Genomic DNA, 57671 nt, shown 5'->3' on the forward strand with positions numbered 1-57671 from the left:
CACACCGCACTAGAACAGTTGTTTGCCGGTGAAGTGCCCGAATTCATGCGTCGGGACGGCCTGGATCAGGCAGCGTGACCTGAATAGTTACACGTCCGATATCCATGAAACGCCAGCCGAAGTGGTGCGGCATGGTCTCGTTGCATAGCCCGAAGAAGGCCGACAGCTGGGTGACGACCTCCTCGCAGGCGCGCCGTCCGGCGCTCGCCGAGGGCACCGGCGACAGCGCATTGATGTGGCGGCGCAGATGGTTGAGCACGCGCCAGGCGTCGTCTCCCAGATGGTCGCGCACCGCCCGGCAGTTGCGCAGCATCGGCTGGAAGCAGGCCGGCAGCCCCGCCGGCTGGTCGTCCTCGAGGAGCGTCAGCAGGGTCGCACGCAGGTCGCCGAAGCGTCGCTCGGCGGCGGCCGCCGCGGGCCACTTCAGCGTCAATGCCTCGAACAGGTCGGCGAGGCTGATGTCGGCATACTCCTGCTGGTCCTGCTCGAGCAGACGCAGCAGGGCCTCGCGCAACAGCCGCGCGCGCACGTCGAGACGCTCGCCGTAGCGTCCCAGCCAGAACAGGCTGTCGGCGACCCGGCTCGGCAGATCGACGCCATCGCGGGTGACCACGATCGGTCCGGCGGCCTGACGCAGCAGACTGACGTGCGGCTGCGGCTTCTCGGCCAGCACCCAGACATCCTTGACCACCTCGCTGGCCAGCGACGGTGTCCCGGGGCTGCCGACCCAGGCGAGCCCGCCCGGCATCGCCCGGTAGTCCCAGTCACCGTCGTGCTCGCCCGGCTCGCGGGTCACGAAGGCACGCAGGTTGAACGGCGCGGGATGCAGGCGGTGCTCGGCATCGTCGTAGACCGGTGCGGTGGCGGGCATGATCGGCCGCTGGGCCACGTAGCGGGTCGGCCGCGCGATCACCGCCTTGCGCAGTGCCTGCGCCTGGTCCCGGCTCAGGCTCGACACCTCGACGAGCCGGGCGCCCGGCTCGATGCCGCGGATCACCAGGGCGTCGAACTCGGCGAGCACCGTCTCCAGCGAGGCCGGGTCGCCACACCACCAGCTTTCCGGGGTGGCCAGCGCGAGCGGCTCGCCGAGCAGGCGCTGGCAGAGCGCCGGCAGGTACGGCGCGAGCCCGGGATGCTCGAGCACGCTCACCCCCAGTGGATTGGACAGCGCGATGCCGCCGCTGCGCGCCGCCTGCACCAGGCCGGGCACGCCGATCAGCGAGTCGCCGCGCAGCTCCAGCGGATCGCACCAGGCATCCTCGAGCCGGCGCAGGATCACGTCGACCGGCTTGAGCCCGCCCAGGGTGCGCATCCACACCCGTTCGTCGCGCACCACCAGGTCGAGGCTCTCGACCAGCGGGAGATTCATGTAGTTGGCCAGGTAGGCGTGCTCGAAGTAGCTGTCGCTGTCCGGCCCCGGCGTCAGCAGCACCACGTGGGGCTGATCGCGATGCCGGGTCGACAGCGACGCCAGGGTGCGATGCTCGGCCTCGAGGAAACCCGCCAGGCGACGCAGCGGCGCCTCGCGATAGAGGTTGGGCATGGCGCGGGCGAGGATGATGCGGTTTTCCAGGGCGTAGCCGGCGCCCGACGGGGCCTGGACCCGGTCGGCGATCACCCGCCAGCGTCCCTCGGCATCGAGCACCAGGTCGATGCCGTGGAAGATCAGCCCCGACGGCGTGGCGGCGGCCTCTCCGGCAGGCTCGCCCCCCCGGTCGCAGGCCAGCAGGAAGCCGGGATGCTCGAAGATCAGCTCGGGCGGCAGCACGCCCTCGTCGATCAGCCGACGCGGGCCGTAGAGGTCGGCGAGCAGCGCATCGAGCAGCCGGCTGCGCTGGGTCAGCCCGGCCTCGAGTTCGCGCCAGGTCGCGGGGTCGATCGCCAGCGGCAGCGGGTCGACCCGCCAGGTACGCAGGCGGCCGCGTGCGTCGTCGTGGACATTGAAGGTGACGCCGTTCTCGTAGAGCAGCCGCTGGACCTCGTCGGAGCGCTCGGCGAGACCGGCCTCGCCGAGCGCCGCCAGTGCCTCGAGCAGCCCGCGCCAGTGCGGGCGCAAGCGCCCTTCGCCATCGAGCAGGACGTCATGGCCTGCACCGGGGGCGTAATCGCCGAGGAACGCCTCGAGCGCCAGCGCCGTCTCGGGCGACAGCGGCGCATCGAGCGCGAGGGCATCGCGCAGTCGCGCGGCATCCGGCAGACCGGGAACATCGTGACCCAGCATCGAGAGAGGCCCGTGAGGTAATGAAAGCCGACAGTCATGATACCGCGTTTGCCGTCCGGCAAAGCGTCGATCTACGCGCCGGCACGACGACATATGTCGTTCCTCGAAGCCCCTGGCCCGATCACCCCGGTCGGTCGTTCACGGCATGCGTCGCAGGTCCAGGGTCATGGGCAGCTCCAGGCTCGGCGCCTCGGGCGGTGCGCTCATGGCCCCCTGAGTATGGCCTTCGGCCCGGAAACGCGCCAGACGCCGCGCCTCGGCCTCATTGGCGTTGACCGGAAAGGTCTCGTAGTTGCGTCCGGCCGGGTGCGAGACGTGGTAGGTGCAGCCCCCCACCGAGCGCGCGTTCCAGGTATCGACGACGTCGAAGACCAGCGGCGCCTGCACCGGAATCCGCGGATGCAGCGCCGACGGCGGCTGCCAGGCCCGAAAGCGCACCCCGGCGACCGCCTCGCCGACCCGACCGGTGGGCGTCAGCGGCACCCGACGGCCGTTGCAGGTCACCGCGTAGCGATCGCCGCTCATGCCCTCGACGCGGACCTGCACGCGTTCCACCGAAGAGTCGACGTAGCGCGCGGTGCCGCCGCCGGCGTTCTCCTCGCCGAGCACGTGCCAGGGCTCGATCGCCTGGCGCAGCTCGAGCCGAACGTCACGGTAGGCCACCCGGCCGTGCACCGGGAAGCGGAACTCCAGAAACGGCGCGAACCACTCTTGCCGGAAGTCGAAGCCGTGACGCCGCAGGTCGTCGAGCACGTCGCCGAGATCGTTCCACAGGCAGTGCGGGAGCAGCCAGCGGTCGTGCAGCGCCGTACCCCAGCGTACCAGCTTGCCGCGATACGGGCGCTCCCAGCAGCGCGCCACCAGGGCGCGGATCAGCAGCATCTGCATCAGGCTCATGCGGGCATGGGGCGGCATCTCGAAGGCGCGCAGCTCGACCAGCCCCAGCCGGCCGGTCTCGCTGTCCGGCGAATAGAGCTTGTCGATGCAGAACTCGGCGCGATGGGTGTTGCCGGTGATGTCGGTGAGCAGGTGGCGCAGCAGGCGATCGACCAGCCACGGCTGGGGCACCTCGCCCTCGGGCATCTGCGAGAGCGCGATCTCCAGCTCGTAGAGCGCCTCGTGGCGGGCCTCGTCCACCCGCGGCGCCTGGCTGGTGGGGCCGATGAACAGCCCCGAGAACAGGTACGACAGGCTGGGATGATGCTGCCAGTAGGTGAGCAGGCTGCCCAGCAGGTCGGGGCGGCGCAAAAACGGCGAATCGGCGGGCGTCGCACCGCCCAGGGTGACGTGATTGCCGCCGCCGGTGCCGGTGTGACGGCCGTCGAGCATGAACTTCTCGGTGCCCAGCCGCGACTGCCGGGCCTGTTCGTAGAGGGTCTCGGTATGGGCGACCAGCGAGGGCCAGTCCTCGGCCGGCATGATGTTGACCTCGATCACCCCGGGGTCGGGGGTGATCAGGAACTTCGCCAGACGCGGATCGGCCGGCGGCGGATACCCCTCGACGATCACCGGCATGGCGAGTTCGGCGGCAGTGTCCTCGATGCTCGCCACCAGATCGAGGTAGTGCTCGAGCCGGGTCAGCGGCGGCATGAAGACGTGCACCCGACCGTCACGCGGCTCGACGCAGAGGCTGGTGTGGATGACGCGGTCCTCGCGGTCGTCCTCGGGCGAGGCCTGGGCCTGCCACGTTTCGTCGTCGGATTCGTGATGCAGGCCGTGCCCGGCATCGCCGCCCTGACGCTCGCGCAGCTCGCTGTAGCGGCGCATCACCTCGCCGTGAATGTCGCCGAGCACCTGGCGAAACTCGAACAGCGACTGCGGGTGGGGCGAATCCGGACGCTCGACCCACGGCAGCGCGCTCAGCGGCAGGCGCAGGCCCATCGGCGAATCGCCGGGAATCAGGTAGAGATGGTCGCGCCTGAGCGGCCAGTCGCCGGTTTCCCAGGCATGCGCGCGTGTCCGCGAATGACGCAGCGGCAGCGCGAAGCCGGTGGCCTCGCCCAGCCCCCGCTCGAGCAGCTGGCCCAGCCGGCGGCGCTCCTCGTCATCGTCGAGATCGTAATCGCGCGGGTCGACGTTGACCGGCAGCGTGCGCTCGCGCCACAGGTAGTAGTAGGCGTCCTCGTAACCGGGGATCAGGTGGCGGGGATCGAGCCCCAGGCGCCGCGTCAGGGCCTCGGCGAAGCGCCGGGCGTCGCCGAGCGTGTGGCGCCCCGCCTGGCGGGCGTCGGCGAGCAGCGTCTCGTCGCGCCACAGCGGCACGCCGTCGCGGCGCCAGTAGCAGGCCAGCGCCCAGCGCGGCAGCGACTCGCCGGGATACCACTTGCCCTGGTGGGTGTGCAGCAGCCCGCCCGGGGCGAAGCGCCGCCGCAGGCGCTTGAGCAGATCGCCGGCCAGCCGGCGCTTGTGGGGTCCGAGGGCGGCGGTGTTCCACTCCTCGCCATCCATGTCGTCGATCGACACGAAGGTCGGCTCGCCGCCCAGGGTCAGGCGCACGTCGCCGGCCGCGAGGCGTTCGTCGACGGCCTCGCCGAGCGCCATGATCTCGGCCCACTGGGTTTCGCTGTAGGGCTTGGTGACCCGCGGCTCCTCGTGGATACGCTCGACGTGCATGGTGACGTCGAACTCGACCTCGCACTCGTCGGAGAAGCCGCTGATCGGCGCCGCGCTGGAAGGCTCGGGAGTGGCCGCTAGGGGAATGTGCCCTTCCCCGGCCAGCAGGCCCGAGGTCGGGTCCAGCCCTACCCAGCCGGCCCCGGGGATGAACACCTCGGTCCAGGCATGCAGGTCGGTGAAGTCGACCTCGGTGCCTGACGGGCCGTCGAGCGCCTTGACGTCGGCGGCGAGCTGGATCAGGTAGCCGGACACGAAGCGTGCCGCCAGCCCCAGGTGACGCAGGATCTGCACCAGCAGCCAGGCGCTGTCGCGGCACGAGCCGCTGGCGTTGGCAAGCGTCTCCTCGCAGCTCTGGACCCCGGGTTCCATGCGCACCAGATAGGCGATGTCACGCTGCAGACGCTGATTGAGATCGACCAGGAAATCGACCGAACCGCGGGCTTCGGGCGCTACGGCGCTCAGCCAGTCGCGCAGCCGGGGCCCCGCCTCGCGCACCTCGAGATACGGCGCCAGCTCCTTGGCCAGCGCCTCGGGATAAGCGAAGGGAAACGTCTCGGCGTAGGGCTCGACGAAAAAGTCAAAGGGATTGATCACGGTCATCGGCGCGATGAGCTCGATGTCGACCGTCAGCTGCGTGAGCGTTTCGGGAAACACCGCGCGGGCGATGAAGTTGCCGAAGGGATCCTGCTGCCAGTTGAGGAAGTGGGGGCCGCCACCGATGGTCAGCGAATAGGCCTCGACCGGGGTCCGGCAATGCGGGGCGGGTCTCAGGCGGATCAGGTGCGGCGAGAGATTGACCGGGCGATCGAAGTGGTAACTCGTGTGGTGCTGCAAGGCGACGCGAATCGTCATGGCGACCCCCGTTGGCGCGGCGGATACCGGGACTACCGGCGGATGCCTTCACTATCGGCCGAGGTCCCACCCAGCACAACCTGCAACATTTGGCATCAACTCGCATCAACGCTTGACGAGAGGCGGTCACCCACAAACTGGTATAGCTTTAAAAAAGCCCCCGCGGCGTGTAACGGACCGAAATCGCGACCCGCTTGCCGGTCGCCTGCCGAGGTAACGCCCATGAGTCTCATCGATTGGCAGAACTACCGCAGCAAGGGTTTCTACGACGAGCTCCTGGCGGCCCCCGGCCAGCCCCGCCCCGCGGCCCGGGAACTCTGCGACATCCTCGCCGGCTTCACGCCGCAGGACCTCTCGGAGCGCAAGGCCGCCGCCGAGATCGCCATCCAGACCATGGGCATCACCTTCACCGTGTACTCCGAAGGCAGCATGATCGATCGCGCCTGGCCGTTCGACATCGTCCCGCGGATCATCCCCGCCGACGAGTGGCGGCGCACCGAGGCCGGGCTCAAGCAGCGTGTCGAGGCGCTCAACCTGTTCATCGACGATCTCTACCACGACCAGCGCATCGTCAGGGACAAGGTACTGCCCGCCGAGGTGCTGGCCCAGTCGGTCAACTTCCGCCCGCAGTGTCGCGGCATCGACCCGCCCCACCATGTCTGGGCGCATATCTGCGGCTCGGACCTGGTGCGCGACGCCGACGGCACCCTCTACGTCCTCGAGGACAACCTGCGCGTGCCCTCCGGGGTCTCCTACATGCTCGAGAACCGCAACGTCACCAAGCGGGTGCTGCCCGAGGTCTTCGCCACCGGTCGCATCCTGCCGGTCGACGACTACTGCGCCCAGCTCTACGACATGCTGGCCAGCCTCTCGCCGCGTCCTCACGACGAGCCGCAGGTGGTGGTGCTGACCCCCGGGATCTACAACTCCGCCTACTACGAGCATGCCTATCTGGCCCAGCAGATGGGTGTCGAGCTGGTCCAGGGCTCGGACCTGGTGGTCGATGACGACGACATCGTCTACATGCGCACCATCGAGGGGCTGACCCGGGTCGACGTCATCTACCGCCGCATCGACGACCTGTTCCTCGACCCCGAGGTCTTCAATCCCGAGTCCACCCTGGGGGTCGCCGGGCTGATGCGCGCCTGGCGCGCCGGCAAGGTGGCGCTGGCCAATGCACCCGGCGCCGGGGTCGCCGACGACAAGGTGGTCTACGCCTTCGTGCCGAAGATCATCCGCTACTACCTCGATCAGGAGGCCATCCTGCCCAACGTGCCCAGCTACCTGTGCATGTTCGAGAAGGATCGCCGCTACGTGCTCGACCACCTCGATGAACTGGTGGTCAAGCCGGCCAACGAGTCGGGCGGCTACGGCATGCTGATCGGCCCCCGCGCCACGCCGACCCAGCGTGCCGAGTTCGCCGAGCGTATCCAGGCCGACCCGCGCAACTACATGGCCCAGCCGACGCTCAATCTGTCGACCGCACCGACCCTCTGCGACGGCCACGCCGAACCGCGCCACGTCGACCTGCGGCCGTTCATCCTGTCCGGCACCGACATTCAGGTCACCACCGGGGGGCTCACCCGGGTGGCGCTGGTCAAGGATTCGCTGGTCGTGAACTCCTCGCAGGGCGGGGGTAGCAAGGACACCTGGATCGTCGAGACCGACGGGGAGTGAATGCCATGCTGTCGCGAGTCGCCGAGAACCTCTACTGGATGGCGCGCTACCTCGAGCGTGCCGAGGACACCGCACGCCTGGTCAGCGTGAACAGCCACCTGCTGCTCGACCTGCCCCATCAGACGGCCCTGGGCTGGTCGACGCTGATCGACATCACCGGCAGCGACGAGACCTTCGCCGTGCTGCACGACCGGCGCAACGAGAAGAATGTCGTGCATTTTCTCTGCGTGGAGCGCGAGAACCCGGGCTCGATCCTCTCCTCGCTGGCCGGCGCCCGCGAGAACCTGCGCACCACCCGCGACGTGGTCTCCCGCGAGATCTGGGAGCAGATCAACGAGATGTATCTGGAGGTTCGCGACCAGGCCGAGCACGGCCTCGCGCCACGGCGTCGCGACGGCTTCCTCAAGCGCCTGATCCGCGGCTGCCAGACGCTCACCGGATTGATCGAGGGCACGCTGAGCCATTCGGCGGCACGCACCTTCATCGAGATCGGCCGCCATCTCGAGCGGGCCGACATGACCACCCGCATCCTCGACGTGCGCTCGGGCAACCTGCTGCCCAAGGATCCGGAAGAACTGCGCCCCTTCGAGAACCTGCAGTGGATGAGCGTGCTCAAGTCGCTGACCGCCTACCAGATGTACCGCCAGCAGGTCCGCCTGCGGGTCCGCGGGCCGGACGTGCTGCGCTTTTTGCTCCAGGACCAGCACTTCCCGCGGGCGGTGGCGAGAAGCCTCGAGGCGCTGGCCTGGGAGCTGCAGTCGCTGCCCCGTCACGACCGCGCCCTGGCGGCGGCGGCGCTGGTTCGTGCCGACGTCCTCGAGGCCGACATGCAGGCTCTGGCGCGCTCCCCGGACGAGCTGCACGCCTTCATCGACGAGCTGCAGATCGGCTTCAATACCCTCCACGAGGCCATCGCCACGGCCTATTTCGCGCGTCTCGAGGACACCCCGCGCGGCCTGGTGCCGGCGGAAGAGGATGACGAGGAAGCCGACTAGGCGTGATCTCTCGGCAGGTTGTTCATCCGGGACCCTACAATTACCCTCCGATTAGCCGGGTCGGGAACTCCCGTGAACGACCCGATGGGTTGACCCACCTAGCCCGAGGCCTGATGGACCAGCCGATGCACATGGGCCAGCTTGTCGCGAATCGTCGGGGTGACCACCTCGGGTACGAGGTCGGTCAGCCCCATCTCGCGATTGAGCTCGTTGGCGGCGAGCCCCACCTGCTGAAAGGCCGAGAGCATGCGTGGCAGGCTGGCGTCATGGTCGATCCCCGAGAAGCCCAAGTGATGGGCCGTGTCGAGCACCGCGACGATATCCAGGTAGAAGGCGAAGGTTTCGGCGAAGTCCTCCCACGGGTGCATGGCGGCGTAGGCGGACACGAAGTCCGCCGGCCAGCCGGCGGGGGGCCCGGCTTCGTAGTAACGCTCCAGCGCCTCGCCGTAGCTCGGCGCCGCCGGGTCGCCGAAGATCTCGCGAAAGGCGTCCTCGTCACGGCCCTTGACCAGCAGGTCCCAGTAATAGTGGCCGATCTCGTGGCGAAAATGCCCGATCAGGGTGCGATGAGACTCGTTCATGTCGACGCGCAGCCGTTCGCGCTCGACGTCGTCGGCCTCCTTGACGTTGATGGTGATATGCCCGCCGGCATGCCCGGTATACACCCGCTCGCTGCCTGCGGTGCTGCGCCAGAGCCCGGCATCCGGCAGCGCATCGGCCATGAACGAGAAGCTCAGCGGCGGATCGAAGCCCTCATCGGCGGTGCCGTGCGGCAGCGCCAGCAGGTCGAGGGTGTAGAACAGCCGCCGCTTGGCCGCCTCGAGTGCCGCCCAGCGCTCGCGGTGTCCCTCGATCGACAGGTCGGGCACCACGTCGTTGTAGCGACAGCAGTCGCACAGCGCCTCGGCCCGGCCGTCGACGATGGCGACCAGCCGGTTGCAGACGTCGTGGTCGGCATAGTTGCCGCACTTGAGCAGTGCCGCGCCGCAGTCCTCGTGCAGGCAACGGTAGCCGCCCTCCGCCAGGGACTCGAGCGCACTGATGCGTGCGCACCCCGGGCACCAGCCGACCTCGTGGCCGCAGGCCAGGCAGTGGGTATTGTCGAAGAACAGCCTGGCCCCGCAGACACACTCATAGGTTTTCATGCCGAACTCCCGTTGGCGCTATCCCGTGCTCTTTCTGGATAGTCGCTAACGGGGCGGCTGGCAATCGGCGCTTCGCGCGCCGCAAGGGCTCAGCCGTCGTCGCGCAGGGTGCGCATGTGGCCGTCGCGCTCCATCGCCTGGTGCCAGCCGAGCGCCTGTTCCAGGCAGTGCGGCGTATGGCCGCCCCGCCGGCAGGCCGCCTCGAAGTAGCGATGCAGGGCCGGCCGATAGGCCGGGTCGGCGCAGTTCTCGATGATCAGCGGCGCCCGCTCGCGAGGCGCCAGGCCACGCAGGTCCGCCAGGCCATGCTCGGTCACCAGGATGTCGACGTCGTGCTCGGTATGATCGACATGGCTGACGAAGGGCACCAGGCTCGACACATCGCCGCCCTTGGCCAGCGACTTGGTGATGAACACCGCCAGCTGGGCGTTGCGGGCGAAGTCCCCGGAGCCACCGATGCCGTTCATCATCCGCGTGCCGCAGACATGCGTGGAGTTGACGTTGCCGTAGATGTCCGCCTCCAGTGCCGTGTTGACGGCGATCACGCCCAGCCGCCGCACGATGCCGGGATGATTGGAGAGCTCCTGGGGGCGCAGGATCAGCCGGTCACGATACTTGTCGAGGTTGCGCCAGACCGCCTCGCCACGCGCCTCGGACAGGGTGATCGAGCAGCCGGAGGCATAGTCGAGCTTGCCGGCATCGAACAGGTCGAAGGTGGAATCCTGCAGCACCTCGGAGTACATGGTCAGATGCTCGAAGGGGCCGTTGGCCAGGCCGGTCATCACCGCGTTGGCCATGGTCCCGATCCCCGCCTGCAGCGGCAGCAGCGAGCGGGACAAGCGCCCGGCTTCCACCTCGGCGGCGAAGAACGCCATCAGGTGATCGGCAATGCGCTGGGTGTCGACGTCGGGCGGCAACACCGTGGACGGGCTGTCACGGCCGTCGGTCACCACGATGGCGGCGATCCGGCTCGGGTCGATGGGGATGTAGGGCGTGCCGATCCGCGAGTCGGGCGCCACCACCGGAATCGGCGTGCGGTTGGGACGCATCTGCGGAATGTAGATGTCGTGCAGCCCCTCGAGTTCGGCGGGTGCCGAGAGGTTGAGCTCGATGATCACCTGCTTGGCGAGGATCGCGTAACTGGCCGAGTTGCCCACCGAGGTGGTCGGCACGATCCCGCCCTCCTCGGTGATCGCTGCCGCCTCGACCACCGCCACGTCCATGTCCTTCAACTGGTGATTGCGCAGCAGCTCGACGGTCTCCGAGAGGTGCTGGTCGATGAACATCACCTCGCCGCTGTTGATCGCCCGACGCAGCGTGGCATCGACCTGGAACGGCATGCGCCGGGAGAGCACATGGGCCTCGGTCAGCTGCTTGTCGAGATCGTTGCCCAGCGAGGCGCCGGTCATCAGGGTGATCGACAGCGGGTCGTGCCGCGCTCGCTCGGCCAGCGCCAGCGGAACCGCCTTGGCCTCGCCGGCCCGGGTGAAACCGCTCATGCCGACCGTCATGCCATTCTCGATCAGGGCGGCGGCTTCCTCGGCGCTGCGCTTGAGTGACTCCCAACCCGGCAGGCGGCAACGTGCCCCGATACTGGCTACGGTCATGCTGGTCTCTCCGTCAATGGCAAGGAACGCGTGACACGAACGTGTCGACAATAAAATGATTGCATGCTAACGAGGCGTCCGCCAATCCCTTGGTAGTAAGACCTTGGTATAAGCTCTTCATCCTGGCCTGGCCAGTGTCCGGCATCGGCGACCCTGCGCCGCTTGCGAAAGCCGTGGTATTCTGCCGGTGAAATCGACGACCAGGAGCCGGCATGCCTCGGATGATCGACGTCGCCACGGCCCAGTACCCGATCGAGGCCTTCCACGACATGGGCGAGTTCCATGCCAAGGCCGAGCGCTGGGTCCAGAACGCCGTGAACCACGGCGCCGAATTGCTGGTGCTGCCCGAGTACGGCGGCATGGAGCTCGCCTCGCTGCTGCCCGCTCCCGTTCGCGATGACCTGCGCGCCCAGCGCGAGGCGCTGCAGGCGCTGCGCGAGGAGGCACTCGCCACCTGGTGGTCACTGGTGGAACGCCACGCCGTCACCCTGCTCGCCCCGTCGATGCCCTGGCGCATCGCACCGGATCGCTACGTCAATCGTGCCTGGCTGCTTGCCCCCGGGCGATCCGGCTTTCAGGACAAGCAGCTCATGACCCGCTTCGAGCGCGGCCAGTGGGGCATCGCGCCCGGCGATCCCGACCATGGCGGCGGGCTCAAGGTCTTCGATACGCCGGTCGGGCGCCTGGGGGTGCTGATCTGCTACGACAGCGAGTTCCCGCTGCTGGCCCGCCGCCTGGTCGAGGCCGGCGCGGAGCTGCTGCTGGTGCCCAGCTGTACCGACACCGAAGCCGGCTATCACCGGGTCCGCTGGTGCGCCCAGGCCCGCGCCATCGAACAGCAGGTCGCGGTGATCCACTCGCCGACCAGCGGCGAGGCCCTGTGGTCGCCGGCGGTGGACATCAACATCGGCCGGGCCGCGGTCTACACCCCCTGCGACCACGGCTTTCCACCCGACGGCGTGCTGACCCGCGCCCACGACGACACCCCCGGCTGGCAGTTCGCCCGCCTGGATCTCGATGCCATCGCCGCGCTGCGCGAGACCGGACAGGTCGACAATCATGCCGACTGGCAGCGCCAGCTGACACGCCTGGAAATACCGATCGAGACCGTGCGCCTGCGCTGAGATCACGGATTTTTGCCGCGCTCACGGCTTGCCCGTACAATGCCTCGAATCGCCGAACCAGGCCCGTTAACGAGTCACTGAAGGAAACGCCGGACCCATGCGCGCCAGCCAACTGTTGATCGCCACCCTCAAGGAAGTTCCCGCCGACGCCGAGGTCGTCAGTCATCAGCTGATGCTGCGCGCCGGGATGATTCGCCGCCTGACCTCGGGTCTCTACACCTGGCTGCCGGTCGGCCTGCGTACCCTGCGCAAGGTCGAGCGCATCGTCCGCGAGGAGATGGATCGCGCCGGTGCCCAGGAGGTGCTGATGCCGGCCGTCCAACCCGCCGAGCTGTGGCAGGAATCCGGCCGCTGGGAGCAGTACGGGCCGGAACTGCTGCGGCTCAAGGACCGCCACGACCGCGACTACTGCGTCGGCCCGACCCACGAGGAGGTGATCACCGACCTGGTGCGCCGCGAGATCGCCAGCTACAAGCAGCTGCCGGCCAACTTCTACCAGATCCAGACCAAGTTCCGCGACGAGATCCGGCCGCGCTTCGGCGTGATGCGCTCGCGCGAGTTCATCATGAAGGACGCCTACTCCTTCCATGTCGACGAAGCCTCGCTGATGGCCACCTACCAGGTGATGTACGACGCCTATGTGCGCATCTTCACCCGCCTGGGGCTCGACTTCCGCCCGGTGATCGCCGACAACGGTTCCATCGGCGGCACCGGCTCCCACGAGTTTCACGTGCTGGCCGACTCCGGCGAGGACGACATCGTCTTCTCCACCGAGTCCGACTACGCCGCCAACATGGAGAAGGCCGAGGCACTGGCGCCTCAGGGCGAGCGCGCCGCGCCGAGCGAGGAACTGCGCCTGGTCGACACCCCGAACGCCAGGACCATCGCCGCGCTGGTCGAGCAGCACGGCCTGCCCATCGAGAAGACCATCAAGACCCTGATGGTGCATGCCGCCGAGGGCGGCCTGATCGCCCTGCTGATCCGCGGCGACCATGAGCTCAACGAGGTCAAGGCCGAGAACCTGCCCGAGGTCGCCACGCCCCTGACCATGGCCAGCGAGGAGGAGATTCGCGCCGCGGTGGGTGCCGGCCCCGGCTCGCTGGGTCCGGTGAACCTGGACATGCCGATCATCATCGACCGCAGCGTGGCGCTGATGAGCGACTTCGGCGCCGGTGCCAACATCGACGGCAAGCACTACTTCGGCATCAACTGGGAGCGTGACGTGGCTCTGCCCCGGGTCGCCGACCTGCGCAATGTCATCGAGGGCGACGCCTCGCCGGACGGCCAGGGCCGGCTTTCGATCAAGCGCGGCATCGAGGTCGGCCACGTCTTCCAGCTGGGCACCAAGTACTCCACCGCCATGAATGCCACCGTGCTCGACGAGAGCGGCAAGCCGACGCCCCTGTGGATGGGCTGCTACGGGATCGGCATCACGCGCATCGTCGCCGCGGCGATCGAGCAGAACCATGACGAGGCCGGGATCATCTGGCCGAACGCCATCGCCCCGTTCGAGGTGGTGCTGGTGCCCATGAACGCCCACAAGTCGCAGCGCGTGCGCGACACCGCCGAGTCGCTCTATGAAACGCTGCGCGACCAGGGCTTCGACGTGCTGCTCGACGACCGCGATACCCGGCCCGGCGTCAAGTTCAACGATCAGGAATTGATCGGCATTCCCCACCGCATCGTCATCGGCGACCGCGGTCTCGACAACAACGAGCTGGAATACAAGGGCCGCCGCGACACGGACAACACCATGATCCCCGCCGACAGCGTGGCCGACTTCCTGCGTGAGCGGCTCGCCGAGTGAACGCCTGCGCTGGCTGCTGCTGGCACTGAGCCTGGCGCCCTGCCTCGCCGTGGCGGCGGTGCAGGGCACACCGCCGCTGCCCACCGGCCTGCAGAAGACGTTCGAGGCGACCCGTAGCGATGTCGCCTCAACCGTGGACGCGGCCTGGATCGACGCCATGCAGCGCCGACTGGCCTCGCACCTGCCCGACGCGGACCGGCGCCGTACCCTGCTGCGACGCGTCCGGGCGGAAGCGCGCCTGGCCGGCCTCGATCCCCAGATCGTGCTGGCGGTGATCCAGGTGGAAAGCGGCTTTCGCACCCAGGCCGAGTCACCGGCCGGCGCCCGGGGCCTCATGCAGGTGATGCCGTTCTGGAAGCGCGTGCTGGGACGGGCCGACGACGACCTGCACGACCCTGCCACCAACCTGCGCTACGGCTGCACCATCCTGGCCTATTATTTGCGTCAGGAGCACGGTGATCTCACCCGGGCGCTGGCCCGTTACCATGGCTCGCGAGGCCGAACGGACTACCCTGAGCGCGTCATGCGCGCCTGGCAGCGACACTGGTGGCTGGCGGACCACCGTCACTGAGCCGGACATCGGCCTCCGGCGAACCCTTGGCGTCTTGCGTTGCCCAAGGTTAAATGCCATACCCCTGACTCGCCTGGCCTTCACCCGACAGGATACCCGCTCGTGACCGCCTTGCTGAAACGCGCCATTGCCCGGCTGCTGCTGGGCACCTCGCAACTGACCCGCCGCAGCGCCGCACGCCTGCTGTCGTCGTCACCCGGACCGATCGCCCCGCTGCCGACCGTGGACATCGATGCCCTGACCGGGGTCGGCACCCATCGCGCGGCACTGGCCGAGATCGAGCGACTGATCGGCGATCGCCGGCCGTTCTCGCTGATCCGCCTGAGCGTCAACAACCTCAAGACCATCAACGAGTGCCTGGGCCATGCCATCGGCGATGAGCTGCTGGTCTCGCTGGCTCGCCGGCTGCAGCGGCTGACACTGCACGACGGCCGCCTCTATCGGCTCGGCGGTGACGAGTTCCTGATGATCACCGACGGCGCCCAGGGCAACGACCACTGGCGCGAGGCGGTCGATCGCCCCCTGGAGCTGGAAGGCACGTCGCTGATTCCCTCGCTGTCGATATCGGACCTGCACTATCCGGAGCACGGCGATGACGGACATCGCCTGATGCGGCGCTCGGGCATCGCCCTGTCGCTGGCCCGGCAGTCACACGACGGCTATCACGCCTACGAGAGCGGACTGGACCGCCATCATGAACGCGAGCGCCGACTGCTCCACGACATGGTGATGGCGGTCCGCAAACAGCAGTTGCGGGTCGTCTACCAGCCCAAGATCCGGGTCCAGGATGGCAGCGTGACCGGCTTCGAGGCGCTCATGCAGTGGCAGCACCCCCAGCTCGGCCTGCTGCAGCCGGACGAGTTCCTGCCGCTGGCCGCCGCCTCCGGACACATGGCGCTGCTGGGCGAATGGCTGCTGCAGCACGTCATCGCCCAGATGGCGGACTGGCAGGCCCGCCAGCGCCCCCAGACCATCGCCGTCAACCTGTCGGCAATCGACCTGGAGCGCGCCGGCTTCGACATGCTGGTCTCGGCCTGGCTGGCCGAACGGGGCGTCGACCCTCACCGCCTCATGGTCGAGATCACCGAGCAGTCGATGATGCACGATCCGCAACGCACGGCGCGGGGGCTGGCCGAATGGCGGCGCCAGGGCATCCAGGTCGCCATCGACGACTTCGGCACCGGCTATTCGTCGCTGGCGCAGCTGCGCCAGTTGCCACTCGATGTACTCAAGATCGACAAGTCCTTCGTGATGGACATGCTCGAGCAGCCCGAGGACGCGATGATCGTCGATGCCAGCATCGCGCTGGCTCACCGCTTCGGGCTGAGCGTCATCGCCGAGGGCGTGGAAACCCCGCAGCACCTGAATCGGCTGGCCGCCGTCGGCTGCGACCAGGTCCAGGGCTACCTGATCTCGCCCGGCCTCGAGGCCGACGCCGTGCTGGCCTGGCTGGACCGCTATCGGGAGAGCCCCCTGCAGGCCACCCCCGCCTGACACCGGGGCGGGTCCGGGCAGCACACGCAGGAAACGCAGGAAACGCACGAAAAAAAGCCGGTCCGAGGACCGGCGATAGCGGGGCAATTGCCCCTCCCTGACGACATCTGTCGATCCGCGCGGCCGGCCCGGTGATCCCGGCCAACCGCGTGACCCGACACCTCGCACTGTAGCGCAGCACCGCGCCCGGCTTTCTGACCTGGGTCAAGAGCCGGGCACGGCACGGCCAACGGGGCATGTCGCCGGGCTCATCCGAACTTCTTGTCCTCGACCTCGGACGCCGCGACGTCCGGCGCCAGCGGATGCCCCTTGGCCAGCTCGGCGCGGGTCGCCTCGCGCACCGCGAGGATCTCGACGCTGTAACTCAGGGTCTGCCCCGCCAGCGGATGGTTGGCGTCCACGGTCACCCGGCTGGCGTCGGCATCGACGATCGTCACCACCCGGGGGCCGTCCGGGCCCTGGGCCTGAAAGCGCATGCCCGGCGCCAGCGACTCGACGCCACCGAAGGCGCTGCGCGCCACCGTCTGGACCAGCGCCTCGTCGCGCGGGCCGTAGCCGTCCACGGACGCCAGGGTCACCGTCAGGCTGTCGCCGGCCGCATGGCCGTCGAGCGCCCGCTCGAGACCCGCCACGATGTTGTCGTGGCCATGCAGATACTCCAGCGGCGACTCGCGACGGCGCGAGTCGTCGAGCACCTCGCCGTCGGCATCGCGCAGGGTGTAGTGCAGGGTCACGACCTGCTGGGCGGTAATGGACATGAAAGCCTCCGGTCGGCAAGAAAAGAGAAGGGTCGGCTCCGGGGGTCAGGAACGGCGCAGCTGCGAGATCGGCACGTCCACGGCCTGGCTGCCGTGCAGCAGGTTGAGCAGCACGATGGCACGCTCCTCGCCCTTGCGCCGTTCGAAGACCGCCTGCAGCTGCCGAAACGGACCCTCGCAGATTTCCACGGTGTCGCCGGCCCGAAAGTAGACGTTGATCTCGCGATCGTCCGGGCTGGCGGCGGCATTGTGGCGCAGCGCGTCGATCAGGGCGTCATCGACCGGCAGGGGCTGATCGCCGAACGTCACCAGACGCAGCACGCCCCGGGTCGAGCGGATCGGCCGCCAGTTGCTGGCCAGCCGGTCGAGTCGGATGAACAGGTAATAGGGAAACAGCGGCTCGTCGATCCAGCACAGCCGGCCTCGACGCTTCTTCTGGACCTGCAGTACCGGATGAAAGATCTCGTAGCCCTGGTTGGCCAGATGCTCGGTGGCGCGGAACGATTCCCCGCCCTTGCACTGGATCAGGTACCAGTGGGGAATGGCCCGACTGTCGATCTCCGTGGAAACGCTGTGGGATTCGCTCATCTCGCTTTTGACACCATGGCTGGGATGACTCGCGGGGGCGGCATTGATTCGGCGACGGGGAACCGCGTAAGTTAGCCGCTTGCCGCCACCCCTTCATCCTAACATCGATGGCGTGGACGTTCGCCCTCGGCAGCGTCCCGTCCGGCAGGAGGCCGACATGCCCGACTCCCCCCGCCGCTCCTGGCGCCAGGCCCTGAGCGTCTATCGCCGTGCCCCCGTCGTCGCCATGCTGTTTCTCGGCTTTGCCGCCGGCCTGCCCTTCCTGCTGGTCTTCTCGACGCTGACCGCCTGGCTGCGCGATGCCGGCGTCGAGGTCGCGGCGATCGGCTTCTTTTCGTGGATCGGCATGCTGTATTCGATCAAGCTGTTCTGGGCGCCGGTCATCGACCGGCTTCCGCTGCCGATCCTGACCCGCCGCCTGGGCCAGCGCCGCGGCTGGATGCTGCTCGCCCAGCTGGTGATCGCCGGGGCGCTGGCGGCGCTGTCCGGTCTCGACCCGCGCCAGGACCTGCCGCTGGTCGCTGCCTTCGCCCTGCTGGTGGCCTTCGGCTCGGCCACCCAGGATATCGTCATCGACGCCTTTCGCATCGAGTCTGCCGAGGAGCGCATCCAGGCGGCGATGGCCTCGACCTACATCATCGGTTATCGCGGCGGCCTGCTGGCCGCCGGTGCCGGCGCCCTGTACATCGCCGACCTGGTGTCCTGGCAGGCCGCCTACCTGACCATGGCCGGGCTGGTCGGCGTGGGCATGCTGACGGTGCTGTCGCGACCCGAGCCGCCGCGCTCGACACTCGGCGTGCCCTGGCAGCACGAGCCCCGCGTGCGCCGCTTCCTGCACGCCCAGCGGCATCGTCCCCGGCGCTGGCGGCGCTTCGGCGCCTGGGTGGTGGGCGCGGTGATCTGCCCCTTCACCGACTTCTTCACCCGCTACGGGCGGCAGGCCATCGGATTGCTGGCACTGATCGGGCTGTTCCGCCTGAGCGACCTGTCGATGGCCGCCATGGCCAACCCGCTGTACATCGACCTGGGCTTCTCGCTGGCCGAGATCGCCAACGTGACCAAGGTGTTCGGCATCGCCATGAGCATCGCCGGCGGGGTAGTCGGCGGGCTGCTGGTGGTGCGTTACGGCATCGCCCGGATGCTGCTGGCCGGCGCCGTGCTCGCCGCGGCCACCAACCTGCTGTTCGCCGCGCTGGCCGGCCTGGGGGCCCAGCTGCCCATGCTGGTGGTGACCATCATGGGCGACAACCTGGCCAACGGGCTGGCCAGCACGGTGTTCATCGCCTTTCTCTCGAGTTTGACCTCGCGGGCCTACACCGCCACCCAGTATGCGCTGTTCTCGTCGCTGATGACCCTGCCGGGCAAGTTCATCGGCGGCTTTTCCGGAGTGGTGGTGGCCAGCCAGGGGTACGCGGTCTTCTTCCTGTGGTCCACCCTCATCGGCCTGCCGGCGATCGCCCTGGCCTGGTGGCTGGGGCGCGATCCGAGCCGGATTCCGGCGGCCGCCACCGAGGACGGCGCGCGTTGATCAGCGCCCGCCGGAGCGCTCGGCCAGCCGTTGGCGCTGTTCCGCCAGCCACTGGAGCGCGCCGCGGGTGGCCACCCACTGGTCGCGCATCAGCGCGCGATACTGCCAGGCCTCGGCCTTGGTGCCGGGCTCGGGCACTTCCACGGCCAGCGGTACCGGCCGGGGATTGTCGGCACACAGCATGGCGACGACATGGGCGTTGAGCGCATCGACCGCGTCCAGGGCCTCCTCGGCGGCATCGAAACGCTCCAGCCGGTACAGGGCCAGGACGCGCCCCATCAGCACGCCGAGCAGCGGTGCTTCCTCTTCTCCCGTCGGCTGGTCGCTGAGGGCCAGCGCCTCGCTATCGCGGCCCTCGCGCAGCAGCTGGTCCAGCACCAGTTCGCGCAGCCCCAGGCTGTCGTTCTCGTCGAGCACCAGCAGGCGCTCGGCCAGCCGACGGGAACGCTGCCGATCGCCGCGTTCCATGCCCACCACCAGTGCCAGTCCGGCCCGCAGCAGCACGGCATTGTCGGCCACGTCCCAGACGAAGGGCGCCGCGTGCGCCTCGATCTGCTCCAGCCAGCGCTCGAAGCGCGCCGCCAGGGGGGCGAAGAAGCTCTCCGCCATCCACGGCAGGCTGCCGAAGCGACTCGCCAGGGCCATGCTCAGGGTCTGCACCACGGCCGGGGAATCCAGCCATTCGGGGTGGGCGCACAGGGCATTGAGCCAGTCGCCGGCCTGCGGCCAGGGGTCCGCCTGGAAGCCCAGCGCCGCCTCCTCGTCCACGTCGACGCCGAACACCTCGCGCCAGGCGGCGAAGAAGGTGTCCTCGCGCGCCGTCGAGTGGTATTCGGTACCCTCGTCACCAATCTCGAACTGCAGGCGCGGGGCGGTGGTCAGCGCTTCGAGCAGCGCCTGGAGTCCCATCAGCGGCTCGGCCAGCGCTTCCTCGGAGTTGACCATCTGCTCGGCCAGGGTCGCGCCGGGATTGTCGGCCAGGTCGGCCAGGAACTGCAGCTGCTCGCCATCCAGGTCGCCCTGGCGGGCCAGGCGACGGAACCAGAAGTTCGCCCGTTCACGGGCCTCCTGCGGATGCCCCTCGTGGAGCAGCAGCATGGCCTCGATGTAGGCCAGGGTCGGCGAATCGGGGAGGGTCTGCTGGGCCCGCACGAAGGCCTCGCGAGCGCTGGCCAGATCGTCGCTGTCCAGGTGCATCAGGCACAGCCGCTCCAGCGCCACGCCGCGCAGGAACAGCGGCCCCCGCTCGAGGATGGCATCCAGCAGCGCGGCCCGCTTGCGGTTGAAGCCGCGCTCCTGGTAGAGCTCGATCAGCAGCTCGAAGGCCGGCTCGGCCTGCTCGGGCAGGTGATCCCAGTCGGCGGCCTGGAAGAGGGTCTCGAGAATCTGCTGGGCGCGGCCACGCTGGCCGCCCTCGGCGGCGATCAGGCCGGCTTCCAGCAGGGCCTGGGCAGGCGCCCGGCCGCTTTCCAGCGCGGCCTTTAGGGTATCGCCCTTCCAGTCGCGCAGCGACAGCATCCACATCAGGTGCGGCGGCACCGCGCCCGGCAGGCTCACGGCCCCGCAGCAGTGCTTCATCTTGCGCCCCGAGTCGCACCAGCAGGGTTCGTTGCGCCCCGGCCGGGCCAGCGGTTCACAGGCGAAGTCCAGCCGTTCCAGCGGTGTCTGGTTCCACAGCTCCGGCGCCAGTGCCTGCGCCTGGGCGATGTTGCCGCCCAGATACCCGACGCCCTCGTCACGGGCCCAGGCCATCAGCGAGGGATAGTGTTCATCCGCCCGGATCGCCGCCAGGGCGCCCCCGGCATACCCCAGCAGCTGCTCTACCCACATCGCCAGCATTGCACCCCTCCTCGGCAAATCCGCCCATTCTAGCACGCCCCGTGCAGCCGACTCACCAACGCTGGCGCGCCTGCCCCGGCGGTGCTAGGGTAGCGCCCTGTTCCGGTCTGCCTACCCCCGCTCGAGGACTCTTCGCGTTGCGCCTGCCGTTCCGTCGTGACCCATCTTCCCACGAAACCCCGCAGGTACGCCTGGAGCGCGAAGGCCGCGACGAGATCCGACGCATCACCGCCGCCGTGGAGAAGGTCCCCTGGACGGTGAGCCTGCTGCAGATCCTGTGGACCGCCGGCCCGGTGACCCTCCTCGGCGCCTGGGGCGGCTACCTGCTGGGCTACGGCAAGGCGCCCACCGCCGACAACTACATCTTCTTCATCTCCTACACGGTGATCACCGGCGCCGCGGGCATCATCGCCAACCTGGTGCACAACCTCACCGGCGGGCGACGGGCGGAGCGTACCGCCCAGAAGGTCGAACGTGTCATCAAGAGCCTGCCGGAGCTGCTGCTGGCGACCCGCAACCTGATCGTCGAAAGCCTCGAGGGCGACGCCCGCCGCCGCGAGGCCGCCGCCATGCTGCTGCGCAAGCAGGACCTGTCCCCCGAGGGGGTCGAGCTGGCCGCCATCGAACTGCTCGACGACCGCGACAGCGCGCGCATCATCACCCAGATCGACATCTATCGGCGCGCCGGGCTGCATGCCCGCATCCGCGACCTGGTGGCACGCTATCGCGATACCCTGGAGCCGCAGTTCGCCGCGATCGCCGAGCTCGCCCCGGCAGCCACCACACTGCTGCGCGAGCGCTTCGAGGGCCGCGCCCCCAACCTCCGCCAGGGCGTGCCGCGCGACACCAACTTCATCGAGCGCGTGCTGGCCGCCATCGAGCAGGACAACGAGCTGCTGATGACGCTGCAGGATGTCGAGGAGATGCTGATCCTGGCCTTCGAGCTGATCAGCGGGCGCCGGATCCCCATGCTGACCTTCGAGTACCGCGGCCGCTGGCGGCTGGCCCAGGCGCTGGACGGCCTCGAGGAGGCCCGGGCCCGCTACCGCATCGCCCAGGCCACCGCCCTGTCGCGTCTCAAGGCACTCACCGCTTACCTGGCCGAGCAGTCCGGCACCCTGGTCGAGCATGCCGCCGCCGGGCTGCGCGCCGAGGTGCTGCTCGAGCGCTCGCTGCAGGCCATGGACGCGCTGGCCGAACAGATCCATCACCTGGCGCCGGTGGTGGCCCGGGGCCTGACCGACCGGCGCAGCCAGCTGCGCCAGAAGGCCGACCTGCTGACCAACGCCATCCGCCTCTACAAGTCGGCCTACAACGCCTACGAAGCGGTCGGTCGCAGCCATGCCCAGCTGATCAAGCGCTCCGAGCGCTGGGAACGCATCAGCAGCCGCCTCGGCGATCAGGATACCCGGCTGCGTCTGGGCCCGGGGCGGCGCGGCCTGCGCATCCGCGAACACGTCATCGCCCTGGACGACGCCGCCAAGGCCGAGGTCTGCAAGCATCTCGCCCGCCACCTGAAGGAAGCCGGCATCGAGATGCCGCGTCACGCCCGTGCCCAGCAGGTGGAACGTGACACCCTGCTCACCGTCGGCGTGGACGCCGCCAAGCGCCTGGCAATCGAGATCGCCCTGGCCCTGGAGCCCCATATCCAGCTGTCGCACGCGGAGGTCCAGCGCGCCATCAACGGCTCCAACGCCGCCGACTTCGGCCAGCTCGAACCCAACCTGTCGGCCGCCACCAAGGCGGCGCTGGGCTCGGCCATGGTCAAGGAGATCGAGGTCAGCCTTTCGCGTACCGCCGAATCCCTGGCGCTGGCGCTGGTGCGCCACTACCGGGTCGATCTCGACCCCGCCGCCCGGCGCTTTCTGATCGAGCACTACGGCGCCCGCGAACAGACCCTCGACATGCTGGTCAACTACCAGGCCAGCCATGCGCACAGCGACAATCGCGGCGTGAGCTTCCTGAGCCAGCGCCCGCTGGCGATCGGCCCCCCGCGCCGCGACTGGTACCGGGCCCTGGTCCAGGCCAAGCGCGCCCTCGGTTGAAACCGTCAGCCCGGGGATGCACCATCCCTGTCGGCTCGGGCATACTGGACGCCCATCCAGCCATATGGCGCCATACTCACCACCATGCGCTTGATCATCGCCGAAAAGCCCAGCCTGGCCCGCGCCATCGCCGACGCCCTGCCAGGCAGAACGCAGCGCCGGGACGGTGCCCTCGAGGTCGGCGACACCTGGGTCAGCTGGTGTCTCGGCCACCTGCTGGAGCCGGCCCCGCCGGATGCCTATGACCCGCGCTACAAGCAGTGGCGGCTCGACCACCTGCCGATCGTTCCCGAACGCTGGCGTCTGGTGCCGCGTCACAAGGCCCGCGGCCAGCTCAAGGTACTGCGTGACCTGCTCAAGCGCGCCGACAGCCTGGTGCATGCCGGCGATCCGGACCGGGAAGGTCAGCTGCTGGTGCAGGAGGTCATCGAGCACCTCGGCTGGCGGGGGCCGGTGGCGCGGCTGCTGATCAGCGACCTCAACCGGCCGGCGGTGACCCGCGCACTGGCCGCGCTGCAGGACAACCGCCGCTATCAGCCGCTCTACGAGGCGGCCCGGGCGCGTTCGCGGGCCGACTGGCTCTACGGCATCAACCTCTCCCGCGCCTGGACCCTGACCGGCCGCCAGGCGGGGCATGACGGCGTGCTGTCGGTGGGCCGCGTGCAGACGCCGGTACTCGGCCTGGTGGCCCGCCGCGACATCGACATCGCCCGCTTCGAGCCGCGCCCGTATCACGTGCTGTGGGCCGACCTGACGGTGGCCGCCGGCGAGCTGCGTGCCTGGTGGCAGCCGGGGGAACACCACCCGCTCGACGACCAGGGACGCCTGCTCGCCCGGGCCCCGGCCGAGGCGCTGCTGGCCCGGCTGCCCGGCGCCGAGGGGCGGCTGACCCGGCTGGACGCCCGGCGCAAGCGCCAGAGCGCGCCCCTGCCCTATTCGCTGTCGGCCCTGCAGGTCGACGCCGCCCGCCGCCACCGCTTCTCCGCCCAGCAGGTGCTGGATGTCTGCCAGGCGCTCTACGAGCGCCATCAGCTGATCACCTACCCGCGTTCGGACTGCCGCTACCTGCCCGAGGAGCACCGCGCCGGCATGGGCACCCTGCTGGAGCGCGCCGGGGCGGGCGACGCGACCCTGCGCGACTGGCTGGCCGGCACCGACTTCACGCGGCGTCCCCGGGCCTTCGACGATGCCCGGGTCGGCGCGCACCATGCCCTGGCGCCGACCGGCAAGCCCTTCGCGCCCGAGCGCCTGTCGCCCCCGGAAGCGGCGATCTACCGACTGATCGCCCGCAACGTCATCGCCCAGTTCTACCCGATGCTGGAAACCCGCGAGGTCAAGGCCGAGTTCACGATCCTCGACGAGACCTTTCGCGCCCAGGGCCGCGAGATCCTGGTCGCCGGCTGGAAGCCGCTGTTCACCAGCCGCGACGAGGCCCCGCCCCTGCCGGCGCTGACCGAGGGCGAGCCGGTCACGGTGACGAACGCCGACATCGACGACAAGCTGACCCGCCCCCCGGAACCCTTCACCGACGCCAGCCTGATCAAGGCGATGATGAACATCGCCCGCTATGTCGAGGAACCGGCGGTCAAGCGGACCCTGCGCGACACCGACGGCCTGGGCACCGAGGCGACCCGCGCCACGATCATCGAGACGCTGCTCAAGCGCGGCTACCTGGTGCGCCAGAGCGGCAACCTGCGCGCCACTGCCACCGGACACGCCCTGATCCAGGCTCTGCCCGATGCGGCGACACGGCCCGAGCGCACCGCCCTCTGGGAGCAGCGCCTGCGGACCATCGCCGAGGCAGAAGAGGCACCCGGGCCGTTCCTCGACGGGCTGCTCGCGGACCTGCGCGAGCTGCTGGCCGCCGCCGATGCCGGCCGCATGCGCCAGGCCCTCGGCGAGACCCGTGGCCTGGGGCCGACGCCGAAGAAGCCGGCCTCCGGTAAGCCGGCCTCCGGTAAGCCGGCCTCAAAAAAAGCAAAAGCCTCGTCGCGTCGTCGGCGCTCCAGTCAATCCGGCAGTAGTGACATGACCGGCAAGTCCACACGGCGCGGGACGCGCCGCACCACCCGGCAGGGAGAGGACACATGACCACCGACCCTCGCTGGCTGATACTCGGCGCCGGCGCTCTCGGCCGGCTGCTGGCGGCACGCCTGGCCGAACGACAGCCCTCGATCCTGATCGGCCGCCGTACCGGCTCAAACCCGCTCATCATGACGACCCCGGAGGGAGAGGTTCGCCGGCACGCGGTGGTGCGCCTCACCCTCGCCGAGGCGCCGCGCCGACCGGCCCTGATCCACGTCACCACCAAGAGCCATGCGGTGGACGCCGCGCTCGACCAGCTGGCCGCCCGGGTGGCCGCCGATACCCCGGTGGTGCTGTGGCAGAACGGGTTTCAGGCCCAGCCCAGGGCGACCCGGCGCTGGGCCGGCCCGGTACTCTGCGCGGTGACCAGCGAAGGCGCCTACACACACGGCGAGGACGGGGTGGTGCATGCCGGCCATGGTCTGACCCACCTGGGCCACCTCGAGGGTCGCTACCCGGAACTGGCGACACGCACCAGCGCGACCCTGACCGCCGCCGGCCTCGAGACACGGGCCTGCGACGATATCCGCCGCCGGCTGTGGCACAAGCTCGCCGTCAACGCCGCGATCAACCCGCTGGTGGCGATTCACCGCATTCGCAACGGCGAGCTGCGCGCCCCGGCGTATCGTCCTCGTGTCGAGGCGATCGTTGCCGAAGTGGCGACCCTCATGGCCGCCGAGCAGATCGAGCCGCCGGAAACCGGCTGGCAGGCCCATGTCTGGGGGGTCATCGAGGGCACGGCCAACAATCGCGCCTCGATGCTGCAGGACGTGCTGGCCGGACGTCGTACCGAGCGCGATGCCATCCTCGGCCCGCTGCTCGAGGCCGCGCGGCGCCACGGCCTGAGCGTGCCGGCACTGGAACGACTCCGGGACGACACGCCGCAATAGGACTCAACGCAATAGTTCTCGAAATGGCAGCCAGGTGTGATCTCTCGGCAGGTTATTCATCCGGCGTCTGCCGTAGGAGCGACTTCAGTCGCGATGAATCCGCCACCAAGATTTCACGTTGGCAAGGCATTAAGATAACGGTATAAAAAGCGGGTAAGCCCTCGCACCGGTGACCGACACTCGTGGCAAACACGGGCGAAGGGGTGGCGACCGTACGCAAGTGGGGCCGGGAGTTGATCCCCGGCCCCGCTTTTCGCCTGAACTCACCGGCGTCGTGTCAGCCGGTGTTGCGCAGCCCCGCGGCGATGCCCGCCATGGTCACCATCAGCGCCCGCGACAGCGCCGGGCTGATCGCCCCGTCGGCATCCCGGTTGCGCTGCAGCAACTCGGCCTGCAGGCCGTGCAGCGGGTCGATGTAGGGGTTGCGCACGTCGATCGCCTGACGGATCAGCGGCGTGCCCTCGAGCAGCTCCTGCTGATCGAGGATCGACAGCAGCACGCCGTGCAGGCGCTCGAGGCGCTCGCGCAGGGAGCGGCCCAGCTGCTGGAGCGCCGGCTCGTCGACCAGGCGCTGCTCGTAGTAGGCGGCAATGCCCAGGTCGGCCTTGGCCAGCAGCATCTCCAGCATGTCCAGATAGGTGCCGAAGAACGGCCAGCGATGGCGCATCTCGCGCAGCCGATCGAGCCCGTCGGGTTCCTCCAGACGCCGCGCGAAGGCCTCACCGCTACCCAGCCAGGCCGGCAGCATCAACCGCGTCTGGGTCCAGGCGAAGATCCAGGGGATCGCCCGCAGCGATTCCACCCCGCCTTCCGAACGCCGCTTGGCCGGCCGCGAGCCCAGGGGCAGGCGACCCAGGGCCCCTTCCGGGGTCACGGCGCGGAAATAGGGAACGAAATCCGGATCCTCGCGCACCACGCTGACATAGGCACCGTGGGCGATCTCGGCCAGCCGGTCCATCTCCTCGCGCCACTCGGGTTCGGGAGACGGCGGCGGCAGCAGCGTGGCCTCGAGCACCGCGCAGGCGTAGATCTCCATCGAGCGCAGGGCGATGTCCGGCTGACCGAACTTGAACCGAATCATCTCGCCCTGCTCGGTGACGCGCAGGCTGCCGTTCACCGAACCCGGCGGCTGCGAGAGGATGGCCGCATGGGCCGGGCCGCCGCCGCGGCCCACGGTACCGCCGCGGCCATGGAACAGGGTCAGGTCGACGCCGTGACGCCGGCATATCTCGACCAGCGTTTCCTGGGCCCGGTACTGGGCCCAGGCGGCGGCCAGCTGACCGGCATCCTTGGCCGAATCCGAGTAGCCGATCATCACTTCCTGACTGTCGCCGGCCATCTCGCGGTAGCCAGGCAATGACAGCAACCGGTCGATCACCGCACCGGAGCGATCCAGGTCATCGAGCGTCTCGAACAGCGGCGCGATGGGCAGGCGCACGTCGCCGCCCACCTCCTTCATCAGCAGCGCCACCGCCAGCACGTCGGAGGGCTGGCCGGCCATCGAGATGATGTAGGTGCCCAGCGCCTCGCGGTGTTCCCGGGCGATCACCCGGAAGGTGTCGATGACCTCGCGGGCCTCGGTGGAGCAGTCCCAGCGCCGTGGAATCAGGGGCCGCGGCGAGGCCAGCTCCTCGAGCAGGAACGCCTGGCGCTGCGCTTCATCCCAGGCCTGGTAGTCGCCAACCCCCAGGTAGCGGGTCAGTTCGTCGAGCATCTGTGTGTGGCGGCTGGACTCCTGGCGAATATCCAGCTTGGTCAGCGACACGCCGAACACCGCCACCCGCCGCAGGGTATCGAGCAACGCGCCGTTGGCGATGGTGTCCAGTCCCACGTCGCACAGCGAGCGGTAGCAAGTCAGCAACGGCGCATAGAGCTGATCGCGGGTTTCGATGATCGGCCCGCCCTCGAAGCTGCGCCCGTCGAGACACGCCTTGGCCCAGTCGCGAGTGGCCTCGACTCGCGCCAGCAACCGCCGGATCAGCGCCCGATAGGGCTCGGGCTCATCGCCGACCTCGGCCTTGAGGGCGCTGTTGGCCTTCCACATCGACAGTTCGGACTTGAGCTGTTCCAGATCGCGCAGATACAGGTCCGCGGCCATCCAGCGCCCGAGCAGCAGCACCTCGCGGGTGACCCTGGCGGTGACGTTGGGATTGCCGTCACGGTCGCCACCCATCCACGAGGCAAAGCGCAGCGGCGAGGCATCCAGCGGCAGCCGCTCCCCGGCGGCATCCAGCAGCAGGTTGTCGAGATCGCGGTGGAAGTCGGGCACCGCCTGCCACAGCGAGTTCTCGATCACCGCGAAGCCCCACTTGGCCTCGTCGACCGGCGTCGGCCGCTCGTGGCGAATCTCGTCGGTGTGCCAGGCCTGGCTGATCAGTTCCTGAAGACGCCCCTGAACCCGGGTGGCCTTCTCGGGATAGTCGACCGCGCCTTCCATCGCCGTCAGGCAGTCGTCGATGGCGTCGTACTTCTGGATCAGGGTACGCCGGATGACCTCGGTGGGGTGCGCGGTCAGCACCAGTTCGACGCGCATGCCGGCCAGGGTCTCGATCAACTGGCGCGGCGAGTAGCCGGAGCGCCCGATGCGCTCGAACAGCTCGCCGAGCACCGGCTGGGAGCCCGGCTTGTAGTCCTCGACGCGGCGGAACCGGGCCCGGTAATGCTGCTCGGCGATGTTGGCCAGGTTGAGGAACTGGTTGAAGGCCCGGGTCACCGGCAGCAGGTCCTGATCGGGCAGCGCACGCAGGTACTCGATCAGCTCGCGCTGAGAGCCGCCCTCCCCCTGGCGGCCCCGCTTGGCCAGCCCGCGGATCGCCTCGATCTTGTCGACGAAACCGTCGCCGAGGTCGTCGGCGATGGTATGCCCCAGGCTGTCGCCCAGGATGCGCACGTTGTCGCGCAATGATTCGTGCAGGTCATCACTCATTGTTGTGGCTCTCCTCGGGATGATGATGTTCCCGCCGCTTGGCCTCTTCCCAGTGCCGATCCATCTCCGCCAGGGAGGCCTCGTCGGGCTGCCGGCCGTCGGCGGCCAGCGCCCGCTCGACATGCCGGAAGCGGCGCTCGAACTTGGCATTGGTGGTGCGCAGGGCCTGCTCGGGGTCGGCGCCCAAGCGCCGCGCCAGGTTGACCACGGCAAACAGCAGGTCGCCGACTTCCGCGCGCGCTTCCTCGGTCTCGCCCGCGTCCAGGGCGCCTTCGACCTCGCCGAGTTCCTCGCGGATCTTGGCCAGCACGCCCTGCTCGTCGGGCCAGTCGAAGCCCACCCGGGCGGCGCGCTTGCTCAGCTTGGCGGCGCGCGACAGCGCCGGCAGCGTGCGCGGCACATCGTCGAGCACCGAGACGGCATCACGTTCACGGCGCTCGTCGGCCTTCAGCGCCTCCCAGCGGGACTTGACCTGACGCGTCTCGACCTCGGCCGCGCTCACGCCCTCGCGACGCGAGGCCAGGGTACCCTCGGGGAAGACATGTGGATGGCGGGCGAGCATCTTGGCGGTCAGGGCGTCGACCACGTCGTAAAAGTCGAAGCGTCCCTCCTCCTCGGCGAACCGGCTGTAGTAGACCACCTGGAACAGCAGATCGCCCAGCTCGCCGGGCAGCTCGTCGTAGGCCCGGCGTTCGATGGCATCGGCCACCTCGTAGGCTTCCTCGAGGGTGTGGGGGACGATCGAGTCCCAGTCCTGCTTGACGTCCCAGGGGCAGCCCTGGACGGGATCGCGCAGCACCGCCATCAGGGTCAGCAGGTCGTCGAGATCATGGCGATGAGCGCTCATGGCCGTCCTCCCTTGCCGGCGCCGTTGCGCAGGCGCTTGACGTCGATGACGTTGGGCAGCTGCTGGATGCGCGAGAAGATCCGCCCCAGCGACTCCAGGCCGTCGACCTCGAGGGTAATGTGCAGCCGCGCGACGTTGTCGTCCTTGTTGGTCCGGGTGTTGACGCCGAGCACATTGACCCGGTCGTGGCTGAGCACATGGGTCACGTCGCGCAGCAGCCCGGAACGGTCCCAGGCCTCGATCTCGATGTCCACCGGGTACTGGGTGCGTGCCTGGTCGCCCCACTCCACGTCGACGATGCGCCCCGGCTCCTCGCTGCGCAACTGCAGGATGTTCGGGCAGTCCTGGCGGTGGATGGTGACACCGCGCCCCTGGGTGATGTAGCCGATGATCTGTTCGCCGGGCACCGGGTGGCAGCAGTTGGCCATGATGGTCTTGAGATTGCCCACGCCGAGCACGGTGATGCCCTCGCCGGGGCTCTTCGGCGAGCGCCGGGGCTTGGCCAGCAGGCGATCGAGCTGCTCCTCGTCATCGGTGTCGCCGAACAGCTGCTGGGCCTGGTGCAGCACCTGACCGATGCGCAGATCGCCCGCGCCGATGGCCGCGTACATGTCGTCGGGCGAGCCGTAGTTGACCGCGCCGGCCAGGGTGGCGAGGTCCAGTCCCTCGAGGTCGAGGCGCCGGAACTCCTTCTCGAACAGCGCCCGGCCCTCCTCGAGATTCTGCTCCCGGGCCTGATGCTTGAACCAGGACTGGATCTTGGACCGCGCCCGGGAGGTCTTGACGTAACCCAGGCTGGGGTTGAGCCAGTCGCGGCTGGGGCCCCCGCGGGTGGCGGTGAGAATCTCGACCTGCTGGCCGGTCTTCAGGCGGTAGGTCAGCGGCACGATGCGACCGTCGACCTTGGCCCCCCGGCAGCGATGGCCGATCTCGGTATGCACGCGGTAGGCGAAGTCGATCGGCGTGGCGACCCGCGGCAGGTCGATGACATGCCCGTCGGGGGTGAACACGTAGATGCGATCCGGCGCCACGTCGCTGGACAGCCCCTCGCGCAGGTCGCCGAGGTCGCCCACCTCGTCCTGCCACTCCAGCACCTGGCGCAGCCAGGCGATCTTCTCCTCGTAGCTGCGGCTCTTGCCGCCCACGTCGTGGCCCTTGTAGCGCCAGTGGGCGCAGACCCCCAGCTCGGCCTCCTCGTGCATGGCGAAGGTGCGAATCTGGATCTCCAGCACCTTGTTCTCGGGGCCGATGAGCGCGGTGTGCAGCGACTGGTAGCCGTTCTTCTTGGGGTTGGCGATGTAGTCGTCGAACTCGTTGGGCACGTGATGCCAGCGCGAATGCACGATGCCCAGCGCGGTGTAACAGTCGGCCACCTCGGGCACCAGGATGCGCACGGCACGCACGTCGTAGACCTGCGAGAAGTCGATGTGCTTGCGCTTCATCTTGCGCCAGATGGAATAGATGTGCTTGGCGCGGCCGCTGACCTCGTAGCGATGGATATGATTCTGCTCGAGCAGCTGCTTGAGGGTGGCCACCACGTCCTGGATGTAGTGATCGCGATCCACGCGCTTCTCGGCCAGCAGCCGGGCGATGGTCTTGTAGTCGTCCTCGTGCAGGTAACGGAACGACAGGTCCTCGAGCTCCCACTTGAGGTGACCGACGCCCAGCCGGTGGGCCAGCGGCGCATAGATGTCGAACACTTCGCGGGCCACGCTGAGCTGCTTCTCACGCGGGGCGTCACGCACCTGACGCAGGGCGCAGGTGCGCTCGGCGATCTTGATCAGCGCCACCCGCACATCGTCGATCATGGTCACCAGCATCTTGCGCAGGTTCTCCTGCTGGTTGTGCTGGGACATGCCGTGGCTGGGCGTCTGCTGCTGGCTGATCGCGGCCATGTTGAGCACGCCGTCGATCAGCCGCGCCACCCCGGCACCGAAGCGTTTCTCGATCGCCGCCAGGCCGATCTGTCCCTCGCGAACGGCGCGATAGAGCACGGCGGCTTCCAGCGCCTCCTGGTCGAGACGCAGCTCGCCGAGGATATCCGCCATCTCGAGTCCGGTGCGGAAGCTGGAGCCGTCCTCCAGCCACGCCTTGTGCGGCTTTTCCGTCTCGCGGGCGAGGCGCTGGGAGAGTTCGCAGGCCGACTTGAGCTCGTCCACGTCGCGCAGGGTGACGTCATCCTGCAGGCGCGCCAGCCAGCGATCGATATCGACCTGTCCATCGCCGTCGAGGGGTTGATCTTCGCGAACCTTGACCATGATTGTCTGGGTGCCTCTTCCTATTGTTCGATGCGACGATGTCGCCCCATCCGCTCATCCTGCGCGTTCGAACAGCAGCATCGACTCGAGATGCGCCGTCTGCGTGAACATGTCGGCCACGGCGGCGCGACGCAGCCGGTAGCCGCCATGCACGAGACGTGCCGCATCGCGGGCCAGGGTCGCCGGATCACAGGCCACGTAGAGCACGCGCGGCACCGCCGACGACGCCAGGGCGTCACAGGCCGCCTCGGCACCCTCGCGGGGCGGGTCCAGCACCACGATGTCGGGCACGTCACGCCAGTCCGGGGCGATGCCGAGGTCGTGGGTGCGTGCCGTGACATTGGTCAGGCCGTTGGCCAGCGCATTGTCACGCAGTCGCTGCACCATCGCGGCGCTGCCCTCCAGTGCCGTCACCTCGCCGACCCGGGTCGCCAGCGGCAGCGAGAAGTTGCCGATGCCGGCGAAGAGGTCGTGGACGCGCTCGCCGCCCGTCGGTGCCAGCCACGCCAGCGCCCGCTGCACCAGCTGCCGGTTGACGTCGGCATTGACCTGCAGGAAATCGCCCGGCGCGAAATCCAGGGTGACGTCGCGGGCCCCTCCCTTCAGGGTATAGCGCAGCGTTCCGGGCTTGCCGAGCCAGCGCCAGCCCGGCTGCTCGCGCCCCACCAGCCAGGCCACCGCCACGCCGTGGGTCTCGCCCCAGGCCGCCCAGCGCCGGGCGTCCTCGGCCTGCTCGCGAAGCTGGCGAACCACGACGACGCGTTCCGTCTCGCCGGCCACCAGTTCCAGATGGCCGACGTGCCGCGGCGCCGCCAGGGTCGGCAGCAAGGCGCGCAGCGGCGCGATCAGCGACGCCAGCTCGGGCATCAGTACCGGGCAGTCATCGACGTCGACCAGGTGATGGCTGCCTCGCGCCCGGAACCCGAGATGCACCTCGCCGGCATGGTCGCGGCGCACGCCGAGGCGAGCCCGGCGCCGATAGCCCAGCGGGGCCCCTGCCAGCAGCTCGATGGGCTCCGGTGCCGCGACCCCCTGACGGCGCAGCTGATCGGCCAGCACCTCGCGCTTGTGCTCGCGCTGGGCGGTGACGGCCAGGTGCTGCAGGTCGCAGCCGCCGCAACGGCCGTAGACCGCGCAGGCGGGTGCCACTCGCGCTGCCGCCGTGGTCAGCCGCTCGCGAACATGCGCCTCGTCGTAGCGCTTGCGCGAGGCATGCACCGCCACCGCCACCCGCTCGCCGGGCAGGGCATCGCTGACGAACAGGGTCTTGCCGGCCGCGTCGCGCGCCACGCCGCGGCCGTCATGCGAGAGGCGCTCGATCTCCACCGCCCCTCCGGATACGGCGGTTCCGTCCGATATCGCCGGCCCCTGACGGTGCCGGCGCGCCTTGCGCGGCGTGCGCCGCTCGCCCAGTCGACTCATGTCAGGCCTCGGGGGCGAACAGGCCCGTGGACAGGTAGCGATCGCCCCGGTCGCAGACGATGAACACGATCACCGCATTCTCGACCTGCTCGGCGACGCGCAGCGCGCCGGCCAGCGCGCCGCCCGAGGAAACGCCGGCGAGGATGCCTTCCTCGCGCGCCAGACGACGCATGTGTTCCTCGGCCTCGTGCTGGCCGATGTCGAGCACGTCATCGACGCGCGAGGCCTCGAAGATGCTCGGCAGGTAGGCCTGTGGCCAGCGGCGGATGCCGGCGATGCTGGCACCATCCTCGGGCTGCAGGCCGACGATCCGGATCTGCGGATTGCGCTCCTTGAGATAGCGCGATACCCCCATGATCGTGCCGGTGGTGCCCATCGAGCTGACGAAATGGGTGATGCCGCCGGCGGTCTGCTCCCAGAGCTCCGGCCCTGTGGTGCGGTAGTGCGCCAGCGGGTTGTCCGGGTTGGCGAACTGGTTGAGCGGCTTGCCCTCGCCCCGGGCGACCATCTCGTCGGCCAGGTCGCGGGCGCCTTCCATGCCCTGTTCGCCGGTGACCGTGATCAGCTTCGCGCCATAGGCCGCCATGGCCTGCTTGCGCTCGCTGGAGGCGCTGTCGGGCATGATCAGCACCATGCGATAGCCCTTGATGGCGGCGGCCATCGCCAGGGCGATGCCGGTGTTGCCCGAGGTGGCCTCGATCAGGGTGTCGCCCGGGGCGATCTCGCCCCGGGCCTCGGCTTCACGAATCATCGACAGGGCCGCACGGTCCTTGACCGAGCCCGCCGGGTTGTTGCCCTCCAGCTTGGCCAGCAGCGTGTTGTTGCGACCGGCTCCGATACGCTGCAGGCGGACCAGCGGCGTGTTGCCGACGACATCCTCGAGGGTGGGAAAGTGCATGACGGTTTCCTTCTGCGCCGGGGCGAGCTGTCATTCGGCGAGCGCCCGAACGGTGAATAAGAACTTGCCGCATTATATCGTCGCCGCCCGGTGGTGGACAGGCGGGGGGACGGTCTGTGGCATACTGGCGAGCCATGACACGCCTTCGGAATCTCGCCCCATGACCCTGTGGTTGCGCCTGCTGCTGGCCTTGCTGGTCATTCCCTGGCTGCTGATGCTGGCGCTGGGCGGCTGGCAGTTCGCCGCGGACGATCGCCAGCGCCGCGAGGCGCTGGTGACCCGCATCGAGGACGGCGTCAGGCTGCTCGCGCCCGCTCTCGCCGAGGCCCGTGACACGGTGACGCCGACACCCCGGGCGGCGCCGCTCGAGCGGCTGGCCCGGCTGACGGATGTGGCCGACGTCCGTTGGCGCGACAGCGGCTCGGCAGACAGCACGCCTCCCGCCCGGACGAGCCTGATCCGACGAGACGGGCGGACGCATGTGATCGTGCCGCTGCCCGGGGTGGCCTCCCCCGCCGCCTGGCTGGACGTGACGCTCCACGATGGCGCCCTGAGCCTGCCGCGCTACCGACAGCTGGCCGGCTGGGCGATCGCCCTGGCCCTGGCGATGCTGATGCTGGGCCTCACCGCCCTGCTCGTCCCCCGCCGGGCTCTGGCGACTCTCGCCGAACAGCGCCACGTCCTCGAGCGGTTGCGGGCCGGCGACCGCCGCGCCCGTCTGCCGACCGAGGGCCCCCGCGAGCTGGCCCTGCTCTCCCGGGCCATCAACGGGCTCGCCGACACCCTGGCCTCCGGCCGCCACGGCGACACGCCGGTCACCACCGAACTGCGCGCCTCGCTGCAGACCATCGAGCGCCAGAACGCCGAACTCGAGAGCGCGCGCCAGCAGGCCCAGGACGCCAACCGCGTGAAGTCGGAGTTCCTCGCCAACGTCAGTCACGAGATTCGCACGCCGCTCAACGGCATCATCGGCTTCTGTCGCCTGCTCGAGCGCAGCCCGCTGGAGGCACGCCAGCAGGAGTGGCTGGAGAATGTCACCCTGGCGGCCGACAACCTGCTGTCACTGGTCAACGATATCCTCGACTTTTCCAAGCTCGAGGCCGGCAAGCTGTCGCTCGATACCACCAGCCTCGATATCGCCGAGATCATCGACGAGGTGCTGCTCCTCCAGGCCCCCGCGGCCCAGGACAAGGACCTCGAGATGCTGGGCCTGGTCTATGATGACGTACCGGCGACGCTGTCGGGCGACCCGCTGCGCATCCGCCAGATCCTCACCAACCTGGTCCACAATGCCGTCAAGTTCACCGATCACGGCGAGATCCTGGTTCGCGTCCAGGTCGAGGCGGAGCACGGCAGCGACATCGTGCTGGGCATTCGCGTCAGCGACACCGGCATCGGCCTGGCCGAGGAGGTTCGCGACCAGCTGTTCCAGCCGTTCGTGCAGGGCGAGAGCACCCGCTTGAGCCACCCCGGCGGCACCGGCCTGGGACTGATGATCTGCCGGAAGCTGCTCGACCAGATGCACGGCGACATCCGCGCCGACAGCACCCCCGAGGGCGGAACCACCTTCCACGTGACCCTGCCGCTGGGCGTGGTGACCCCGGCTGACGAGCGCCGCCCGGCGCTTGACCTGAGCGGACGGCGGCTGGTACTCCGCGAACCGCACACCCCCAGCCGCCGCGCCCTCGCCCACCTGCTGCACCAGGCCGGTGCCGAGGTAAGGGTGCATGAACGGCCGGTGACGGCCGAATCCCTGCCGATGGACACGGACCTGGTGATCGAGGCCCGATCGAGCGCTCTCGCTGCCGAGACCCGCGCTCGCCTGGAGCGACTGCCCTGCCCCGTGCTGCTGCTGGGCAAGGGCGAGCCGCAGGATGGGGAGGCCACCGCCCTGACCGACCGGCTCCGCTGGTTCACCAAGCCGCTGACGCGGACACGCCTGGCCGCCGCCCTCGACGAGCTGCTGCCGCCCCCGGCCCATCCGCCGGCACCGACCGCCACCGGAGCATCCCGGACCACGGCGCCGGCCCCCCGCGTGATGATCGTCGACGACGTCGCCTCCAACCGCCTGCTGGTCAGCGAGCTGCTGCGCCAACGCGGCATCGAGGGCGCGCTCTGTGCCGACAGCGGCGAGGCGGCCCTGGCCCTGGCCCGCCGGCAGCGCGTCGACCTGGTCCTGATGGACATTCGCATGCCGGGCATGGACGGCATCGCCACCGCGGCGGCACTGCGACGGCTGGGCGGCGCGTGGCGTCACTGCCCGATCGTCGCGCTGACCGCCCACGCCCGGGCCGAGGACACTCGCTCGCTGCTGGATTCCGGCATGCAGGCCGTACTGACCAAGCCGCTCGACGAGCACGCCCTGGGCCGCGTGCTGAGCGACCACCTGGCGCTGCCCCCGTCGCTCGGGCCCGTGGCATCCGGGCATGGCACGACGCTCGAGGACGACGAACTGCCGGTCGTCGATACCGAGCTCGGCATCACCCTGGCGGGGGGGCAACCGGCGCTGGCCGAGCGCATGCTGGCGGCCCTGCTGGAAAGCCTCGACGAGATCGAGGCCGAACTGCGACGGACCTACGCGCTGGACGACGAGAGCGCCTTCCTCGATGCCGTGCACCACCTCAATGGCGCCTGTCGCTACTGCGGCGTGCCGCAGCTGGCCCTGGTGGCCGAAACCCTCGAGTCGCGCCTGCGCGCCCAGGGCCTCGCCAGCGTGGCGGACATCTACGTGACCTTGCTGGAAGCCCTGCAGCGACTGCGCGCCTGGCGCGCCGAGCAGGCACGCCCGGTCACCACCCCCGACGGCGGCGAGCGCTAGTTGTGGTCTCTCGGCAGGTTGTTCATCCGCAGTCTGGCCGTGGGAGCGACTTCAGTCGCGATGAGCGCGCCACCGAGACACCGCTGTCGGGGATGAATCCCCTTCCACAAGCTCCCTTCAGGGCGGCCCCCCTTCCGGCAAGCGTCTCCGGCAGGCCGGTCAGCCTGGATTACTACCCTCCAGTCAGCCGGCGGGGCCTTTCCGTGAACAACCTGATGGGTTTACACAGCTAGTGGTAGTCGTGGTCATCGTGGTCGTGCCCATCCAGGGCGGCCACGAAGCCCGCCTCGTAGCCGGCGACGACCAGACGCTTCATTTCGGCAACCGCCTCCTTGAGCCCCACGAACAGGGCGCGGGCGATGATCGCGTGGCCGATGTTGAGCTCGTTAATGCCGGGAATCGCGGCGATGGGCTCGACATTGTGGTAATGCAGGCCATGTCCCGCATTGACCGTCAGCCCCAGCTCCAGCGCCAGCTCCGCCGCGGCGGCGACCCGCGCATGCTCGAGACGGGCGGTCTCGCCCCGGGCCTCGGCATAGGCGCCGGTATGCAGCTCGATGACCGGGGCGCCGATCTCGTGGGCGGCACGAATCTGCTCGGGGTCGGGGTCGATGAACAGCGACACCTCACAGCCGGCGGCGGCCAGGCGTTCGCAGGCCGGGGCGATCGTGGCCCGACCGCCGACCACGTCCAGCCCGCCCTCGGTGGTCAGCTCCTCGCGCTTTTCCGGGACCAGGCACACGTTCGCCGGCTTCACGCGCTCGGCGAAGGCGACCATCTCCTCGGTCACCGCCATCTCCAGGTTGATGCGCGTGTTGACCACCTCGGCCAGGCGCCGCACGTCGTGCTCCTGGATATGCCGGCGATCCTCGCGCAGGTGCAGCGTGATGCCGTCGGCACCCGCCTCCTCGGCCAGCAGCGCGGCCTGGACCGGATCGGGGTAGCGGGTGCCGCGCGCCTGGCGCAGGGTCGCCACATGGTCGATGTTGACGCCGAGCAGGATGCGGGGAGGCTGCATGGGGATACTCCTTCGGTAAGCCGCAAGATGGAGGGGCATCTTAGCGTCTACCGCCGGCGGCTTACACCTCGCGGTGCTCGCCGCGTCGCCGGGCCACCAGCGCACGCATCAGTTCCCGCGAGCGCAGCGAGCGCTCGCCCAGCAGCGGATCCAGCGCGGAACGCGTCAGCGCCTTGGCGAGCCCGGCCAGCCCCGGGCGCTCCCAGTCGCCCCCGGCCAGCAGCCGCAGGCCGCGCCCGTCCATGCCCCGGTCCGACTCGGTGGGCGCGAAGCGGCGCTGCTCGGGGAGATAGACATAGCGGGACTGCGGATCGAGGGCCCGATCCCCAGAATCGAGGAACACCGGTTCACTGTCGAGGACCTCGAGGAGGCTGATCTCCAGGCGACGCAGGGCCCCGGCACGCTGCGCCGGCACGGTCAGCGCGTCGAGTGCCGCCGTGTAGTAGGCGAAGACGTCCGGCGCCGGCAGCAGGGGCGGCAGCAGCCGGGTCAGCAGCTCATTGGCGTACAGGCCGCACAGCAGACCCTCGCCGGCCAGCAGCGACACCGAGCCACGCGACTCCAGCAGGCGCAGGCGCTTGAGCTCATGGTCGCCCTGCCAGGTGACGTGCAGCGCCGCGAAGGGCTGCAGGCGGCCCCGCGACTTGCTGCCGGCCCGCTGCACACCCTGGGCCACGGCACGCACCCGGCCGTGCTCGAGCGTCAGCAGCTCGACCAGGGCGCTGGTCTCGCGGTAGGGCCGCTTGTGCAGCAGGTAGGCCGGCTGGGGGGTCATGACTGTCTCCCTGACGCCAGACGAGACCTCGCCGAGCGACGATCAGGCAAGGCGAAGAGCGGGGAGAACGCAGAGTTTACCAATGAGTAAATGAGCATTTTGAGCCGCTCTTCAACACAGCATTGATCGAGCGCAGGCAGGTGTCGTCGGCGTCAGTCCAGATCGTACCCCAGACTCTTCAAGGCCCGGTCATCATCCGACCAGCCGCGCTTGACCTTGACCCAGAGGTTGAGCATCACCTTGGCGCCCAGGGCCCGCTCCATCTCGAGCCGTGCCTCGCGGCCGATCTTCTTGATGCGCTCGCCGTTCTCGCCGATCAGGATCTTCTTCTGTCCCGGGCGCTCCACCAGCATCAGCGCGCTGATGTGAATGATCCGCCCCTCGTCGCGGAACTCCTCGATCTCGACGGTCATCTGGTAGGGCAGCTCGTCGCCGAGCTGGCGCATGACCTTCTCGCGCACCAGTTCGGCGGCCAGGAAGCGCTGGCTGCGGTCGGTGATCTGGTCCTCGGGGAAGTAGTGGACCCCCTCGGGCAGGTACTGGGCCACCTCGGCCTCGAGCTCGGGGACATTGGTGCCATGCTTGGCGGAGATCGGCAGGATGGCGGCGAACTCGCGCTTGGCCTGCAGCGACTCCAGCCACGGCAGCAGCGTGCTCTTGTCCTTGAGCCAGTCGACCTTGTTGACCGCGAGGATCACCGGTGCGCGCACATGGGTCAGCTTGTCGAGCACCACGTCGTCTTCCTCGGTCCAGCGGGTCCGATCGACCAGGAAGACCACACAGTCGATATCACGCAGGGCCTGGGTCGCCGCCTGGTTCATGAAGCGGTTGATGGCCTTGTTGCGATCCCGGGACTGGATATGCATGCCCGGCGTGTCGACGTAGATGAACTGCGTCTCGTCCTCGGTCTTGATGCCCATCACCTGATGACGCGTGGTCTGCGGGCGACGCGAGGTGATCGACACCTTCTGCCCGAGGATGCGGTTCATCAGGGTCGACTTGCCGACGTTGGGCCGGCCGACGATGGCCACGAAACCACAGCGTTGCGTCATGAGCGCCCTCCTCGCGGCTCGAGCCGGTGCAAGGCCTGCTCGGCCGCCTGCTGTTCGGCATGCCGGCGGCTGGAGCCGACACCCAGGGTGTGTTCATCGAGCATCGCCACGTGGCACTCGACGGTAAAGGTCTGCGCATGCGCCTCGCCTTCCACCGACACCACCTCGTAGCGCGGCAGCGGCGACTGGCGGGACTGCAGGAATTCCTGAAGCCGCGTCTTGGGGTCCTTCTGGGTATCGTGCAGGTTGATCGACTCGAGCCGCGTGCCGTACCAGGCGAGGATACGCGCCTTGACGGCATCCATGCCGGCGTCCAGGTAGATGGCGCCGATCACCGCCTCCATGGCATCGGCCAGGATCGACTCGCGCCGGAAACCGCCGCTCTTCAGCTCGCCCGAGCCGAGCCGGAGCTGCTCGCCGAGTTCGAACTCGCGGGCCAGCTCCGCCAGGGTCAGCCCCTTGACCAGGCGCGCCCGCAGCCGCGACAGCTGGCCCTCGCGGGCCTGGGGAAAGCGCTGAAAGAGCGCCTCGCCGATCACGAAGTTGACGATGGAATCGCCCAGAAACTCCAGGCGCTCGTTGTTGTCGCCACCGTAGCTGCGATGCGTCAGGGCCAGTTCCAGCAGGGCCGGGTCACGAAAGTCGTGACCGATGCGGCGGCTGAAGGCTTGTTGCGAGGTACTCACGAAACGTCCGCTCTCGAATTCTCTTGAATGGTCGGTCGCCGGCTCATGGAATCAGGCGTACCGAACTGAAGCTGGGAAGCCCGCCGTCCCAGTGCATCCACACGGCAAAGGCCTTGCCGACGATGTTCTCTTCCGGCACGAAGCCCCAGTAGCGGCTGTCGTTGGAGTGGTCGCGGTTGTCTCCCATCATGAAGTAGTGGCCCGGCGGCACCACCACCTCGCGCATCTGCGGCCCGGGATCGCGCGGGTTATTGTAGATGGCGTGCTCGTGCTCGCCCAGCCACTCCTTGAAGCGTACCTCGCCCGGGGCGGTCTCGGGATTGCGATCCGCCACCTCCTTGGTCACCGGCTTGCCGTTGACGTAGAGCTGCTTGCCCTCGTAACGGATCCGGTCGCCGGGCAGCCCCACGACACGCTTGATGAAGTCCACCGAGGGGTCTTCCGGGAAACGGAACACCATCACGTCGCCACGCTCGGGCTCGCCGAGATCGAGCACCTTGGTGTTCGCCACCGGCAACCGCAGCCCGTAGGTGAACTTGTTGACCAGGATGAAATCGCCCACCTCGAGCGTGGGGCGCATCGAGCCGGAGGGAATCTGGAACGGCTCGACGATGAAGCTGCGCAGCAGCAGCACGATCAGCAGTACCGGAAAGAACGACCGGGCATAGTCGACCGGCCAGGGCTCGCGAGTCAGCTTGCGGCGCGCCGTGTCGTCGAGCGTCACCGACTCGCCGGCCTCGGCGGCGACCAGCCGCGCCCGACGGCGACGCCGCCACCAGACCACATCCAGCAACCAGACCAGTCCGGTGACGGCCACGGCCACCACCAGCAGCAGCGAAAAATCCATGTCTCTTTCAGTTCCTAGTCATTGACCTTGAGTACGGCGAGGAAGGCATCCTGGGGGATCTCGACGCGCCCCACCTGCTTCATGCGCTTCTTGCCGGCCTTCTGCTTCTCGAGCAGCTTCTTCTTGCGCGTCACATCCCCGCCGTAGCACTTGGCGGTCACGTTCTTGCGCAGCGCCTTGACCGTGGAACGCGCCACGACCTGGCTGCCGATGGTGGCCTGGATCGCCACGTCGAACATCTGCCGCGGGATCAGCTCCTTCATCTTCTCGACCAGCGAGCGGCCGCGTCCCTGGGCATGATCGCGATGCACGATCGCCGCCAGGGCATCGACCTTGTCGCCGTTGATCAGCACGTCGAGCCGCACCAGCTTGGCGGCCTGGAAGCGCACGAAGCCGTAGTCGAGCGACGCATAGCCCCGGGAAATGGACTTCAGGCGATCGAAGAAGTCCATCACCACCTCGCTCATCGGCAGTTCGTAGGTGAGCTGGATCTGGCTGCCGAGGAACTGCATGTCCTGCTGGACGCCGCGGCGCTGCTCGCACTCGGCGATCACGTTGCCCACGAACTCCTGCGGCACCAGGATGCTGGCCTTGACGATCGGCTCGCGCATCTCCTCGACGTTGGCCAGGTCCGGCAGCTTCGAGGGGTTGGAGACGTAGAGCGTCTCGCCGGTCTTCATCGCCAGCTCGTAGACCACCGTCGGGGCGGTGGTCAGCAGGTCGAGGTTGTACTCGCGCTCGAGCCGCTCCTGGATGATCTCCATGTGCAGCGTGCCCAGGAAGCCGACGCGGAAGCCGAAGCCCAGGGCATCGGAATTCTCGGGCTCGTAGTCCAGCGAGGCGTCGTTGAGCGCCAGCTTCTCGAGCGCATCGCGGAACTCCTCGTAGTCATCGGAGCTGACCGGGAACATGCCCGCATAGACCTGCGGCTTGACCTTCTGGAACCCGGGCAGACGCGGCGTGTCCGGTGTCTTGGCGTGGGTGATGGTATCCCCCACCGGCGCGCCGTGGATGTCCTTGATACCGGCCACCACGAAGCCCACCTCACCGGCACGCAGGATGCCGGTCTGCTTGCGCTTGGGCGTGAAGATGCCGACTTCGGTGACCTCCCAGTCACGCCCGGTGGATTTCATGCGAATCTTGTCGCCCTTGCGCAGCGTGCCGTCGAACAGACGAATCAGCGACACCACGCCCAGGTAGTTGTCGAACCAGGAGTCGATGATCAGCGCCTGCAACGGCTTCTCGGCATCCCCCCTGGGCGGCGGAATGTCACGAACCAGACGCTCCATCAGGCCCTCCATGCCGATGCCGGTCTTGGCCGAGACCTGGCAGGCATCGACGGCATCCAGGCCGATGATCTCCTCGATCTCCTGGGCCACGCGATCCGGATCGGCCTGGGGCAGGTCGATCTTGTTGAGCACCGGCAGCACTTCCAGGTCCTGGGCGATCGCCGTGTAGCAGTTGGCCACCGACTGGGCCTCGACGCCCTGGGCGGCATCCACCACCAGCAGCGCGCCCTCGCAGGCGTAGAGCGACCGCGAGACCTCGTAGGAGAAGTCGACGTGCCCCGGGGTGTCGATGAAGTTGAGCTGATAGACCTCGCCATCCTCGGCGTGGTAGTCCAGCGTCACGGACTGGGCCTTGATGGTGATGCCGCGCTCGCGCTCGAGATCCATCGAGTCGAGCACCTGCTCCTTGAGTTCGCGCTCGGTCAGCCCGCCGCAGAGCTGGATGATGCGATCGGCCAGGGTCGACTTGCCGTGGTCGATGTGCGCGATAATCGAAAAATTTCGTATGTTGTTGATGACCTTGCGATTGTCGTTGCTGCTCATTGACGCCTGTCCGGTGTTGTGTACACGATCCTGCCGCGCCGGCCGGGGCGCGGACGACGACCGTGTAACGGAATCGATTGGCGGGCATTGTACCGACAAGCCCCCGGCATGGACAGCGACGCGCCGGCGCCGGACACGAACACGACGACGGGGCCCGAGGGCCCCGCCGCCGACTGTCTGACGCCACTGGCGGTGTTACTCGTTGCCGCCCAGGCGCAGCGCCACGAACAGCGAGTGGCCATCACGGACCAGGCGAACCGGCACCACGCTGCTGCTCTTGACCGATTCGATCACCGAAGCCAGCTGCTCGGCGGAGTCGATCGACTGCTGGGCCACCGAGACGATGATGTCACCGCTCTGGATGCCCGCGGCGGCGGCAGCACCGCTCGGATCGACCTGCATGATGCGCACGCCATGATCGAGGCCCAGGCGCTCGAGCTGACGGCTGTCCAGGTCGCTGACCGCCACACCCAGGCGAGTCTGCGGGCCCTGCCCCTGCTGATCCTGCATCGCCTGCTGGTCGCTTTCCGGCCAGTCGCCGACGGTCACCTTCTGGGTACGCTCCTTGCCGTTGCGCAGCACCTTGAGCGACACCGTCTCGCCCGGCGCCACCTTGCCGATCAGGCGCGGCAGCTTGCTGGACTGATCGACCGCGTCCCCGTTCACGCCGAGGATGATGTCACCGGCCTGCAGACCGGCCTTGGCCGCCGGCGAGTCCTGAGCGACCTCGGCGATCAGCGCCCCGTGGGAGTCCTTCATGCCGAAGGATTCGGCCAGATCCCGGGATACCGGCTGAATCACCACGCCCAGCCAGCCACGGCTGACATGACCGGTGGCCTTGAGCTGGTCGGCGATATCCATCGCCACATTGATCGGGATCGCGAAGGACAGCCCCATGAAGCCGCCGCTGCGGGTGAAGATCTGCGAGTTGATGCCCACGACCTTGCCGTCGAGGTTGAACAGCGGCCCGCCGGAGTTGCCGGGGTTGATCGCCACGTCGGTCTGGATGAACGGCACATAGGTGTCGGTCGGCAGGGTGCGATCGATGGCGCTGACGATGCCCGAGGTCACCGAGTGATCGAAGCCGAACGGCGAGCCGATGGCGGCCACCCATTCGCCGACCTCGAGGTCGTCGGAGTTGCCGATATTGAGCGTCGGCAGATCCTTGGCATCGACCTTGAGCACAGCCACGTCGGTCTTCTTGTCTTCACCGACCAGCTTGGCCTTGAGCTCGCGGCGATCATTCAGCCGCACCACGATCTTGTCGGCCCCATCGACGACATGGGCATTGGTCAGGATATAGCCATCCTGGCTGATGATGAAGCCGGAACCCAGCGAATGCCGTTCTGCAGTACCGCCATCATTGCCCCCCTGCTGCCCCGGCCCGAACGGGATCTGATCGCCGAAGAAGTGCCGGAAGATTTCCGGGACATCCTGACTGGAACCGCCCCAGGGCCCCATGCTGCGGCGCTGGACCTCCTGCGTCGTCGAGATGTTCACCACCCCCGGCGCCGCCTGCTTCACCAGCTCGGTAAAGTCCGGCAACTCGCGCGCCTGTGCCGCCTGCACGGCGAACGTGGCGAGCACGAGCATCAGCCACATGGAGACCTGTCGTGTGATGCGTTGCATTGAGAACTCCTGCTTGCTGTCTGGGAGCCGTTCCGCCCGGCAGCGGCCGGAAACATCGAAAAACCGACGATCGACGGGAACACCATCCATCCAAAAACCGTCACCGCCACGTCCTTCGATATCCGGCAACACCGCCCGAGGAAGGAAGCTCCATCACGGAACGCGGTTGATTGTCGGCAAGTGCCTCTTGTCGCCGACCGGCGGCCGGGCACTCGACGGGTTTGAGTCACGCCACTGCAAAGAGTTCAGCCGAAGCCAGGAAATTGTCGCGATCGGACAACAGCCCATGACCCTGACCTGCCGTCGGGGTCGAAACGCAAGCAGCCCGCCGGATGACGGGCCTGACATGAAGTATCACGGCTCGGCCGTGGCGAAGGACAGGGCTGACGGCAGACTCAGCGCGTGTCGTCGGGCGGCTGATACTCCAGCCCCTCGACGACGCGGGCCAGTGCCACGGGGGGCACCTCGCCGATCGCCACGATCTGAAAGACCCGGTCGCCGAGGCGGATATGGCGCACCGCCGCATGAGTGATGCCCAGCCGGTGCATGCCGGCGCGCAGCACCCGCTTCCGTTGGCGCAGCGGCTCGATGAAGACGCTGAAACTGGACAGCCCGTCACTGTAGAGACGATGAGCCACCGGCACCGAACGGACACCGAAGTCGTTGGGCAGCGGCAGGGCATGATACCCGGAAGGCAGCCAGCGCGCCGCCCAGGGGGAGGACGACGGCGTCGCCAGCGGCTCGAAATCGATGGTGCCGTCATACAGCGACGGCTCGCCCAGCTCCGTCATCTGGAAGGTCTCGAGAATGCGGCCGTCCAGCCCCACCATCACCTGCTTGAGAGGCAGGCCGGTGCGCTTGTCGAGCCACAGCCGATGCCCGTAGCGGAGGTTGTCCTGCGCGTCGATGTCCAGACGCATCACGTCGCGCCCCGCCACGCGGGACTCGCCGTCCAGAGTCAGGCGGTAGTGCCCGTCGAGCCGCGAGAGGATGGCCGTCGGCGAGGCCCGACCGGTGCCGATGGCTTGCGCCGGGCTGCCCCGCCCGACCCGCCCGCGACGCTCATAGACGACCGGCGGACCATCGAGATAGCTGGCGATTTCACGCTCCACGCCGTTCTCGACGTCGTGGGACAGTGCCAGGGTCCGCACGCCCTCGCCGCTGATGCGCACCGCCCGGGCCCGGAATTGGTAGCAGTGGCTGGCCCACAGGCTGCGTTCCAGCCAGGCGCGAGGCGTCTCTGGGGCGGCGGCCTCACTCAGTCGCCGACAGTCGAGCCCGGCCGCATCCGGCGTGTCCGCCCGGGCCGGGCCGGCCCCCCACAGCAGCAAGGGCGCAACCAGCGCGATCCAGCGGTTCGGCATCAACGCACACCCAGGGAGTCCTGCGCGGATGCCCGCAGCAACGGCATCCAGGTTTCACCGGAGCGATAGGCCGCGCCCTGGGCGTGGCGATCCAGATACCCCTGCAGCAGCTGGGCCTGCTCGAAGTCGAGGCTCGGCGACTGCGAGGCGTTGGGCGCCAGGAACATCGGTGTCTCGACGTTGGCGCCGACCGTCATCAGGCCATTGCCGCCCCCATCGGTGACCAGGGAGGAATAGTGCGGCAGACTGACCGTCTCGACGCCGCCGCTCGGGCTCCCCGATACGCCACTGCCGCTCGACACCGTCGTCGAGGCGCCGGAGTCGGCGGTCATGGCCGGCGCGGAGGCCGGATCCATGCCGTTGTAGACCTGCACGCCGGTGATGACCATCAGCGACACCGTGGCCGCGATGGCAGCGCTGCCGGCGAAGGACAGCCCGCCGTGACGCCGGGAGAGGCCGGCATCGTGCATCTCGGGACGCGGCTCCCGTTCGATGCGTGCCAGGATGCCCGCCGAGAGATCGGTGGTGACATCGACGTCCCGGTCCCGGTTCATGAGACTGCGCGCCAGATGATAGCGCCGCCAGACCTCGGCGCTGTCCCCGGCACTCTCGTCGGCATCGCCGAGCGACTTGAGCACACGCCGCAGCTCGAGTTCATCCCCTTCGTTGTCCATCAGCGCGGACAGCGATTCGCGTAGATTGTCGTTCATTTTGCACCCTCACAGTCGGTGGAACGGCGACCGCGACCGTTCCAGGCTCGACACGACACTCCCTCATTCCTGCGCCCGTTTGCGGCGCCCCGTCAGTTCCTTCGCACCCGATGATGCGACACCCCGTGTGACGCCAGAACGGCCGGACAGTTCAGTCACGAGGTCAATTTTCTTGATGCGCATCATTCGTGAATCGGGTCCTGTTCCCGCGACTGGCTCAGCAGCGGCTGGATATGCTTGTCCACCGCCTCGCGTGCCCGGAAGATCCGCGAGCGCACGGTGCCCACCGGGCACTGCATGATGTTGGCGATATCCTCGTAGGACAGCCCGTCCAGCTCGCGCAGCGTGATCGCCGTGCGCAGGTCCTCCGGCAGCTGCTCGATCGCCTCGAAGACCGCCGCCTCGAGCTGATCGCGCGCCATGGCGGCTTCCGGCGTCTCGATGTCGGACAGACGCCCGCTGTGATCCACCACTTCGGCATCGTTGATATCCAGGTCGCTGCCCGGCGGCCGGCGCCCCTTGGAAACCAGGTAGTTCTTGGCCGTGTTGATGGCGATGCGATACATCCAGGTATAGAAGGCGCTCTCGGAGCGGAAGTTGCCCAGGGCACGATAGGCCTTGATGAACGCCTCCTGGGCGACATCCTGGACCTCGGCATGGTCATGCACATAACGCCCGATCAGGCCAAGAATCTTGTGCTGGTATTTCTTGACCAGAAGGTCGAAGGCTCGGGTGTCGCCCCGCTGGGCGCGTTCGACGAGCTGCTGATCGGTCTCCCGCGTGCCCATTCAGTGCGTCTCCCGGCAGACGGGACGAGCCTGATGGGCGGGAGAAAAGCAGCGCCTTCGCGGCATGACACGATGGTGATTCATGAATGCAAGCTGAGCCTTGGATGACGAACGTTTCGTGCTAAGTGTTCCTGTTTATGGCCACGGCATCAACCGGCAGTACGTCCCGCAGGGTGTCCCGATGGCCGCGACGGGCCGAAAAGCGGGCCCGCAATTGATTTTTCCGCCCCCGGCGGGCGATAGTAACGGGATTCTCCCCCACGCGATTCACAGGTAGCTGAATGTCGGAACAGCAGGTCAACAACCTCAACGTTCTTTCCCAGGACGTCCTGATCACGCCCGAAGCCCTCAAGCAGGAAATTCCGCTGTCGGAAAGCGCCGAACGGACCGTGATCGAGGGACGCCACACCATCCAGCGGATCCTCGACGGCGAGGACCCGCGCCTGCTGGTCGTGCTCGGCCCCTGCTCGATCCACGATGTCGACGCGGCCCGCGACTATGCCCGCCGGTTGCGCCAGCTGGCGGACAGCGTCAGCGACAGCCTCTACGTGGTGATGCGCGTCTACTTCGAGAAGCCGCGTACCACCGTCGGCTGGAAGGGCCTGATCAACGACCCGCATATCAACGACTCCTTCGAGATCGAGGAAGGCCTGCATATCGCCCGTCGCCTGCTGGTGGAGCTGGCCGAGATGGGACTGCCGCTGGCCACCGAGGCGCTCGACCCGATATCGCCCCAGTACCTGCAGGACTGCATCAGCTGGTCGGCGATCGGGGCACGCACCACCGAGTCGCAGACGCATCGCGAGATGGCCTCGGGGCTTTCCTGCCCGGTGGGCTTCAAGAACGGCACCGACGGCAGCCTCGATGTCGCCGTCAACGCCCTCAAGTCGGTGGCCCATCCGCACAACTTCCTAGGCATCGACCAGGCCGGCCAGGTGGCGGTGATCCGTACCCGCGGCAACACCTACGGCCATGTCGTGCTGCGCGGCGGCAACGGCAAGCCCAACTACGACAGCGTCAGCGTGGCGCTGGCCGAGCAGGAGCTGACCCGCGCCGGGGTCAAGCCGAACATCATGATCGACTGTTCCCATGCCAACTCCAACAAGGATCCGGCCCTGCAGCCGCTGGTCATGGACAACGTCACCAACCAGATCCTCGAAGGCAATCGCTCGATCATGGGCCTGATGGTCGAGTCCAACCTCGGCTGGGGCAACCAGAAGATCCCCGAGGACCGCAGCCAGCTCGAGTACGGCGTATCGATCACCGACGCCTGCATCGACTGGCCGACCACCGAGGAAGCCCTGCATCGCATGGCCGAGAAGCTCAAGCCGGTACTCGACGAACGCCGGCGCGCCGCCTGAGTTCGGCGCATCGCCACGGGCCCGTCGCCGACGGGCCCGTGGCCCTTCCTTGTAGCCCCTTGAAGGCCTTTCAGGCGTCGCTCAGGTTGACGCGCCGACGGCCACGCCGTCGATCTCGCGGCGAAACGGCGGCAGCGAGTCGAGCAGCGCCCGGCCGTAGCGCCGGGTCAGCACCCGTCGATCGAGCAGCGTGATGCGCCCCTCGTCGGCCTCCTTGCGAATCAGCCGGCCGCAGGCCTGGACCAGCTTGATCGAGGCATCCGGCACGGCGATGCGCATGAAGGGGTTGCCGCCGCGGCTCTCGATCCACTCCGCCAGGGTCGCGCCCACCGGGTCGTCGGGCACGGCGAACGGCAGTCGGGTGATCACCACATGGGTCAGGTAGTGGCCCGGCAGATCGATTCCCTCGGCGAAGCTGGCCAGACCGAAGATGATGCTGCCCTCCCCGGCGTCGACCCGCTTGCGATGCCGATCCAGCAGCTCGCGCTTGGGCAGGCGGTCCTGGGCCAGCACCCGCTCGCGCAACGCACTCGGCAGGGCCTTCTCGACGGCACGCAGCTGCGCCCGCGAGGAGAACAGCATCAGCACCGCCTCGTCCGGCGCCAGCGCGGCGACGAAATCGATGATCGCCCTCTCGTGCGCCTCGCGATCGGCCGGGTCGGCCGCCGCCCGGGGCACGCTGAGTACCGCCCGCGAATAGTCGAAGGGGCTGGGCAGGCGCTGGTAGCGGTAGCGATTGGCCAGCCCCGCCCGCTCCTGAAGCCGCTCGAAGCGGCCCAGCGCGGTCAGCGTCGCCGAAGTCACCACCGCGCCATGACAGCTGCCCCAGAGGTGGCGCGCGAGGGTCTCGGCGGCCGACACCGGGCTGGCGGCATAGGTCAGCTCGCTGTCGCCGCCCGGCGTCTCGAACGTGAGCCAGCGCGCCCGGGGCGGCTCGCCCTCGGGGTCGTTCTCCGCCATGGCCTGCCACAGGGCATGGGCCTCCAGGGCACGGCCGTGCAATAACGCCACCAGTGGCAGCCAGCTTTCGGCCTGCTCGCGGGGCAGCCCCGTGGATTTTTCCGGATCCAGGCTTTCACGCAGGATCTCGCTCATGGTCTCGAGCTGACGCGACAGCTCGGCGAACGGCGTCACCAGCGCGTCGGACAGTTCGCGCAGCGCCTCCGGCGCCTGCCCCCGGGGGAAGCGGTGATGGCGGGTCTCGCCGCCGGCACCTTCCGGCAGATCGGCCAGCTGATGGCCCAGCGAGAAGGCCTCGCCGAGGCGCGGCTCCAGGGCGGCGATGAGCTCGGGGAAACCGGCCAGGATGCGTGCCAGGGTCGGCTGTCCGCCCAGGGCGGCGTTGAGCTCGGTCAATGATTTCTTGAGGGTGCGCAGCCAGCGCAGCGTGGCATTGACCCCGAAGCGGTGGTGAAAGTGCTCCAGCGCCTTGTCGGGCAGGTGATGCCCCTCGTCGAAGATGTAGATGCAGTCCTTCGGCGCCGGCAGCACCACCCCGCCGCCCAGCGACAGGTCGGCCAGCACGAGGTCGTGATTGGCGACGATCACGTCGGCCTGATCCAGCCGTCGACGGGCACGGAAGAAGGCACAGGCCCCGAAATGGCCGCAGCGCCGGTTGGTGCACTGGCGATGATCGGTGGTCAGGCGTCGCCAGTCGGTCGGCTCGATCGCCTCGGACCAGCTGTCGCGATCGCCTTCCCAGCGGCCGTTGCCGTAGGCCTCGGCGAGATCGTTGACCAGCGCCTGAAAGCCGTCGCCGTGGGCGGCGCTCTCCGCCGGATCGAACAGCGACAGGGTGGGGTTTTCCTCGCCGCCGTCGAGCAGCTGGTCGAGCTTGGCCACGCACAGGTAGCGACCGCGCCCCTTGGCCAGCGCATAGTCGAACGTCAGGCCGCTGTGGGCCTGGAGCGCCGGCAGGTCCTGGTGCAGCACCTGTTCCTGCAGCGCGACCGTCGCGGTGGCGACGACCAGTCGCTTGCCGCGGACCCGGGCGACCGGCAGCGCGGCCAGCAGATAGGCCAGCGTCTTGCCCGTGCCCGTGCCCGCCTCGAGCACGCAGACGTGCTCGCTGGAGGTGCGCTGGCCGGCGTCATCGACCTCGATGCCGCCCAGCGTACGGGCGATCTCGGCGATCATCAGGCGCTGGCCGTAGCGCGGGGTCAGGTCGAGCCCCTCGAGCACGCGGCGATAGGCTTCCTGGATCTCGCCCTTCAGGGCCTCGTCTAGCATAAGCGTCCTAGCGGTAAGCCTTGAGCCGTAAGCGGCAAGAGAAAAACATTCCAGCCGAGCCCAACCTGGCTCTATGGGCGGCTCCGCCAAAGCTGCAAGCCTTTGCTTGAGGCTTGCAGCTTATAGCTGCCGTTAAAGCAGTCCTTCGGGCGGATGCTCGCAGGGCAGCTTGTCGTTGATGAAGCGTTCGATCTCGGGCAGCGAGAAGGCGTCCTCCTCGCCCACGAAGCTGATCGACACGCCCTTGGCGCCGGCGCGACCGGTCCGGCCGATGCGGTGCACGTAGTCCTCGGGATCTTCCGGCAGGGTGTAGTTGATGACGTGGCTGACGTCATCGATATGGATACCGCGGCCGGCCACGTCGGTCGCCACCAGCACCGTCAGCTCGCCCTCGCGGAAGCGCTCGAGGGTCTGGATGCGCTGGTTCTGCGGCACGTCGCCGGAGAGCATGGCCACATTGATGTCGGCCTTGCGCAGCAGGTCGTCGAGCTTGCGCACCAGATCCCGGCGGTTGCCGAAGACCATCACCCGTTCGAAGCTTTCCTGCTTGAGCAGGTTGACCAGCAGCCGCTGCTTGTCGGCGTCGCTGACCAGGTAGACCCGCTGGTCGATGTTGGCGGCGTTGTCGACGGTGACCTCGATCTCGACATGTGCCGGATTCCAGGTCCACTGCTCGGCCAGATTGAGGATGTCCTGGGTGAAGGTGGCCGAGAACAGGAAGGTCTGACGCTCCTCCTTCTTCGGCGTGTGGCGGATGATGCGCTTGACGTCCGGGATGAAGCCCATGGACAGCATGCGGTCCGCCTCGTCGAGTACCAGCACCTCGGTCTGGCTGAGGTCCACGTCGCGCTTCTGCTGGAAGTCCAGCAGGCGCCCGGGGGTGGCGACCAGGATGTCGAGCTTCTTGCCGAGCTGGTCACGCTGCTTCTGGTAGTCCATGCCGCCGACCACGCTGGCGACGTTGAGCGACGTGAAGCGGGCCAGCGCCTTGGCGTCCTTCTCGATCTGCAGCGCCAGCTCGCGGGTCGGCGCCACGATCAGCGCCCGCGGCGTCCCGGGCTTCTGGCCGTCCGGCGCGTCCTCCTCGAGGAAGTAGGCGAGGATCGAGATCAGGAAGGCGGCCGTCTTGCCGGTGCCGGTCTGGGCCTTGCCCACCACGTCACCGCCCAGCAAGGTGTGGATCAGCGCCTCGGCCTGGATCGGCGTGCAGTACTCGAAGCCCAGGGCATGGATGGCCCGCATCAGCGGCAGCGGCAGATCGAAGTCGTGGAAGCGCCACTTGCCGGCCATCGGCGGCACCTGGAACTGGCGCAGATCCCAGCTCGACGGCTTCTTGCGCGGCTTGCGACGCCGACGCTTGGGCTTGCGATTCTCGGCCGGGGCGGCTGTCTTTTCCGACTCACTCATAGGCTTGCGGTTGTTCCGGTTGCGTTGAAGGTGTCTATCATCGCGCCATTGTACCAGTCCTTGTCGAGCAGGGCTTGCACGGGTGACGCCGCCCGCCGGCAAGCTGGTAGACTAGGCGCAGAACCGATTCAGGACGTTTTTCCCATGACGCGCAAGAAAAAGACCCGCTCGCTGGCCGACAAGGTGACGATCCGCACCGGCCGGCGCAAGGATTATCGCCAGTGGCGCCACGACAATCCCGACGAGATCACGTCGTCGCGTCGCTACCTGCAGAAGAAGCGCCAGCAGCGCAAGCAGCAGGCCGCCCGCAAGCTGGCACGCCAGCAGCAGGCCACCACCCTCTCGCTGCACGGCGACAAGGACTCGCCAGGAGACGATGCCTGATGCGGCTGGTTTCCTTCAACATCAACGGCATCCGCGCCCGCCTGCACCAGCTGCAGGCGCTGATCGACAGCCACGCACCCGATGTCATCGGCCTGCAGGAAACCAAGGTCCACGACGACGAGTTTCCGCTCGAGGCCGTGCAGGCCATGGGCTATCACGTCCACTATCACGGCCAGAAGGGCCACTATGGGGTCGCCCTGCTCACCCGCCAGGCCCCCGAGGCGGTCTTCTACGGCCTGCCCGATGACGGCGACGATGCCCAGCGGCGCCTGATCGGCGCCCGCCTGAGCGATGGCGACGGCGGCCCGTTGACCGTGTGGAACGGCTATTTCCCGCAGGGCGAGAACGTCGACCACCCGACCAAGTTCCCCCACAAGCGCGCCTTCTACGCCAGCCTGAGCGAGATGCTCGAGCACGACTACCGTCCCGACCAGCGGCTCGCGGTGATGGGCGACTTCAACATCTCGCCGGAGGATATCGACATCGGCATCGGCGAGACCAACCGCAAGCGCTGGCTGCGCGAGGGCAAGACCAGCTTCCAGCCCGTCGAGCGCGAGTGGCTCGAGCGTCTCAAGGACTGGGGGCTCGTCGACGGCTACCGGCTCTGCCATCCCCGCGATGCCGACACCTTCAGCTGGTTCGACTATCGCTCCAAGGGGTTCGACCGCGATCCCAAGCGCGGTCTGCGCATCGACTACATCCTGGTCACCGCACCGCTGGCCGAGCGGGTCACGGCCGCCGGCATCGACTACCCGCTGCGCGCCATGGAAAAGCCCTCCGACCACGCGCCGGTATGGCTCGAACTCGACCTCTGAGCCTGCCTCAGCGCTCGCCCGCCCCGGCGGGCGTCGTGACCACCTGCCCATCATCGAGTGCCGCCAGCCAGGCCGCGGCCTGAGCGGCACCGGCCTCCCGGGCGGCCCGGAACGCCCGCCGCGCTGCGGCAACGTCGCCCTGCTCGAAGGCCGCCACGCCCGTGAGCAACCAGTCGCGCGGGGTGGCATCGCCAGCCTCGCGCGCCTTCTGCAAGGCCTCCACCACCGTCTGCCGGCGCCCCCAGCCATAGGCCAGCTCGCCCAGGCGACGCCAATCATCCGCCCTCCCGCTGCGCTCGGCCACCTCCCGCCAGGCGACCAGCGCCTTGTCATGGGCACGAGCGGCACTCCAGGCCCGGGCGAGCAGCCGGCGATTGTCGAGGTCATCGGGCAAGCGCCCCCGGGCGAGTGCCGCGTCCAGCTGCTCGGCGGCGCGCGCCGGCGTGCCGCCCGCCAGATGCAGCTCGATGAGCCGGCGCAGGTCGGTCTCGCCCGTCAGCACGCCACGCCGCCGGCCGGCTTCCAGAATCGCCGCGGCGCGCCCGCGTTCGCCGAGCCGCTGGGCAAGCCCGGCGGCACGCCGCCAGACATCGGCCGGGGCGTCGTCATCGGCCAGAAGGACATCGAGCACGGCGAGCGCCGCCGCGTTGCGACCCGCGCGCTGATAGACGGCGGCGGCGAAGGACTGCCAGCGCTCGGGGAGGACTCCGGAAGCCTGCCGCGCCCGATCGACCCACTGCGCGGCGGCCGCCCACTGGTCGAGATCGGCCCGGGCCTGCGCCATCAGCCAGGCGTCGTCGGCCGCACCCTCGCCACTCTCGAGCCAGCGCTTCAACAGCGCGGCGCCCTGCTCGGTCTGCCCGGCACGCAGGCGCAGCCGGGCTTCCTGGTGCAGCCAGCGGCGCCGGTAGCGCGACTCGACGCCGTCGATGCCGCGCGCTTCGGCGAACAGGGCCGCGGCACGCACGTCATTGCCACGCTCCACCTCGGCCGTCGCCGCGATCTGCAGAAACAGGGCCCGCGCCCAGCGATCGGCGGCGTTGCCCCCCGCGAGGCGTTCGGCGGCGGCCTCGGCCTCCCGGGCGAGGACCGCCGGGTCGCCATCCCCGAGGCGCGCCTGCAGGCGCTCGAGGCTCGCCACCATGTCGGAACGCAAGGCCGGGGCAGCCTCACCGGCGCAAGGCACCAGCAGGCAAATCCCCAGCAGCCAGGCGACTCGGCTCGTTCGTGCTCCCATGATCGCCTTCATCCCCTGAGCTTGAATACCAGACGCTGGCGTGCCTCGCGGGGCCGCGAGGCGCGCGGGAACTGCCAGTCCGCGATCGCCTTCAGCGCCGCCCGGTCGAAGACATTCCGCGGCTCGGCATCGACCACGCGCAGCGAATCGCGATCGACGCTGCCATCCGGACGGATCGTGAAGCGCACCTCGACGTAGCCCTCGATACCGCGGCGCTGGGCGCGAGCGGGATAGGTCGGCGGCACCCGCCGGGTCGGCCGGGACGAGTTCACCACCCCGTGATTGGCCGCCGGCGTCTGACTGGCGTCTTTCGGGGCCGAGTCGCCGGCCGGAGCCTCGGCGACCCGGGACGTCGGCTCCGGCTCGGGTTTCGACGCCGGTTTCGGCTGCGGCTCGGGCTGCTGCGTGGTCAGCTCGGGCAGCCGCCGATCGAGCGGCAGCGCCGGTGCCCGCGGTGACGGCAGGTCGGGCGTCGGCACCGCTATCGGCTGCGTCGGGCTCGGCGAAGGAATCGCCGCCGGCGGTGGCGGCGACGGCATGGCCGCAAGCGGGCGCGGTGCCGCCTGTTCGGGCGCCGGCTCGCTCGAAGGCGCCTGCTGCTGCGGTGCCTCGACCAACGCCACCGTCATCGGCGGCTGGATCTCGGGACGCTGGTCGACCGGCGGCGCGACCAGCAGGGCCAGCAGCGTCAGCAGCACCAGCGCCAGCACCGCGCCCCCCAGTGCTCCGAGCAGATGACGCATCAGGGCCCGCCCCGCGTCGCCGCGACCGCCAGGTTGTCGACCCCGGCCTGACGAAGGCGATCCATCACCTCGATCAGCAGCCCGGTAGTGGCGTTGCGATCGGCCTGGATCACCACGGCACCATCATCGCCGATCAGCCCCGCCACCTTGCCGCCCACCCGGTGAACATCCACCGGCTCGCCGTCGACCCATACCGCCCCCTGCGGCGTGATCGCCACCATCACCCGGGCATCGGGCCGCGCCGTCGCCGACGAGGACTCGGGGCGCGCGATCTCCACCCCGCTTTCCTTGATGAAGCTGGTGGTAACGATGAAGAAGATCAGCATGATGAAGACGACGTCGAGCATCGGCGTCAGGTTAATCTCGGCGGTCTCGTCGTCGCGTGTCGTCCGGCGTCTACGCATGCCGTGCCTCCACGGCCCGCGCCATGCGATCGTGCAATCGCTGGTCCTCGCGCCGAATGACCTGCTCCAGGCGGGTGACGAACAGCAGGCCGACCACCGCCACGGCCATGCCGGTCAGCGTCGGCAGCGTCGCCCGGGCCACGCCGTCGGCCATCGCCCGCGCCTGACCGGCCTGGGTCAGCGCCAGGCTGTCGAACACCTGGATCATGCCGGTGACGGTACCCAGCAGGCCCAGCAGGGGGCACAGCGCCACCAGCAGCCTGAGCCACGGCAGCGGTCGGCGCAGCCGGGCGATCAGCTCCCGGGCCCAGGTCTCGCGCAGTGTCAAGGCGCTCCAGCTCACATGATCGCGACGCATCGCCCAGCGCTCGATCAGTTCGCGCCGCGCGCGGCGATGGTGGAAGCGCCAGTAGAGGCCGCGCTCCAGCGCCAGCGAGAACAGCGCCATGGCGACAACCGCGATCAGCACCAGCACCGTGCCACCGGCCTCGATCAGTCGGCCCAGGGGCTCAATCGGTAGCCACATGCCCGCTCTCCCCGATTGCCTGACGGGATTCCAGATGCTCGGCGAGCACCGCGCTGGCCCGGCCCTCGAGCACGCCGATCAGCGTGCGGCTGCGGCTCGACAGCGCGGTCTGCGCGAACAGCAGCGGCACGGCGGTGATCAGGCCCAGCACGGTGGTCACCAGCGCCTGGCTGATGCCACCGGCCATCAATTGCGGATCGCCGGTGCCGAATACCGTGATCGACTGGAAGGTGACGATCATCCCGGTCACCGTGCCCAGCAGTCCCAGCAGCGGCGCCACCGCCGCCAGCAGCTTGACCAGCGGCTGGCCGCGCTCGAGGCGCGGCTGCTCGGCGAGCAGCGCCTCGTCGAGACGCGCCTCGAGTGCTTCCGGGACATACCCTTCGCCCAGCGCCCGGAAACGCTGGAGCACCCGACCCAGCGGATTGTCGTCGCGCAAGGCGGCGATATCCCGAAGCTGGCGCCGCAGTCGCAGCGATACCTGCAGCAGATAGATGTACTGGACCAGGGCCACCAGCAGGCCGAGGGAACCGAGCCCCACGATCACGTAGCCCACATAGCCGCCCTGCTGGAAGCGCTGCCACAGGCTCGGGCGCCGGGACAGGGCCTTGAGTACCTCGCCCTGCGTGGGGTCGATGGCCACACGGTCGCTTTCGCCCTGCTGAAAGGCACGCAGGGTATCGCTTACCGAACCGGGGGTGTGTTCGAGCATCGTCAGGGTGCCGTCGTCGCCCGGCGAACGCAGCAGCTGACCGTCGCTGAACGCCGCGAAGGCCCCCAGGCGCATGACCTCGCGGGGCGCGACCGCCCCATCGCGGCCGGCTACCGGCGCCTCGAAGCGCACCGCGCGGCC

At 68.8% G+C, this 57671-nt stretch carries 43 protein-coding genes (1 of these 43 running past the window's edge); 14 read left to right on the top strand and 29 right to left on the bottom strand.

Annotated elements, in window-relative coordinates; translation table 11 throughout:
- Positions 1-43 precede the first annotated feature (43 nt).
- Both KGQ91_RS13305 and KGQ91_RS13310 read right to left on the bottom strand, forming a co-directional pair.
- Positions 44-2221, bottom strand: coding sequence for a circularly permuted type 2 ATP-grasp protein (locus tag KGQ91_RS13305; protein ID WP_224421166.1), 2178 nt, complete (start codon positions 2219-2221; stop codon positions 44-46).
- 138 nt (positions 2222-2359) lie between these two features.
- A complete protein-coding gene (locus tag KGQ91_RS13310; protein ID WP_224421167.1) occupies positions 2360-5689 on the bottom strand; it encodes a transglutaminase family protein in 3330 nt (1109 codons plus the stop codon).
- A gap of 222 nt (positions 5690-5911) precedes the next feature.
- Here KGQ91_RS13310 and KGQ91_RS13315 point away from each other — a divergent pair, with 222 nt between their 5' ends.
- Together KGQ91_RS13315 and KGQ91_RS13320 are read left to right on the top strand one after the other, a co-directional pair.
- The gene (locus tag KGQ91_RS13315) at positions 5912-7366 is read left to right on the top strand and encodes a circularly permuted type 2 ATP-grasp protein (protein WP_163650146.1); all 1455 of its coding nucleotides are present in this window, start codon (positions 5912-5914) and stop codon (positions 7364-7366) included.
- 5 nt (positions 7367-7371) lie between these two features.
- Entirely contained in the window at positions 7372-8361 is a 990-nt protein-coding gene (locus KGQ91_RS13320; protein ID WP_163650145.1) for an alpha-E domain-containing protein, read from the top strand.
- A gap of 98 nt (positions 8362-8459) precedes the next feature.
- Here the strand turns inward: KGQ91_RS13320 and KGQ91_RS13325 are convergent, their stop codons facing one another.
- Positions 8460-9506 (bottom strand): zinc-binding metallopeptidase family protein, encoded by a 1047-nt coding sequence (locus tag KGQ91_RS13325; protein WP_224414774.1) that lies wholly within the window; start codon positions 9504-9506, stop codon positions 8460-8462.
- 89 nt (positions 9507-9595) lie between these two features.
- Positions 9596-11113 (bottom strand): acetyl-CoA hydrolase/transferase family protein, encoded by a 1518-nt coding sequence (locus tag KGQ91_RS13330; RefSeq protein ID WP_224414773.1) that lies wholly within the window; start codon positions 11111-11113, stop codon positions 9596-9598.
- 212 nt (positions 11114-11325) lie between these two features.
- Here KGQ91_RS13330 and KGQ91_RS13335 point away from each other — a divergent pair, with 212 nt between their 5' ends.
- The 4 genes from KGQ91_RS13335 to KGQ91_RS13350 all read left to right on the top strand — a co-directional run bounded on the left by KGQ91_RS13335 (position 11326) and on the right by KGQ91_RS13350 (position 16109).
- A complete protein-coding gene (locus tag KGQ91_RS13335; RefSeq protein ID WP_163650142.1) occupies positions 11326-12237 on the top strand; it encodes a carbon-nitrogen hydrolase family protein in 912 nt (303 codons plus the stop codon).
- 97 nt (positions 12238-12334) lie between these two features.
- A complete protein-coding gene (locus KGQ91_RS13340; RefSeq protein ID WP_224421168.1) occupies positions 12335-14044 on the top strand; it encodes a proline--tRNA ligase in 1710 nt (569 codons plus the stop codon).
- Positions 14025-14615, top strand: coding sequence for a lytic transglycosylase domain-containing protein (locus KGQ91_RS13345; protein ID WP_224421169.1), 591 nt, complete (start codon positions 14025-14027; stop codon positions 14613-14615). The genes KGQ91_RS13340 and KGQ91_RS13345 overlap by 20 nt, the downstream gene beginning before the upstream one ends.
- Before the next feature lie 102 nt (positions 14616-14717).
- Positions 14718-16109 carry a putative bifunctional diguanylate cyclase/phosphodiesterase gene (locus tag KGQ91_RS13350; RefSeq protein WP_224421170.1) on the top strand — a complete coding sequence of 464 codons (1392 nt, stop codon included), beginning with the start codon at positions 14718-14720 and terminating at the stop codon, positions 16107-16109.
- Between the two features lie 248 nt (positions 16110-16357).
- Here the strand turns inward: KGQ91_RS13350 and KGQ91_RS13355 are convergent, their stop codons facing one another.
- Together KGQ91_RS13355 and rfaH are read right to left on the bottom strand one after the other, a co-directional pair.
- Complete coding sequence (locus KGQ91_RS13355; RefSeq protein ID WP_224421171.1) at positions 16358-16867, bottom strand: FKBP-type peptidyl-prolyl cis-trans isomerase; 510 nt, start codon at positions 16865-16867, stop codon at positions 16358-16360.
- 45 nt (positions 16868-16912) lie between these two features.
- A complete protein-coding gene (rfaH, locus tag KGQ91_RS13360) occupies positions 16913-17455 on the bottom strand; it encodes a transcription/translation regulatory transformer protein RfaH (protein WP_224421172.1) in 543 nt (180 codons plus the stop codon).
- A gap of 157 nt (positions 17456-17612) precedes the next feature.
- Between rfaH and KGQ91_RS13365 the strand changes: the two genes are divergently transcribed.
- Positions 17613-18983, top strand: a complete 1371-nt coding sequence (locus KGQ91_RS13365) for an AmpG family muropeptide MFS transporter (RefSeq protein WP_224421173.1) — start codon at positions 17613-17615, stop codon at positions 18981-18983.
- Here the strand turns inward: KGQ91_RS13365 and KGQ91_RS13370 are convergent, their stop codons facing one another.
- Positions 18984-20822 carry an SEC-C domain-containing protein gene (locus KGQ91_RS13370; protein WP_224421174.1) on the bottom strand — a complete coding sequence of 613 codons (1839 nt, stop codon included), beginning with the start codon at positions 20820-20822 and terminating at the stop codon, positions 18984-18986. It abuts the gene before it with no gap.
- A gap of 137 nt (positions 20823-20959) precedes the next feature.
- Here KGQ91_RS13370 and KGQ91_RS13375 point away from each other — a divergent pair, with 137 nt between their 5' ends.
- From KGQ91_RS13375 to KGQ91_RS13385, 3 genes are all read left to right on the top strand, one after another.
- Positions 20960-22867 (top strand): hypothetical protein, encoded by a 1908-nt coding sequence (locus KGQ91_RS13375; protein WP_224421175.1) that lies wholly within the window; start codon positions 20960-20962, stop codon positions 22865-22867.
- 84 nt (positions 22868-22951) lie between these two features.
- A complete protein-coding gene (locus tag KGQ91_RS13380; RefSeq protein WP_224421176.1) occupies positions 22952-24958 on the top strand; it encodes a DNA topoisomerase III in 2007 nt (668 codons plus the stop codon).
- A complete protein-coding gene (locus KGQ91_RS13385) occupies positions 24955-25842 on the top strand; it encodes a ketopantoate reductase family protein (protein WP_224421177.1) in 888 nt (295 codons plus the stop codon). The genes KGQ91_RS13380 and KGQ91_RS13385 overlap by 4 nt, the downstream gene beginning before the upstream one ends.
- A 277-nt stretch (positions 25843-26119) precedes the next feature.
- Here KGQ91_RS13385 and ppc read toward each other — a convergent pair whose 3' ends face one another.
- From ppc to cysM, 5 genes are read right to left on the bottom strand one after another with little or no spacing between them, the layout of a single operon-like run.
- Complete coding sequence (ppc, locus tag KGQ91_RS13390) at positions 26120-28768, bottom strand: phosphoenolpyruvate carboxylase (RefSeq protein WP_224421178.1); 2649 nt, start codon at positions 28766-28768, stop codon at positions 26120-26122.
- The gene (mazG, locus tag KGQ91_RS13395) at positions 28761-29615 is read right to left on the bottom strand and encodes a nucleoside triphosphate pyrophosphohydrolase (protein ID WP_163650131.1); all 855 of its coding nucleotides are present in this window, start codon (positions 29613-29615) and stop codon (positions 28761-28763) included. The genes ppc and mazG overlap by 8 nt, the downstream gene beginning before the upstream one ends.
- On the bottom strand, positions 29612-31873 hold the full coding sequence (gene relA / locus KGQ91_RS13400; protein WP_224421179.1) for a GTP diphosphokinase: 2262 nt from the start codon (positions 31871-31873) through the stop codon (positions 29612-29614). The genes mazG and relA overlap by 4 nt, the downstream gene beginning before the upstream one ends.
- A 54-nt stretch (positions 31874-31927) precedes the next feature.
- On the bottom strand, positions 31928-33295 hold the full coding sequence (locus KGQ91_RS13405; RefSeq protein WP_224421180.1) for a TRAM domain-containing protein: 1368 nt from the start codon (positions 33293-33295) through the stop codon (positions 31928-31930).
- A 1-nt stretch (position 33296) separates the two neighbouring features.
- A complete protein-coding gene (gene cysM, locus KGQ91_RS13410; protein WP_224421181.1) occupies positions 33297-34193 on the bottom strand; it encodes a cysteine synthase CysM in 897 nt (298 codons plus the stop codon).
- Between the two features lie 160 nt (positions 34194-34353).
- On the opposite strand from cysM, the gene KGQ91_RS13415 reads away from it, so the two are divergent.
- Complete coding sequence (locus tag KGQ91_RS13415) at positions 34354-37011, top strand: ATP-binding protein (RefSeq protein WP_224421182.1); 2658 nt, start codon at positions 34354-34356, stop codon at positions 37009-37011.
- Positions 37012-37240: 229 nt separating this feature from the next.
- Here the strand turns inward: KGQ91_RS13415 and pdxJ are convergent, their stop codons facing one another.
- The 10 genes from pdxJ to rpoE all read right to left on the bottom strand — a co-directional run bounded on the left by pdxJ (position 37241) and on the right by rpoE (position 47712).
- Positions 37241-38029 (bottom strand): pyridoxine 5'-phosphate synthase, encoded by a 789-nt coding sequence (gene pdxJ / locus KGQ91_RS13420; RefSeq protein ID WP_224421183.1) that lies wholly within the window; start codon positions 38027-38029, stop codon positions 37241-37243.
- 61 nt (positions 38030-38090) lie between these two features.
- Positions 38091-38804, bottom strand: coding sequence for a DNA repair protein RecO (gene recO / locus KGQ91_RS13425; RefSeq protein ID WP_224421184.1), 714 nt, complete (start codon positions 38802-38804; stop codon positions 38091-38093).
- Between the two features lie 152 nt (positions 38805-38956).
- Positions 38957-39856, bottom strand: coding sequence for a GTPase Era (gene era / locus KGQ91_RS13430; RefSeq protein ID WP_224414758.1), 900 nt, complete (start codon positions 39854-39856; stop codon positions 38957-38959).
- Positions 39853-40542 carry a ribonuclease III gene (gene rnc, locus KGQ91_RS13435; protein WP_224414757.1) on the bottom strand — a complete coding sequence of 230 codons (690 nt, stop codon included), beginning with the start codon at positions 40540-40542 and terminating at the stop codon, positions 39853-39855. The genes era and rnc overlap by 4 nt, the downstream gene beginning before the upstream one ends.
- Positions 40543-40585: 43 nt before the next feature.
- Entirely contained in the window at positions 40586-41389 is an 804-nt protein-coding gene (gene lepB, locus KGQ91_RS13440; protein ID WP_224414756.1) for a signal peptidase I, read from the bottom strand.
- Between the two features lie 14 nt (positions 41390-41403).
- Positions 41404-43221: a translation elongation factor 4 gene (gene lepA / locus KGQ91_RS13445; protein WP_163650121.1), complete on the bottom strand. Its 1818-nt coding sequence runs from the start codon at positions 43219-43221 to the stop codon at positions 41404-41406.
- Between the two features lie 195 nt (positions 43222-43416).
- Positions 43417-44850, bottom strand: a complete 1434-nt coding sequence (locus tag KGQ91_RS13450; protein ID WP_163650120.1) for a DegQ family serine endoprotease — start codon at positions 44848-44850, stop codon at positions 43417-43419.
- A gap of 395 nt (positions 44851-45245) precedes the next feature.
- On the bottom strand, positions 45246-46214 hold the full coding sequence (locus KGQ91_RS13455) for a MucB/RseB C-terminal domain-containing protein (RefSeq protein WP_163650119.1): 969 nt from the start codon (positions 46212-46214) through the stop codon (positions 45246-45248).
- Positions 46214-46924 (bottom strand): sigma-E factor negative regulatory protein, encoded by a 711-nt coding sequence (locus KGQ91_RS13460; RefSeq protein ID WP_224414755.1) that lies wholly within the window; start codon positions 46922-46924, stop codon positions 46214-46216. Before KGQ91_RS13460 ends, KGQ91_RS13455 begins: the two co-directional genes overlap by 1 nt.
- A gap of 182 nt (positions 46925-47106) precedes the next feature.
- Positions 47107-47712, bottom strand: a complete 606-nt coding sequence (rpoE, locus tag KGQ91_RS13465) for an RNA polymerase sigma factor RpoE (protein WP_163650117.1) — start codon at positions 47710-47712, stop codon at positions 47107-47109.
- 281 nt (positions 47713-47993) lie between these two features.
- On the opposite strand from rpoE, the gene KGQ91_RS13470 reads away from it, so the two are divergent.
- Positions 47994-49073: a 3-deoxy-7-phosphoheptulonate synthase gene (locus tag KGQ91_RS13470; protein WP_163650116.1), complete on the top strand. Its 1080-nt coding sequence runs from the start codon at positions 47994-47996 to the stop codon at positions 49071-49073.
- A gap of 81 nt (positions 49074-49154) precedes the next feature.
- Here KGQ91_RS13470 and dinG read toward each other — a convergent pair whose 3' ends face one another.
- Positions 49155-51302, bottom strand: a complete 2148-nt coding sequence (dinG, locus tag KGQ91_RS13475) for an ATP-dependent DNA helicase DinG (RefSeq protein ID WP_163650115.1) — start codon at positions 51300-51302, stop codon at positions 49155-49157.
- Between the two features lie 132 nt (positions 51303-51434).
- Positions 51435-52709, bottom strand: a complete 1275-nt coding sequence (rhlB, locus tag KGQ91_RS13480; RefSeq protein ID WP_263478959.1) for an ATP-dependent RNA helicase RhlB — start codon at positions 52707-52709, stop codon at positions 51435-51437.
- Positions 52710-52853: 144 nt separating this feature from the next.
- On the opposite strand from rhlB, the gene KGQ91_RS13485 reads away from it, so the two are divergent.
- Entirely contained in the window at positions 52854-53093 is a 240-nt protein-coding gene (locus KGQ91_RS13485) for a hypothetical protein (RefSeq protein WP_163650113.1), read from the top strand.
- Positions 53093-53908, top strand: a complete 816-nt coding sequence (gene xthA, locus KGQ91_RS13490) for an exodeoxyribonuclease III (RefSeq protein ID WP_224421185.1) — start codon at positions 53093-53095, stop codon at positions 53906-53908. Before KGQ91_RS13485 ends, xthA begins: the two co-directional genes overlap by 1 nt.
- 7 nt (positions 53909-53915) lie before the next feature.
- Here xthA and KGQ91_RS13495 read toward each other — a convergent pair whose 3' ends face one another.
- The 5 genes in view from KGQ91_RS13495 to KGQ91_RS13515 are tightly spaced (at most 8 nt apart) and all read right to left on the bottom strand, a layout consistent with a single transcriptional unit that may run on beyond the window.
- Positions 53916-55145 (bottom strand): tetratricopeptide repeat protein, encoded by a 1230-nt coding sequence (locus KGQ91_RS13495; protein ID WP_224421186.1) that lies wholly within the window; start codon positions 55143-55145, stop codon positions 53916-53918.
- 8 nt (positions 55146-55153) lie between these two features.
- Positions 55154-55888, bottom strand: a complete 735-nt coding sequence (locus KGQ91_RS13500) for a TonB family protein (RefSeq protein WP_224421187.1) — start codon at positions 55886-55888, stop codon at positions 55154-55156.
- A complete protein-coding gene (locus KGQ91_RS13505; RefSeq protein ID WP_163650109.1) occupies positions 55888-56292 on the bottom strand; it encodes an ExbD/TolR family protein in 405 nt (134 codons plus the stop codon). Before KGQ91_RS13505 ends, KGQ91_RS13500 begins: the two co-directional genes overlap by 1 nt.
- Positions 56285-56818 (bottom strand): MotA/TolQ/ExbB proton channel family protein, encoded by a 534-nt coding sequence (locus KGQ91_RS13510; protein ID WP_224421188.1) that lies wholly within the window; start codon positions 56816-56818, stop codon positions 56285-56287. The genes KGQ91_RS13505 and KGQ91_RS13510 overlap by 8 nt, the downstream gene beginning before the upstream one ends.
- Positions 56802-57671, bottom strand: the 3' portion of a protein-coding gene (locus tag KGQ91_RS13515) for a MotA/TolQ/ExbB proton channel family protein (protein WP_318010287.1). It continues 540 nt past the right edge of the window; the window shows 870 of its 1410 coding nt (coding positions 541-1410); the start codon falls outside the window, past its right edge; the stop codon is at positions 56802-56804. Before KGQ91_RS13515 ends, KGQ91_RS13510 begins: the two co-directional genes overlap by 17 nt.

It is taken from the genome of Modicisalibacter tunisiensis, from assembly GCF_020148005.1.
GTDB lineage: Bacteria > Pseudomonadota > Gammaproteobacteria > Pseudomonadales > Halomonadaceae > Modicisalibacter > Modicisalibacter tunisiensis.

Bases quoted from the DNA above. Each gene is read 5' to 3' on its own strand.
- KGQ91_RS13485 (WP_163650113.1), top strand. From the start codon at position 52,854: ATGACGCGCAAGAAAAAGACCCGCTCGCTGGCCGACAAGGTGACGATC.
- cysM (WP_224421181.1), bottom strand. From the start codon at position 34,193: ATGCACTTTCCCACCCTCGAGGATGTCGTCGGCAACACGCCGCTGGTC.
- era (WP_224414758.1), bottom strand. From the start codon at position 39,856: ATGACGCAACGCTGTGGTTTCGTGGCCATCGTCGGCCGGCCCAACGTC.
- KGQ91_RS13315 (WP_163650146.1), top strand. From the start codon at position 5,912: ATGAGTCTCATCGATTGGCAGAACTACCGCAGCAAGGGTTTCTACGAC.
- lepB (WP_224414756.1), bottom strand. From the start codon at position 41,389: ATGGATTTTTCGCTGCTGCTGGTGGTGGCCGTGGCCGTCACCGGACTG.
- pdxJ (WP_224421183.1), bottom strand. From the start codon at position 38,029: ATGCAGCCTCCCCGCATCCTGCTCGGCGTCAACATCGACCATGTGGCG.
- rpoE (WP_163650117.1), bottom strand. From the start codon at position 47,712: ATGGGCACGCGGGAGACCGATCAGCAGCTCGTCGAACGCGCCCAGCGG.
- KGQ91_RS13405 (WP_224421180.1), bottom strand. From the start codon at position 33,295: ATGAGTCGACTGGGCGAGCGGCGCACGCCGCGCAAGGCGCGCCGGCAC.
- KGQ91_RS13505 (WP_163650109.1), bottom strand. From the start codon at position 56,292: ATGCGTAGACGCCGGACGACACGCGACGACGAGACCGCCGAGATTAAC.
- KGQ91_RS13340 (WP_224421168.1), top strand. From the start codon at position 12,335: ATGCGCGCCAGCCAACTGTTGATCGCCACCCTCAAGGAAGTTCCCGCC.
- rhlB (WP_263478959.1), bottom strand. From the start codon at position 52,709: ATGAGTGAGTCGGAAAAGACAGCCGCCCCGGCCGAGAATCGCAAGCCC.
- KGQ91_RS13330 (WP_224414773.1), bottom strand. From the start codon at position 11,113: ATGACCGTAGCCAGTATCGGGGCACGTTGCCGCCTGCCGGGTTGGGAG.
- mazG (WP_163650131.1), bottom strand. From the start codon at position 29,615: ATGAGCGCTCATCGCCATGATCTCGACGACCTGCTGACCCTGATGGCG.
- KGQ91_RS13380 (WP_224421176.1), top strand. From the start codon at position 22,952: ATGCGCTTGATCATCGCCGAAAAGCCCAGCCTGGCCCGCGCCATCGCC.
- KGQ91_RS13325 (WP_224414774.1), bottom strand. From the start codon at position 9,506: ATGAAAACCTATGAGTGTGTCTGCGGGGCCAGGCTGTTCTTCGACAAT.
- rfaH (WP_224421172.1), bottom strand. From the start codon at position 17,455: ATGAGCGAATCCCACAGCGTTTCCACGGAGATCGACAGTCGGGCCATT.
- KGQ91_RS13355 (WP_224421171.1), bottom strand. From the start codon at position 16,867: ATGTCCATTACCGCCCAGCAGGTCGTGACCCTGCACTACACCCTGCGC.
- KGQ91_RS13500 (WP_224421187.1), bottom strand. From the start codon at position 55,888: ATGCGTCATCTGCTCGGAGCACTGGGGGGCGCGGTGCTGGCGCTGGTG.
- KGQ91_RS13470 (WP_163650116.1), top strand. From the start codon at position 47,994: ATGTCGGAACAGCAGGTCAACAACCTCAACGTTCTTTCCCAGGACGTC.
- recO (WP_224421184.1), bottom strand. From the start codon at position 38,804: ATGACCCCCCAGCCGGCCTACCTGCTGCACAAGCGGCCCTACCGCGAG.
- KGQ91_RS13495 (WP_224421186.1), bottom strand. From the start codon at position 55,145: ATGGGAGCACGAACGAGCCGAGTCGCCTGGCTGCTGGGGATTTGCCTG.
- KGQ91_RS13450 (WP_163650120.1), bottom strand. From the start codon at position 44,850: ATGCAACGCATCACACGACAGGTCTCCATGTGGCTGATGCTCGTGCTC.
- KGQ91_RS13385 (WP_224421177.1), top strand. From the start codon at position 24,955: ATGACCACCGACCCTCGCTGGCTGATACTCGGCGCCGGCGCTCTCGGC.
- KGQ91_RS13455 (WP_163650119.1), bottom strand. From the start codon at position 46,214: ATGCCGAACCGCTGGATCGCGCTGGTTGCGCCCTTGCTGCTGTGGGGG.
- KGQ91_RS13510 (WP_224421188.1), bottom strand. From the start codon at position 56,818: ATGTGGCTACCGATTGAGCCCCTGGGCCGACTGATCGAGGCCGGTGGC.
- KGQ91_RS13460 (WP_224414755.1), bottom strand. From the start codon at position 46,924: ATGAACGACAATCTACGCGAATCGCTGTCCGCGCTGATGGACAACGAA.
- KGQ91_RS13335 (WP_163650142.1), top strand. From the start codon at position 11,326: ATGCCTCGGATGATCGACGTCGCCACGGCCCAGTACCCGATCGAGGCC.
- relA (WP_224421179.1), bottom strand. From the start codon at position 31,873: ATGGTCAAGGTTCGCGAAGATCAACCCCTCGACGGCGATGGACAGGTC.
- dinG (WP_163650115.1), bottom strand. From the start codon at position 51,302: ATGCTAGACGAGGCCCTGAAGGGCGAGATCCAGGAAGCCTATCGCCGC.
- KGQ91_RS13305 (WP_224421166.1), bottom strand. From the start codon at position 2,221: ATGCTGGGTCACGATGTTCCCGGTCTGCCGGATGCCGCGCGACTGCGC.
- KGQ91_RS13370 (WP_224421174.1), bottom strand. From the start codon at position 20,822: ATGCTGGCGATGTGGGTAGAGCAGCTGCTGGGGTATGCCGGGGGCGCC.
- KGQ91_RS13320 (WP_163650145.1), top strand. From the start codon at position 7,372: ATGCTGTCGCGAGTCGCCGAGAACCTCTACTGGATGGCGCGCTACCTC.
- KGQ91_RS13310 (WP_224421167.1), bottom strand. From the start codon at position 5,689: ATGACGATTCGCGTCGCCTTGCAGCACCACACGAGTTACCACTTCGAT.
- ppc (WP_224421178.1), bottom strand. From the start codon at position 28,768: ATGAGTGATGACCTGCACGAATCATTGCGCGACAACGTGCGCATCCTG.
- lepA (WP_163650121.1), bottom strand. From the start codon at position 43,221: ATGAGCAGCAACGACAATCGCAAGGTCATCAACAACATACGAAATTTT.
- xthA (WP_224421185.1), top strand. From the start codon at position 53,093: ATGCGGCTGGTTTCCTTCAACATCAACGGCATCCGCGCCCGCCTGCAC.
- KGQ91_RS13365 (WP_224421173.1), top strand. From the start codon at position 17,613: ATGCCCGACTCCCCCCGCCGCTCCTGGCGCCAGGCCCTGAGCGTCTAT.
- KGQ91_RS13415 (WP_224421182.1), top strand. From the start codon at position 34,354: ATGACCCTGTGGTTGCGCCTGCTGCTGGCCTTGCTGGTCATTCCCTGG.